Source organism: Vibrio sp. CCB-PB317, from assembly GCF_022808245.1.
Classification (GTDB): Bacteria; Pseudomonadota; Gammaproteobacteria; order Enterobacterales; family Vibrionaceae; genus Vibrio; species Vibrio diabolicus.
Window position 1 is genome coordinate 173,014 of record NZ_JALGNU010000004.1, and the last position, 44,697, is coordinate 217,710.

Sequence of the window (44,697 nt, forward strand, 5' to 3'; positions counted from 1 at the left end):
ACCCGACCAGGGTTTTTTATTTTGCCTTCAGTGCCATACTGAAGTATCGGCTTGTGATAAGTGGTGAAATAACGTTCAAGTAATAACTTGAACTATCCTCATTATTAACTTGAGAAAAATTCATAATTACAAGGTTGACATTAAATCGTATTCAATACATTCTGTAGACATATAGACGTCTAAACGTCGATTTAAGGAATTTGTTTTCGTGGCGGAGTGCCACAGGGAGAGTAAGATGGGATACACGCACGCAGGCCATATTGACGCCTTGAACCAGAATATTGCTGAGTTGTCAGACAACATCAATGTATCATTTGAGTTTTTTCCACCAAGCAGCGCGAAGATGGAAGAGACACTCTGGAATTCAGTGCACCGTCTTAAAACGCTCCAACCTAAATTTGTTTCTGTGACTTACGGCGCTAACTCTGGCGAGCGTGACAGAACGCACTCCATCATTAAAGAAATCAAAGCAACAACCGGATTGGTTGCTGCTCCTCACCTCACTTGTATTGATGCGACTCGCGAAGAGTTAATTAATATTGCCGATGATTACTGGAATAATGGTATTGAAAATATCGTTGCTCTGCGTGGTGATATTCCTCCTGGTGGCGGTGCGCCTGACATGTATGCCTCGGATCTGGTTGAGCTGCTGAAATCACGTCATGATTTTGATATCTCAGTAGCCGCATTTCCTGAGGTTCACCCTGAAGCTAAAAGTGCGCAGTCTGACTTATTGAACCTAAAACGTAAGGTTGATGCAGGCGCAAACCGTGCAATTACTCAGTTCTTTTTTGACGTCGAGTCTTACCTTCGTTTCCGCGATCGCTGTGTGGCGGCAGGAATTGATGTGGAAATTGTCCCTGGTATTTTGCCAGTGTCGAACTTTAAGCAAGCCTCTCGTTTTGCTGCGCAGAACAATGTGAAAGTACCAGGCTGGATGAGTAAACAGTTCGAAGGCTTGGATGATGATCCGGTGACTCGTCAGCTTGTGGGAGCAAGCCAAGCTATTGATATGGTGCGCGTACTTAGTCGTGAAGGCGTTAAGGATTTCCATTTCTACACCCTAAACCGTGCAGAGATGACTTACGCTTTATGTCATACGCTAGGCGTTCGTCCTCGCGCTGCAGTAGGTGCATAAATCGGGTTTCAAAAAGACAAAAGGCTTGCCAAGTGGCAAGCCTTTTTCGTTGTATCAAAGTAAAAGGAAATTAACCAATCACTTCAAGTTCTGTTAGGACTTCTTCAGCCCACGTGATCCACGTTTCACGTAACAGTAGGTTACGACGAAGCGTTAAACGCTCTAGGCGAGCTTGTTTGTCTAAAGTTGACGGCGTTGCGTAGTAAGCCGCTTCAATTTCTTTGTAGTGAGAAACCAGTTTGCGAGACTCTTCAACCAGTTCGGCGAGTTGATCACGGAAAGGTGTTGATGGTTGAACGGCACATGCCATCAATTTCGCTGAAAATTCATCACGAACAGTCGGGTGTGCAGTTGGTTGATCAAACCATTCTCCTAAAGCGCTGCGACCAGCATCTGTGATGGAGTAAACCTTACGGTCTGGTTTGCCTTCTTGAGGTTCTAATACGCAAGTAACCAGCTCTTTCTCGGCCATTTTATTGAGTTCACGGTACACTTGTTGGTGGCTTGCTTTCCAGAAGTAACCGATGCTAGCAGAGAATTCTTTAGTGATATCGTAACCGGTTGCGTCGCGAGTGCTAAGAACAGTTAAGATTACGTGTGGTAATGACATGTCTTCAATCCAAATGGTCAATAAACTTGTAAACAAGCTACTTATACTTTCAGCTGTGCTCTTTCTGGCACTTGAGTTTTTTAATGTATAAGTAGCACCAACAATGTTGGTCCTGTCACCTTAAAGCCGTTTATCACCTAGAGAGATGGGGAGTCCCATCATGGCTGGAGCAGGTATGATTGGATTTATGAGCTCTCAGCAGGCAAGTAGTATATAAATAATAAGCATGAAGTGGAATAGTAGGACAAAATTACCCTAAAAAACTAACATAATAATCAATACTGTTAACTTGTGGTTTTTTATTCTTTTTGTGTGGTAATTTTTGGGTTTTTTATAGTTTATTAAACTGCCTTTTGGTTGCGCAATTATCCAGCGCCAAAAAAAAGCTGAGCACTTGCTCAGCTTTTTTATTACAAATGAAGCGATTAGCCTGTGTTGCGCATGCCAGCTGCAATACCAGCAATTGTCACCATTAGCGCTTCTTCTAGGTTTGCAGATGCTTCTTCGGTTTGGCGTGTACGGTATAGCAACTCGGCTTGTAGCATGTTCAATGGCTCAACGTAGATGTTGCGCAAGCGAATCGATTCGAGTCCCCAAGGGTCATGCTGCATCAAGTTTTCGTTGTTCTCTACATTCAGTACTGCTTTGATATCTTCTTGAAGCTGAGCGCGAAGCTTTTCACCGAGTGGACGGAGTGATTCATCCACCAATCGCTCATCGTAATAGCGAGAAATATCGATATTACACTTCGAGTACACCATTTCTAACATGCCAAGGCGAGTCGAGAAGAACGGCCATTCACGACACATCTCTTCGAGCAGCGCTTGGTGACCTTTATCGATCGAGTATTGAATTGCTTCACCCGCACCTAACCATGCTGGAAGTACCAAACGATTTTGGCTCCACGAGAAGATCCACGGGATTGCACGTAAGCTTTCCACTCCGCCCTTCGGATTACGTTTTGCAGGACGAGAGCCAAGTGGCAACTTACCGAGCTCGAGCTCTGGTGTCGCTTGACGGAAGTAAGGCACAAAGTCAGGCTCGCCGCGAACTACGTTACGATAAGACTCGCAGCTAACTTCTGATAGCACTTCCATTAAGTCGCGCCATTCTTGTTTTGGCTCTGGCGGTGGCAATAGGTTAGCTTCTAGAATCGCGCTCGCGTAAAGGTTAAAACTGTTTACGGCGACATCTGGAAGGCCCAGTTTAAAGCGGATCATCTCGCCCTGTTCTGTTACGCGCAAACCACCTTTCAAGCTTTTTGGTGGTTGAGACAGAAGTGCTGCGTGTGCTGGCGCGCCGCCGCGGCCTACTGTACCGCCACGACCGTGGAATAGAGTCAGTTCAACACCTTCTTCTTCCGCCACTTTTACTAACGATTCCATCGCATGGTACTGAGCCCAGCCTGCAGACATGACACCCGCATCTTTCGCTGAGTCAGAGTAACCAATCATGACCATTTGGTGGTTTTGGATAAAGCCACGGTATAGGTCGATACCCATCAACTGTTTGATGACTGATTCTGCATTGTTCAAGTCGTCTAGCGTCTCGAATAATGGGCAAACATCCATACGATATGGGCAGCCAGCTTCTTGCAGAAGTAGGTGGACTGCTAACACATCCGATGCAGTGCGTGCCATAGAAATTACGTAGGCACCGAATGCTTCACGCGGTTGTGCTGCAATAATCTTACAGGTGTCCAAAACCTCTTTGACTGGTTCTGATGGTTCCCAATCACGAGGCAGAAGAGGACGCTTAGATGCGAGTTCGTTGGTTAGGAAAGCAATCTTATCTTGCTCGCTCCATTGTTCGTAATCACCAATGCCTAAGTAGCGGGTTAATTCAGACAATACGTCTGAATGACGCGTGCTCTCTTGGCGGATATCAAGGCGAACAAGATGAATACCAAATGCTTTTACGCGGCGCAATGTATCTAGTAGAGAGCCATTTGCGATCACACCCATGCCACATTCATTTAGCGACTGGTAACAGGCATACAGAGGTTCCCAAAGTTGCTCGACTTTTTGCAACGGAGCTTTAACGGCCAGTTTTTGACCATGGATCTTAGCATCGAGAATATCTTTGGTTTCGTTCAATAGTGAGCGAAGTTGTTTCAGGATTGCACGATATGGTTCGTGCTGATCTTCGCCAGCAAGTTCACGAACTTGATCGTTTGAAACCGTCATAGACAGTTCACTGATCAACTCGTTGATGTCATTGAGATAAAGATCTGCGGCTTTCCAACGAGACAGAAGCAATACTTCACGCGTCACGCTATGAGTGACGAACGGGTTACCGTCGCGGTCACCCCCCATCCAAGAAGAGAAGTGCACAGGGCGAGCATCAATTGGTAAACCTTCACCCAAGTAAGATTTCAAGCGATCGTGCATTTCACGTAAGAAGTCTGGCACTGCTTCCCACAGTGAGTTTTCTACTACGGCAAAACCCCATTTCGCTTCATCCAATGGAGTAGGGCGTTGTTGACGAATCACGTCAGAATGCCAGCTTTGTGCGATAAGTTGCTCTAAGCGACGCTCGGTTTTCTTGCGCTCTTTAGAAGAAAGATCACTCAGTTCCAACTTTGATAAGCACTCATTGATCTTGACCAATTTGTTGATCATGGTGCGACGCGTGATTTCCGTTGGGTGAGCCGTCAATACCAATTCAATATTCAGATCACGAACCGCTTGCGCAGTGTCCAGTTTGCTCACATCGTTTTGTACCAGTTTAGAAAACAGCGAGTTAATCGCGTCTGGTTCACAAATGTGCTCTTCACAATGGCGTGAAATCGTGTGGTATTGCTCAGCAATATTGGTGAGATTTAGAAATTGGTTAAACGCACGGGTAACGGGCGTTAGTTGCTCATCGGGTAGGTGTTTGATTTCTTCTATCAAGCTTTCCCTGTCTGCTTGATTACCTGCTTGAGCCGATTTGGATAATTTACGAATGGTTTCCACTTTCTCGAAGATTTCTTCGCCATGGGCATCGCGAATGGTGTTACCCAATAAGTGGCCTAACATGCGCACATTACTTTTGAGTGCGGCGTATTTCTCGTTCATTGTCGTCCTGCCTCGTAAAAAAACTACATCCATTGTCCTTGTTAAGACTCCAATCTAGCGAAAAGCACCAGTTATAGTCAAATAAAGCAGACTAAGTTTGCAATTATTCCGCTGTCTCCTGATTTAGAGCAAATTTACGGCAGCTGTAGAATAAGAAGTGAAAATTAATTACAAAATAACAAGTTAAAGAAGTGTTAAGGCTAGCGCTAAATTGTGAAGATAAAAAGATGCAGCTCAATCGAGCTGCACTGACTTTTGAGTTTATTCGTGTATTAACAGCAATACTTGACCATTGCCTTTGAAAGCACATCAATTGTGGGATCGATAAAATCAAATGAGAGAAACTCATCCGGTTGGTGCGCTTGGTCAATTGAACCGGGGCCGAGAACTAAGGTTGGACAGAGCTGTTGTAAGAAGGGCGCCTCAGTACAGTAGTTCACGGTTTCTGAACTGGTTTGGCAGATCTCTTCAACACCACCGATAAATGGGTGGTCATGTTGGCATTCGTAACCCGGAATTGGTTCATGTAAGGGAATTATCTCCAAGCGTCCAGGCCACTTTGCTTCGACTTCTTTTAATGCTCCGCGCAGCATATTTTCTAGGCCATCCAGGCTGATCCCTGGTAGTGGGCGAACATCATAGTGCAGCTCACAGCAACCACAAATACGGTTAGCGCTGTCACCACCGTGAATGTGTCCAAGGTTTAGGGTAGGGCTTGGAATGGCAAAACCCGGATGGTGGTATTCTTTCACCAATTTATCGCGCAGTTGCATCATGGCAAACATCACTTCATGCATGATCTCAATCGCGTTAACGCCTAAGGCAGGATCGGATGAATGGCCTGACTTACCCGTGACCCGAATTGCATTCGCCACATGACCTTTGTGGCCGCGAATAGGAACGAGGCTGGTAGGCTCACCAATAATGCAGTAATCCGGCTTAAAAGGGGCGTTTACGGTGAAATGTCGTGCACCCAACATTGTGGTTTCTTCGTCACAAGTGGCTAATACGTATAGCGGCTTGGTCTGCTTGCTCCAGTCGACTTTTTTGACGGCTTCGTAAATAAAGGCAAAAAAGCCTTTCATGTCTGCCGTGCCTAAACCGTAAAAGCGGTTGTCTTTTTCAGTCAGCTTATGTGGATCAAAGTTCCATCGCCCTTGATCGAATGGCACGGTATCACTGTGGCCAGCAAGTAAAAGGCCGCCTTCACCCTCTCCCATACGTGCAATCATATTGTGCTTGCCTGGCTCCACCTCGATCACTTCAACGTTGAAGCCCAGATCTTTAAACCAAGATGCGAGTTTTTCGATGACTTTTGCATTGCCCTGATCCCAGCTCGGATCCGTGGAGCTGATAGAAGAGGTGCTGATGAGTCCTTCATAGACCTCTAGAAAAGTTGGTAATTGCATGGATTCTTCAAATCTCCTGTTGACAGACAGACCACAAAAATGTAAAACACATATTAAATCATATTTAATGAATAAAAAATCAAAATAAAGCAAAAATTAAATATGAATAGTCATTTGAGCCTTTAAGTATATGGATGTCACACAATGCTAAAAACCACGATTATTGGAGCCAGCGGTTACACCGGCGCAGAGTTAGCGTTAATGGTTAATAAACACCCACAACTCACGCTATCAGGTTTATACGTTTCCGCCAACAGTGTTGATGCAGGAAAGAATATTGCGCAGCTGCACGGTAAGTTAGCAGGCATCATTGATATGCCGGTCTCGCCACTAACGGATCCACTGCAAATCGCTCAAGAATCGGATGTGGTGTTTTTAGCAACGGCTCATGAGGTGAGCCACGATCTAGCCCCAACTTTCTTGGAGGCAGGCTGTCAGGTATTCGATTTATCGGGGGCATTCCGCGTCCAAAGTGAAGGTTTTTACAACACCTTTTATGGCTTCGAGCATCAACATAATAACTGGCTAGATAAAGCTGCATACGGCTTAGCAGAGTGGAACCAGGAATCAATTAAAACTGCTCCCTTAGTTGCTGTAGCAGGTTGCTACCCGACTGCTTCGCAGTTAGCCATCAAACCTCTACTCGAAAATGCATTAGTGGATACCAATCAATGGCCTGTCATTAACGCGACCAGCGGTGTGTCCGGAGCTGGGCGTAAAGCTTCTATGGTGAACAGTTTCTGTGAAGTGAGCTTGCAACCTTATGGTGTATTTACTCATCGTCACCAACCAGAAATTGCTCAGCACTTAGGTTGCGATGTGATTTTTACTCCGCACCTAGGCAACTTTAAACGCGGCATTCTTGCCACGATCACCATGAAGCTAGCATCAGGCGTTACAGAGCAACAAGTCGCTCAAGCATTTGAACAAGCTTATCTAGGAAAGCCAGCCGTGCGTTTAAAAGGCGATGGTATTCCACGTATTCAGGATGTCGAAAATACCCCTTTCTGCGATATCGGCTGGAAGGTACAAGGCGAACATATCATTGTGATTTCAGCCATCGACAACCTACTCAAAGGTGCATCAAGTCAAGCGATGCAATGTCTCAATATTCATTACGGTTACCCAGAACTGACAGCGTTGCTGTAGTCGTTGAAAGAGGGAAATGCGATGACGCAAACCAATCAAGCTCCTTTAGTCATTAAGCTAGGTGGTGCAGCTCTATCATGCACTCAAACCTTAAGCCAACTGTTTGGTGCCATTGCGGCTTACCAAAAATCGGCACAGCGACAAATCGCCATCGTTCATGGCGGTGGCTACCTAGTTGATGAGTTGATGGCAAAGCTTCAGCTTGAAACCGTAAAGAAAAACGGTTTACGCGTAACGCCTTACGATCAAATTCCTGTGATTGCAGGCGCACTTGCAGGCACAGCGAATAAGCTACTTCAAGGCCAAGCCATCGCAGATGGACTCAATGCAGTAGGTCTTAGCCTTGCGGATGGTGGTTTGTGTCTTGTTGAAGAACTTGACCCAGAGTTGGGCGCGGTAGGTAAAGCATCACCGGGTGATTCAACGCTATTACAAGCGGTACTAAACACAGGCGCACTGCCGATCATCAGTTCAATTGGCTTAACCACAGATGGTCAGATGATGAATGTTAATGCTGACCAAGCCGCAGTCGCGGTTGCGGGCGCATTAGATGCGGAGTTGGTCCTGCTATCAGACGTGAGTGGTGTATTAGATGGAAAAGGCCATTTGATCAAAACCTTGTCAGAGCAGCAAGCTAACTCGTTGATCGATGGACATGTGATCACAGACGGCATGATCGTCAAAGTTAAAGCTGCTTTGGAGGCGGCCAATGATCTTGGGCGTCCTATCGAAGTCGCCACCTGGCGTTACCCAGAAAAATTAGTACAGCTATTCGCTGGTGAAAGTATTGGAACGCAATTTTTGCCTCAATAAGCATCAGCAAAAGAATTCAATATTAGGAAGTAGTAGTTGGCACTGACCGCCGAGCGCAGCGCCAGTTAAGTTTGGAGAAGAAAGATGAGCAAAGTGAACGTAAATAAAGTGGTAGTCGCATACTCAGGCGGTCTAGATACCTCAGTAATTATCCCGTGGCTAAAAGAGAACTACGATTGTGAAGTCGTTGCTTTCGTTGCCGATGTTGGTCAAGGCGCAGAAGAGCTAGAAGGTATTGAAGAGAAAGCAAAAGCTTCAGGTGCTTCTGAGTGTTACATCGCTGATCTGAAAGAAGAGATGGTGGCGGATTACATTTACCCAACGCTAAAAACCGGCGCGTACTACGAAGGTAAGTACCTGCTGGGTACATCAATGGCGCGTCCAATTATTGCTAAAGCACAGGTTGAAGTCGCACGTAAAGTGGGCGCGGACGCATTGTGTCACGGCTGTACAGGTAAAGGTAATGACCAAGTTCGTTTCGAAGGCGCATTCGCAGCACTAGCACCAGATCTACAAGTGATTGCCCCTTGGCGTGAATGGGACCTAGTGAGCCGTGAAGAATGTTTAGATTACCTAGCTGAGCGTAATATTCCTTGTTCAGCGTCTCTTACTAAGATCTACTCACGTGATGCAAATGCATGGCATATTTCCACTGAAGGTGGCGTCCTAGAAGATACGTGGAACGCACCAAACGAAGATTGCTGGGTATGGACTGTAGACCCAGAGCAAGCACCAAACGAAGCGGAATACGTCACGCTGAAAGTAGAAAAAGGTGAGGTGGTCGAAGTTGATGGCGAAGCGATGACACCATACAACGCGTTGGTTTATCTAAACGAAAAAGGTGCGAAGCACGGTGTTGGTCGTATCGATATCGTTGAAAACCGTCTAGTAGGAATGAAATCTCGTGGCTGCTACGAAACACCGGGAGGCACCATCATGATGGAAGCGCTGCGTGCCGTTGAACAGCTAGTGTTAGACAAATCATCATTCGAATTCCGTGAAGAGCTGGGTCTAAAAGCGTCTCACCTTGTGTACGATGGTCGTTGGTTTACGCCACTATGTAAGTCGATCCTTGCCGCTTCAGAAGAGCTAGCGCAAGACGTGAATGGCGAAGTGGTTGTTAAGCTCTACAAAGGCCAAGCCACGGTAACGCAAAAACGTTCTGACAACAGCTTGTACTCAGAAGAGTTCGCTACGTTTGGTGAAGATGAGGTTTACGACCAAAGCCATGCGGGTGGTTTCATCCGTCTTTACTCGCTATCAAGCCGTATCCGTGCGTTGAACAGCCAGAAAAAATAATCTCTCCACATCTCGGATTGAGTAAAGACCTGCTATTGGATAGCAGGTCTTTTTTGTTGGCTTACGTCTATGAGCACAAAGATACAAATATATTTCGTTTGAATATATATGTAAAAATATTGAATTTATACTTTATTTTTTGTCGAAATTGCCGTAACGTTGACCCATAAGAAAAAGTGAGCAAATGACCATCAAATTGGTTACTACTCATTCGAGAACGTTAGAGTAAGCAATAGTCATCAGGAGAAACGCAATGGCATTATGGGGCGGAAGATTTACCCAAGCGGCAGACACTAGATTTAAAGAGTTTAACGATTCGTTGCGTTTTGACTACCGATTGGCTGAGCAAGACATCGTAGGTTCAATCGCATGGTCTAAAGCTCTGCTTTCTGTAGATGTTCTATCGGCAGAAGAACAGCAAAAGCTGGAACTTGCTTTAAACGAGCTGAAGTTAGAAGTGATGGAAGACCCTCATCAAATTCTTCGCTCAGATGCAGAAGATATCCACTCGTGGGTTGAACAGCAGCTGATTAGTAAAGTGGGAGATTTAGGTAAAAAACTCCACACTGGGCGTTCTCGTAATGACCAAGTAGCGACAGACCTAAAACTTTGGTGTCGTCAGCAAGGCCAGCAACTGTTGATTGCTTTAGATCGTCTGCAATCGCAAATGGTTCATGTTGCTAAGCAGCACCAAGGCACTGTATTGCCTGGCTATACTCATCTTCAGCGTGCTCAACCTGTCACCTTTGCTCACTGGTGTTTGGCTTATGTTGAAATGTTCGAGCGTGACTACTCTCGTCTGAATGATGCCTTACAGCGCCTCGACACTTGTCCACTTGGCTCGGGTGCTTTAGCTGGCACGGCTTATCCGATTGATCGTGAACAATTAGCTCATAACCTTGGTTTCCACCGCGCTACGCGTAATTCACTCGATTCGGTTTCGGATCGTGATCATGTGATGGAACTGATGTCGGTGGCCTCGATATCTATGTTGCACCTTTCTCGTCTTGCAGAAGATATGATCTTCTACAACTCAGGGGAGTCTAACTTCATTGAGTTAGCGGATACGGTGACGTCTGGTTCGTCATTGATGCCACAGAAGAAAAACCCAGATGCACTTGAGTTGATCCGTGGTAAGACAGGGCGTGTCTATGGCGCATTATCGAGCATGATGATGACAGTGAAAGCCTTACCATTGGCGTACAACAAAGACATGCAAGAAGATAAAGAAGGGTTGTTTGATGCGTTAGACACATGGAATGATTGCATGGAAATGGCAGCGCTGTGTTTTGATGGCATTAAAGTAAATGGTGAGCGTACGCTTGAAGCTGCGAAGCAAGGGTATGCGAACGCGACTGAGTTAGCTGATTACTTAGTCGCGAAAGGCATCCCATTCCGTGAGGCGCACCATATTGTGGGCGTAGCGGTGGTAGGGGCAATTGACAAAGGCTGTGCGCTGGAAGAATTGTCTCTGCAAGAGCTAAAAGCCTTCTCTGAGGTGATTGAAGATGATGTGTATGACATTCTGACGATAGAGTCTTGTTTGGAAAAACGTTGTGCGCTGGGTGGCGTTTCGCCTCACCAAGTCGCTTATGCGGTAGAGCAAGCGGATAAATGTCTGAGCCAGCGTGACAGCTCGGCAGTGAAAGTGCGTCCTGCACGTTTGACGGACATTGAAACACTAGAGGGCATGGTGGCTTATTGGGCGAACCTCGGTGAGAATCTACCCCGCTCTCGTAATGAGCTCGTGAGAGATATTGGCTCCTTCGCGGTGGCTGAGCATCATGGTGAAGTGACAGGTTGCGCTTCTCTATATGTGTATGACTCAGGGTTGGCTGAAATACGCTCTCTTGGTATCGAAGCGGGCTGGCAAGGTCAAGGGCAGGGCAGGGCAATCGTAAATCACTTGGTTGAGAAAGCACGTCAAATGGCGATAAAGAAGGTCTTTGTCCTCACTCGAACGCCAGAGTTCTTTATGAAGCAGAGCTTCTTACCAACATCGAAGTCGCTGTTGCCAGAAAAAGTCTTGAAAGATTGCGATCAGTGTCCACGTCAGCACGCGTGTGATGAAGTGGCGCTAGAGATCAATTTAATGGAGCAAGTGATCCAAAAATCGCATGTGGCATGAGCTGAAATTTCGGAGTGATTTTATTAGCATTCAATGACATAGTTATTTTCTGATTCACTTACATCAGTATTTGCTAAAAAAATCGAAAAAATTTGGAACCTTTGAGAGGAAGCCCGGTCTATTAAAGTACCACTGCTTTTTCTTAGAAGAATCTAAGAGAGCCCCAGAACTGATATTGGTTTTGGGGCTTTTTTCTATCTGCCACTTTACTCTTTTTTATCCGTCTCTTTTCGTCCTCGCCGACGTTGCCACGGCAAGATGACAAAACGCATCCATAAGTGCAAAAACAATAAAATATTGAAAGCGAAACCAGCAAAGATCAAAGCGATCGACTCGATGCTTTGTGGATCATCTTTGAACGCAAACCACCACACAATCCAGCACAGTACCGAAAGCACCGTTAACTGATCCAAGCATCGTTGGCAACGCCCAAGCTTTTTCCAAAACCAATGTTCCTCGCAACGGCGACAAGTCATAGTGTTTTCCAAGGCATCAGTGTTGCTTCAGATTATATACCCAACACAAAGAGAGAAAGCGTTTTTTGTCGCAGCTTAGAGCGCAGGAACACAACCAAAAATGGAAAGTTAGCTTTGTAGAGCTTATGTGGCACGTGATTGATGTATGGTGCGCTGTCAGTCTTTAATAGGAAAAATAATCATGTCGACAGAATTGAAATTTGCGCTGAGTATCGCTGGTGGCTTTTTTACGATCGGTGTAGTCGCGATCATCATGGTAAGTCGTTACGCAATGATGGCAGTGTAGTACTTATGTAATCGCCTCAAAGTAGTCAACAGAAAGCCTCGTTAATCACGAGGCTTTCTGTTTTGTTTGGTATGTAAAGACTGGCTCGATTGAGCATGAAAGCGTTAGCAACCAGGCCCACAGTCAAGGCAATGTTTCACCATTTCTGGCCCTAAGTGTAGTTTTGCATTCAAATCACGTAGAGCGGTGCGGACACCCTCTTCGATCACTGGATGATAGAAGGGCATATCTAGCATCTCAGAAACCGTCATTCTATTTTGGTGTGCCCAAGCCAAAAGATGCGCGAGGTGTTCTGCGTTCGGCCCCATCATCTCTGCACCTAAAAAGCGTCCAGTACCTTGCTCGCCATAGACATGTAACATCCCTTTGTTTCGTAGCATGACACGCGAACGTCCTTGATTCTCAAACGAGACTTCACCAGTAACAAAACAACCACAGCTTCCTAAGCGAGTTTCCAGTTGTTTGAAAGTTTCGCCGACCATAGCTATTTGCGGATCGGAGAATACAGCTGAAATTGGCGAACGACGCAGACCTGCACGAATATCTGGGAAGCGACCAGCATTATCACCAGCAATGCGACCTTGATCAGCGGCTTCGTGCAGCAATGGAACTTGGTTACTTGCATCACCCGCAATAAAAATACTCTCTACGGAGGTTTGCAATGTGTAGTGATCTGCGGTTGGTACACCGCGTTCATCGAGGGCAATATTGGTGTTCTCGATCGCTAGCTTATCTACGTTAGGACGTCGTCCAGTGGCTGCTAAAACGTAATCAACAATAAAGGTTTCTAATTCACCGTCGTGGTTAATGAATTGGATTTCAACTTTGTCTGCGCCTGCTGCATTCGATGATGGTATGCGCTTCATGCTTTCTACTTTTACATCGGCATCAAGATAGAACTCTTCTTTAAAAGTTTTATCTGCGTAAGCCATCACCTCTGGATCTGTCAGTGGACCAACTTGACCACCAAGACCAAAGAGCTTCACTTTCACCCCTAGGCGGTGCAATGCTTGACCGAGTTCAAGTCCGATCACTCCGGGGCCAAATACCGCAACGGACTCAGGCAAATCATCCCAATCAAAGACATCATCATTCATTACGAGACGGTCACCCAACTCATTCCAAGCTGCTGGATAGGCAGGACGAGAGCCCGTCGCGATCACAATCCGTTTTGCGGTGACCTGAGTATGGTCATCTATGATAAGTGTATGATCATCGGCAAACTTCGCGTAACCTGACAACTTGTCTTCTGCGGGAATATCATCGACGCTTTCAAGCACAAAGCCAACAAAACGATCACGTTCGCGTTTTACACGATCCATGACTTCTTGTCCGTTAATGCGTATTTCACCTTGCGGATGGATCCCAAATCCAGGCGCTTTTTCGATTTGGTGGGCACTTTCTGCGGCCGCAATCAACAGCTTAGAGGGCATGCAACCGACGCGAGCACAGGTTGTTCCGTAAGGGCCGCCTTCAATCATTACTACGCTATTAGTATGAGCTTTTGCTGCTCGATAAGCGCCAAGACCAGCAGTACCACCACCAATAATCGCTACGTCGACATTAACTTGTTTCATCGTGAACTCTCGCTTTTTGTTTTTAAGCCAAGCTAGCTACATTGAGCTTGGAGAGTGAATTGGGTCGTTGAATCTGTATAAGGAGTCACCTTATCGGTAGACGACTACTTATCTAGACTAGTAGAAGAAGTGAGTTAGGGTTGGCCTCCGAGCCAAAGGCACCGGAGACCGAGGGTGTCGGCTATGGACAGTTTAGCCTAGATACGCTTCTAGCTCTTCGCTACCGCCGATGTGCTTGCCACCGATAAAGACTTGTGGAACAGTCGTGCGACCAGATATAGCTCGTAGACTAACTGTCGTTGCGTCTTTACCCAGAATCACTTCTTCATATTGAAGACCGTGGTCAATCAGGTTTTGTTTCGCTTTCATACAGAAAGGGCAGCCTGGTTTAGTGAACACCGTGATGGATTCTTGCGTTTTGTAGTCAGGCGCTATGTAATTCAGCATCGTATCTGCGTCTGACACCTTGAATGGGTCGCCTGGTTCGTTTGGCTCAATGAACATTTTTTCCACTACGCCATCTTTTACTAGCATGCTGTAACGCCATGAACGTTTGCCAAAGCCGATGTCGTTTTTATCCACTAACATACCCATTCCATCGGTGAATTCACCATTACCATCCGGGATGAAGGTAATGTTTTCTGCTTCTTGGTCTTGTTTCCATGCATTCATCACGAATGTATCATTGACTGAGACACAAATAATCTCATCCACTCCGTGCTCTTTAAATACAGGGAACAATTCGTTGTAACGAGGTAGATGGCTTGATGAACAGGTTGGAGTAAATGCACCCGGTAAGCTAAATACGATAACGGTCTTACCTTTAAATAGCTCATCAGTCGTTACATTCATCCAAGAGTCACCTTGACGAACTGGAAAAGTAACTTGAGGGACTTGTTGACCTTCTTTAGATACAAACATAATGATTTCCTTTAACTATTTTAAATTATGCGTATAGAGCTTAGCGTTTTTCTTTGCTCTGTTTCGTTCTGTTGAGCCCATTATTGTAAAAATCCTTTGATAGCTCTAATCGTTTGGTGTTATGGTTTTGATAGGCATTAGCTATTGTTAAAAGAAGCGAATTGTGAGTTATGAATATTCGAGATTTTGAGTACTTAGTTGCACTTGCGGAACATAAGCACTTTCGCAAAGCGGCAGAAGCATGTTTTGTTAGCCAACCAACATTGAGTGGACAAATTCGTAAGCTAGAGGATGAACTCGGTACCACGCTTTTAGAGCGAAGCAGCCGTCGCGTTTTGTTTACCGATTCAGGGTTGCAGTTGGTGGAGCAAGCTAAGCGTATCTTAAGTGAAGTGAAAACTTTTAAAGATATGGCGAGTGGTCAGAGCGGAGCAATGACTGGGCCTATGCATATCGGTTTCATCCCGACGGTAGGTCCGTATCTACTACCCAAAATTCTGCCGCAGATAAAAGAAGCATTTCCTGAACTGGAGCTGTTCCTGCACGAAGCTCAAACACATCAGTTGGTGCGTCAATTAGAAGAAGGTAAATTGGACTGCTTGGTCTTGGCTTCGGTTGATGAAACGGCACCTTTTAAAGAAATCGAAGTGTATAACGAGCCGTTAAGCGTTGCGGTGCCATGTGATCATGAGTGGGCCTCTCTCGACCATGTTGATATGTTGGAGCTGAATGGTAAAACCGTTTTAGCGCTAGGAGACGGTCACTGTTTGCGTGATCAAGCGTTAGGTTTCTGTTTTGCTGCCGGAGCGAAAGACGATGAACGCTTTAAGGCAACCAGTTTGGAGACACTGCGGAATATGGTCGCTGCTGGTGCTGGGATTACGTTATTGCCTCAGCTTTCTATCCCCAATGAGAAGCAAAAAGATGGCGTGTGCTATGTACCAGCCGTTAACCCTACGCCTTCGCGCAATATAGTCCTTGTATATCGCCCGGGCTCACCACTGCGTGCAAGGTTTGAAGCTTTGGCGGCGAAGATTAAAGAAGTATTGGCTTCTTACCCTTCATTGAACGCCGCGGCGTAAAAGCCGACATAAAAAAGGGAGAGCGAATGCTCTCCCTTTTGCTTTAGTGATTTAGAACAGCTCTTCTGCGCCAGAGCCGGAAGAATAAATACTGTCTTCCAAACGGTCTCCAGCGTATTCGGTAGGCTCAGTGCCTTTTTCAAAGTATTCGAACATCGATGTGCTGTCTACTTTGTGCGTTAGCATGCCAGTGTTGCGATCAATACGAACACGAATGATGTTATCTGGAATATTTTTACCTTGCTCAGGTGTTTCTTCTAGTGCAACGCGCATAAAGTCAATCCAAGCGGGTTCTGCGGTTTTCGCACCCGATTCAGCACCAGAAATTTGGCCTTTGCCTAGGTTGCTATTAACCGTTGTGCGACCAAGGGCGCGTGAGTGATCATCAAAACCAACCCAAGCAATGGCAACAACACCAGGACCATAGCCGTTGTACCAAGCATCTTTGGAGTCATTCGTTGTACCCGTTTTACCACCGATATCACGACGCCCCAGTTTTTGTGCACGCCAGCCAGTACCGTTCCACCCCGTACCTTCACGCCAGTTACCACCACCCCAAATGTTGCTGTACATCATCTCACGCATCAAGAATGCGTTTTGCTCAGAGATAACTTGTGGAGCATATTGAGGTTCATCATTTTCCAGTGCGTTGTCTGTTGCCAAGCCATCAATCGCGACGTCTTGTTCGCCAAACTCATCGGCATAGCGATTGTCTGGCTGAGCGCTCATTTGTGGGCAATCCTTATGACAAACGCTCTTTGGATTGGCTTTAAACAGCACTTCACCGAATGCATCTTCCACGCGTTCTACGTAGAACGGTTCGACGTAATAACCTCCGTTCGCAAATACAGAGTAGCCTTGTGCCACTTTCATTGGTGTTAAGCTACCAGCACCGAGCGCGATGGTCTCTGAACGTGGTACTTGGTTAATATCAAAACCAAAACGAGTAAGGTACTGACGAGTTTCATCAAGGCCTACTTCACGCAGCGTACGCACTGCCATCACGTTCTTTGACTGAGCTAAGCCGAGGCGAAGGCGAGTTGGACCGCCATAGGTTGGTGGTGAGTTTTTAGGTCGCCAAGCCGAACCAGAACCTGCGTCCCATTTGTTAATCGGCGCATCGTTGATCAGAGTGGCTAGGGTAAGTCCCTTGTCAATTGCGGCTGAGTAGATAAATGGTTTGATACTTGAGCCAACCTGACGCACGGACATAGTGGCACGGTTAAACTTACTATGAACAAAGTTAAAGCCACCCACTAACGACAATATCGCACCATTTTCCGGGTTCATCGCGACAAACGCGGTGTTCGCTGTTGGCACTTGGCTCAGTTTCCAGCTTTGTGTCGTGTTGTCATCTTCATTGGCTTCGCTCACTTCGCGAACCCAAACTTGTTGACCCGTCGCTAGCACATCATGCGCTGATTTTGGTGTTGAGCCTTGGCGGTTTTCGGTGATGTATTTACGTGCCCAATGCATTCCAGTCCAAGGAATGGTCTGCTCTTCATGGTTTTTAACCCAAACTTGTGCAGTCTTATCATCGACTTTTGTCACGACGGCAGGATAAAGGTCACCATAAGTTGGCTGCTTCTTAAGGTGCTTTTCTATTTGCTCGCTGTTCCAAGCGGTTTCACCTTCTTTCCAAAGCACTTTCTCCGCACCGCGGTAGCCGTGACGTTCATCGTATGACAGCAGGTTATTTACCACGGATGTATTCGCGGCATCTTGCAGTTTAGAGTCCACCGTCATGTAGATATTCAAGCCAGAGGTATAGGCTTCTTCTTCACCGTACTCTTTCACGGCCCATGCACGAGCTAGTTCCGCCACATAAGGAGCGGAAAGTTCAATTTCAGCACTGTGGTAACGCGCCACGATAGGTTCGTTGCGTGCTTCGTCATACTGTTCTTGCGTGATGTATTTTTCATCAAGCATTCGCATTAACACGACGTTACGGCGTTTTGTCGCACGCTCAAGAGAGTAAATTGGGTTCATCGTTGATGGCGCTTTTGGCATCCCTGCGAGTGTCGCAAGTTCGCTTAACGTCAATTCATCAAGGCTCTTACCAAAGTAAACTTGAGCGGCTGCACCAAAACCATATGAGCGGTAACCAAGGAAGATTTTATTGACATAAAGTTCCATGATTTCTTGCTTACTCAGAAGCTGCTCAATGTGGATAGCAATGAAAATCTCTTTAATCTTACGCATGATCTTCTTCTCATTAGATAAGAAGAAGTTACGCGCTAGCTGTTGCGTAATGGTACTTGCGCCCTGCTTAGCTGAACCTGAGATCGCAACTACAACGGCTGCACGAGTGATGCCGATAGGATCGATACCTGGGTGTTCGTAAAAACGGCTATCTTCGGTTGCGATTAGCGCATGAATTAAGTCTTGAGGAATTTCATCATAAGTAACAGGAATACGACGCTTTTCACCGAACTGTGCGATCAGCTTCCCGTCTTGACTAAACACCTGCATAGGTGTTTGTAATTCAACGTCTTTTAGAGTTGCAACATCTGGCAATTCAGGCTTCACGTACTGATAGAAGCCAAATATTGTGGTGACTCCAAGAATTATGCAAATCAATGTTAAAAATAATAAACGCTTTATGAACTTCACCGGAGAATCCCTGATTGGTTGAGGCTGTGTAACGGCAAACCCTTGTACTCTTAGGTCAAAAATTTAGCACATAGAGATATTAACTCTTATTTGGGTGCTAATAACAACCTTTGCACGAAGAAATTTCGGAGCGAGAGTAAGAGATGGATAAGCTAATCGTTACCGGCATCGATATAGGCCATAACAGCCTCAAAGCCGTAGTACTTAAACCCACAGGCAACAATTACGCTCTGTTGGGTTACAAAGAAATATTACTAAAGGAAGGTATTGTCGCTGAAAATAACACTATAAATCATCAAGAAATTGTAAAGACCCTAAAGCTGATTAAAAAAGAACTGCCTTTTGGGGCTAAAAAGGTCGCAATTTCAGTGCCTGATAATTCGGTGATCAGTAAAAAATTGCAAATAGAACAAAACCTTGAAGATAGCGAGGTTGAGTTTGCTGTGATTCAGGCATTTTCTCATCAATCGCCATTCCCTGTCGAAGAGCTGAGTTTAGACTTCGTCCGTCTTCGTGCCGAAGATGGGTTGCGTGGGACTGATAACTATCAAGTGTTTGCGACAAGAAAAGATGTGGTCGATAGTCGCGTGGATGCATTACAAAAATCCGGACTAAAACCCGTTTTAGTGGACGTGCATTCACAAAGTCTTGGTCATATCTGGAAGCTCACCGCCGATCGCTTTCCTGACAAAAATAAGTACTGCTTACTCGATATTGGCACCTCATCGAGCTCCTTTACCATGTTTACCGAACAAGGTGAGCTGTTTCATAAAGAGTTTGCTTGCGGCACACGCGGAGCAAACAGCCCTGTTCAAGATGATTTGATGTCCGATGATGCTCAGGAGAAAACAGAGCTGTTTAATCGCCAAATTGTGGAACGGGTGAAACGTCAGATGCAGCTCTACACTTCAATTAATGGCTTGCAAAATATCAAAGGTATCTGGTTATCAGGGGAAGGAGCTTCGACACCAATGCTCGCGGAAGAGTTATCTCAGCAACTGTCACTAGAGTGTGAATTGCTAAACCCGCTAGGGCTATTTGAGATGAAGGTGTCCAAACGTAAACGTCGTGCCGCGGATTGGCAGCATTTCTCTACAGCCGCAGGACTCGCGATTCGTGGCATTCATTGGCTAGGAGGTGCGCGTGCTTTATCGCATTAATTTACTTCCTTGGCGAGAGAACCAAAGAGAAGAGCACCGACGTCGTTTCATTAGCTTGGTCGCGTTAGGCATGTTGGTCGCCATTGGTATTCAATGGGGTATTGGAAAGTTTTTTGAGTACCAACAAGATCAGCAGCAGGAGCGGCTTGATTACCTTACTCACTACATTGCTGAGCTCGACCAGCGTATTGAAGCAATGAAAATCGCCGAGCAAGAGCACAGCAAAATCCTCGAACGTTTAAAAGTGGTTGAAGGGTTACAAAACGGTAGAAACAAAACGACCGAGTTTATGAACTTGATGCCAGCCGTCATTCCTGAAGGTGTATATGTCGACAAGATCAAAATGAATGATCTGGAAATTGAGATCTCAGGGATCTCTGATAGCACTCCAAAACTTGCCACGATGCTGGACAACATGGAGCGTTCGGCCAAGTTGAATGATGTAGAAATGCACTCCATCGTTCACGGAAAAGCGCGCTTTGGAAAAGAGTTCCAAACGTTCAAAGTGTCTTTCATGTTCAAAGTGCCGGAGAAGAAAGCGGAGGCCCAGCATGGTTGATTGGCAGGATCTCGAAATAGATGAAATGGCAGAGTGGCCATTGTTGCCTCAGCTTGTGGTTATCGCGCTGCTGATTTTCCTCATTCAAGGTTTTGGCTATTGGTTTTACCTTAAGCCAAAAGAAGAGCAATTGAATAACTTGGTCCAGCAGGAGCAGACGCTCAAGGTAGCACTGAAGATCAAAGCGAACAAAGTAGCTGCATTGCCTCAGCTTCAATCTCAATTGGATGAACTCACCACGCGTTACGAGTTATTGCTACAACAACTGCCCGCGCAAAAAGAGTTGGCTACGATGCTCGCTTCGGTGAATGAACTCGGTATCGACAATAAGTTGACCTTTACCCGTATCGACTGGGGTGAAAAGCAATCAGAGCATTTCCTCTATCGTCTTCCTTTAAACATTGAGTTAACGGGTGATTTTCATGACATTGGACATTTTTCTCAGGCGATAGCAACGCTACCTCGAATCATCACGTTCAAAGATGTGACTTGGCAGCGTGTCAGCCAAGAAAGTGAAACTCTGCACTTTAGGGTACGAGCCAATACCTATCAGTTTAAGCCAGAGGAGACGAACAATGACAAGTAAGCATTTGTTGTTGGTGCTGATGGGGTCTCTGCTACTTGGATGTCAGGCGAATGATGAGTCATTAACGGATTTTATTCGAGGGGTTGAGAGTCAGGCGCGTCGAGATGTCGAGAAACTTAAGCCTGCAGATAAGTATGTTGCCGTCACGTACGCACCTGAAGTACAGCGTGCGCCCTTTGAGTTACCAAAAGAAGCCACGATCGCCACTCAGCCCGTTGCAAGAAAAGATTGCTGGCAACCGCCTTCAAGAAGGCGCACTGGCAAATTAGAAAAATTCCCATTAAGCCAATTACGTTTGAAAGGAGTTATGGGCATGGGTAATACGGTTTCTGGTCTCGTTCAGGCACCCAATGGAACCGTTTATAAAGTGAAGCCGGGGCAATACCTCGGACGCAACAATGGCAAAGTGACCCACGTCAGCCATTCCTATTTGTTAATTAATGAAACATTGCCCGACGGCTTAGGGTGTTGGCAGAAGCGTAAAGTTAAGTTGGCTTTGAGATAGCCCCATTTATTTTTGATATTGAGTAATGAAAATGAGACAAGGATTAACACGTACAACAAGGATACTAACTGGGCTCTTCTCCTTATGGTTGTTTGTATTTTTAGCCCCTTTAGTGGCAGCAGAAGAAGTATCGTCTAATGCCTTAAAGAATATCGACTTTCGCACTAATAAAGATAAAGACGCCGTTATAGTCGTTGAACTGGCGTCACCTGCCGCGATTGTTGATGTCAAACGCGTACAGGAAGGGTTAAGTATCGATTTGCTTAATACTTCGGTAAAAGACGAGCAACTGTATCTCCTAGACGTAAAAGATTTCTCGACTGTGGTTGAAAGCGTAGAGGTGTTTCGCGATACCTCAACTACGCGCTTGGTTGCGCACATTAATGAAGAATATACGCATGATTACCGTTTAACAGGGCGATTCTTGGAAATCAAAGTGGCTAAGATCAAACCCAATGAGAAAGCCCCGGATAAAAGCATTCTAGAAAAAGAAGGCAAGCTCATTTCAATTAACTTCCAAGATATTCCTGTACGTAACGTGTTACAGCTGATTGCCGACTACAACCAGTTCAACTTGGTTGTTTCAGACTCCGTAGAAGGTAACCTCACACTTCGTCTTGATGGTGTTCCGTGGCAGCAAGTGCTGGATATTATTTTGCAAGTTAAGGGGTTAGATAAGCGTGTTGATGGAAATGTGATTCTGGTTGCTCCAACAGATGAGCTTGATCTGCGCGAAAAACAGCAACTCGAAAAGCAGCAGCTAGAACAAACGATGGGAGAGCTTTCGTCTGAAATCATCAAGGTAAACTTCGCCAAAGCTTCAGACATTGCAGAGATGATCAACGGAGAAGGGAACATCAGTATGTTGTCTGAGCGAGGCAGTATGACCATTGATGAGCGGACTAACTCGTTATTGATTCGTGAGCTACCTGAAAACATTGAAGTGATTCGAGAAATTATTGAATCTTTGGATATCCCGGTGAAGCAGGTTCAAATTGAAGCGCGTATTGTGACCATCAATGAAGGCAACATGGACGAGTTGGGAATTCGCTGGGGCTTTACCTCTATTAATGGCAATAACACGGTTGGTGGTTCTATCGAAAACAACCTTGCCACGATCGGTTTATATAACGGTGGTGGTGAAGGAGAAGACGGTGGTGACGGTGATGGAGTAGGTATCGATGACTTCCTAAACGTAAACTTAGCTGCAACCAGTCCAAACGCGACCAGCATTGCTTTTCAGGTTGCAAAATTAGGCTCAGACACCTTGTTAGACCTCGAGCTTTCTGCGCTGCAACAAGAGTCCAAAGCTGAGATTATCTCAAGCCCACGTTTGATCACTACCAATAAGAAGCCTGCCTATATTGAGCAGGGTACCGAGATACCTTATCTAGAGTCCTCATCAAGTGGTGCTACGACGGTAACGTTCAAAAAAGCAGTATTGAGTTTGAAGGTGACGCCACAAATTACACCGGATAACCGCCTTGTGTTGGATTTAAGCGTTACGCAAGATAGACCTGGACAAGTCGTGAAAACAGGCACTGGTGAAGCCGTTGCGATTGATACTCAGCGTATCGGGACGCAAGTGTTAGTAAATAACGGTGAAACCGTCGTTCTTGGTGGTATTTTCCAGCACAGCATTACTAACTCGGTGGACAAAGTGCCTTTGTTAGGCGATCTGCCACTATTAGGTGCGCTTTTCCGTCGAAGTTATGAAAATGTTGGCAAAAGTGAGCTGTTAATTTTCGTCACCCCTAAGGTGGTGATTCAGTAGTTCTACCTCGTGAAAAACTGATTAAATCAAAAATAAAGTTGCAATAGTGGCACCATGCTTGGATAATTTCGGGTCTTATCACGAATTATCTGTGAGGAACTGGTGCCACAAGCCTTGTAGAACAGCGATTTAGCTGTGTTTTCTTGTGGCGATCTTATTGAATCAATGTTGTAAATTACTGCTAAACATGGCTGAGAAACGTAATATTTTCCTTGTTGGCCCAATGGGCGCCGGCAAAAGTACAATTGGTAGACATCTAGCACAGCAACTGCATATGGAGTTTGTTGACTCCGATACAGTGATCGAAGAACGCACTGGTGCAGACATCTCTTGGGTTTTTGATGTAGAAGGTGAAGAAGGCTTCCGTAAGCGTGAAGAAGCGGTACTTGAAGACCTAACACAAGAGCAAGGCATCGTGCTTGCGACTGGCGGTGGCTCTGTTAAGAGCAAAGAAAACCGTAATCGTCTTTCGGCACGTGGTGTTGTTGTTTACTTAGAAACGACGATTGAAAAGCAACTTGCGCGCACAAACCGTGACAAGAAGCGTCCTCTACTTCAAACGGACAACCCTCGCGAAGTATTGGAGCAATTAGCTGAAGAACGTAATCCTCTGTATGAAGAAGTAGCGGATTACACTGTTCGCACTGACGATCAGAGTGCAAAAGTGGTAGCCAACCAGATCGTAAAAATGCTAGAAGAGAGATAAGTTTTTATCTTTTTTTTAATTGGAGCAAACCGATGGAACGGATTACGGTCAACCTAGCTGAGCGTAGCTACCCAATCTCTATTGGCGCCGGGTTATTTGAGGACCCGGCGTACCTCTCTCAAGTTCTCTCAAACAAAAATGCAAAACAAAAAGTTGTTGTGATCAGTAATGTCACAGTGGCGCCTTTGTATGCAGACAAAATTTTAAAGCAACTCGAGCAGCTCGGTTGTAGTGCATCCTTGTTAGAATTGCCTGACGGCGAACAGTACAAAAACTTGGATGTGTTTAACCAAGTGATGAACTTCCTCCTCGAGGGGAATTACGCTCGTGATGTTGTGATCATCGCGTTAGGTGGTGGTGTTATTGGCGACCTTGTGGGTTTTGCTTCTGCCTGTTACCAGCGTGGGGTCGACTTTATTCAAATACCAACCACATTGCTATCTCAAGTGGACTCTTCGGTGGGGGGAAAAACCGCGGTTAACCATCCGTTGGGTAAGAACATGATAGGTGCGTTTTACCAACCTAAAGCCGTGATCATCGATACCAACTGTTTATCGACGTTGCCTGAGCGTGAATTCGCAGCAGGTATTGCAGAAGTCATTAAGTACGGCATCATTTACGATGCAGACTTTTTTGTATGGTTGGAAGAAAACCTTGAACGCTTGTACGCGTTGGATGAAGAAGCGCTAACTTATGCCATTGCACGTTGCTGTGAAATAAAAGCGGAAGTGGTGGCTCAGGATGAGAAAGAATCGGGCATCCGCGCTCTGCTCAACTTAGGTCACACCTTTGGTCATGCGATTGAAGCTGAGCTTGGCTACGGCAATTGGCTGCATGGTGAAGCGGTTTCTGCTGGCACGGTTATGGCGGCCAAAACTTCGCATCTGCGCGGTCTTATCTCAGCAGAGCAATTTGAGCGTATTGTTGCGATTTTGCGTCGTGCCAAACTGCCTGTTCATACTCCAGAAAGTATGAGCTTCGATGACTTCCTCAAACATATGATGCGAGATAAAAAAGTCCTCTCTGGTCAATTAAGATTAGTTCTACCTACAGGCATTGGTAGTGCCGAGGTCATTGCTGATACGACACAAGACGTACTCAAACAGGCGATAGACTTCGGTCGCGATATTTAACCTTGTAATGGCGCCTTTGGGCGTCATTCTTGTAGTGTATTAAGGTTATTAGATGAGTGTTGCTCACGTTCTGGAATTAGATTCTCAAATCGAGTTGCTTGATAGGTTAGGATTGCTGACTAATTTTGGTTCCAATTTCATTGCGATTAATGGTCATGATGGTTATGGAAAATCTTGGTTAGCGCAGCGATACCTTGAAGTGGGTGCCAGTAACAAGAATCAATGTTTGTTACTTTGTCATTCTAATCAAGATGATGTGCAGCGCCGCATCCTTATTTTGAGTCAACTAGTTTCGGACGCATTGTTTAATCAGCAAGAGCCTTTACTTGATAGCCTCGAAAGACTATTGGGTGATGAGCCTTGTGATATCGCGATTGTGGTTGATGATGCGCATTTATTAAGTGAGACGCTCGTTTCTGAGCTTTGGATGCTGGTTTTAGAGGCGCATCATAAGCCGAATTGGACCATCAATGTCTTATTATTTACGCAGTCTGGGCGCTTAGAAGGATTGCTGTCACGTCTCAGTTACGGACAAGAGATAAAGCCTGTTGAGCTTGATATTGATATGTTGTCCGAAGTGGAAGCCCGTCGTTTCTTTGAATCACTTGTTGCGCGCTATGTTGATGATGAGGCGGAGAAGCGGGTTCGAGATGCATTTAAAAAAGTTGACCCAGTACCGGGTGACATCATGGCGTTAGGAGAGATGAAAGTGGAAAAAAGGATCATTATCCGCTCGATTGTCGGTTCACCGCTGAATATTGCGTTAGTGGTATTAGCATTACTGTTGCTTGCTGCTGGTGGCTATTGGTGGATGTATAATCAACCAAGCCCTGATGATAAAGCGCAGCAAATTGCTGGTAGTTTAGAGCAAACGGCTATTCCAACTTTTGAAGATTCAGGAATCAGTGCTGCGCAGTCTTCACTACAATCTGTGACTGATGACACTAGCAGTGGCCTTGATGGCTCTGGCGCGATTGATGATTCTGATTCATTACCGCCAGCAGTAACGGAAGAAGTGGCGAGCGTTGGCAGTGATGACAATCAACAGAGAGTGGTGATTGAGTCGAATGTGGTCGATGCATTGCTTGAAGGTAAAGCTGATTCAGCAGACACAAAAGCGATTGATGATGTCATAGGCGTTGAGAAGCAAGACGCCACTGATGAAACCAGCTCACCCCTAATAAAAGTCGTAAAACCAAATCAAGGTATGACGCAAACTTCTGCTCGGTCAGGAGAAGACGGTGCGAAGCAGCCTGTGGTTAAGTTTTCATTTGCTCGCGAAGAATTAAAAGCACTATCACCAAGAGCCTATACACTGCAGCTTGCTGCTATGACGTCAATGGAGGATGTACAAGCCTTCCTCGATGAGCATCGGCTGAATAATCAAGTACGAATTTATCCTACCGTTCGCAATGACACCGAGTGGTATATCATCACATACCAAGACTATCCGACAATTCAAATGGCTCGCGATGCCGTTGCAAGCTTGCCTGATTCGGTTAAGTCGGTGAGTCCTTGGGCAAAATCACTCCGTCAGGTTCATCGCGAAATTGATCGCGTGAAATAAACCTGAGCTTCGCTGAAAAATATGTTACATTCCGCAGCCTTAATTTTTGGTCGATAGATAGAGCAGTAGATGAAAAAGCAACGAGCCTTTCTTAAATGGGCAGGAGGAAAATACGGACTGGTTGAAGACATCCAACGTCATTTACCACCGGCTCGAAAGCTAGTTGAACCTTTTGTTGGTGCGGGCTCAGTGTTTCTGAATACCGACTATGACCATTACCTACTGGCAGATATCAATCCAGATTTGATCAATCTGTACAACCTACTAAAAGAGCGCCCGGAAGAGTACATCTCTGAAGCGAAGCGTTGGTTTGTTGCCGAGAATAACCGTAAAGAAGCCTACTTACACATTCGCGCTGAGTTTAATAAAACCGATGACGTGATGTACCGCTCTTTAGCGTTTTTGTACATGAACCGCTTTGGTTTTAATGGTTTATGCCGTTACAACAAAAAAGGCGGTTTTAACGTTCCGTTCGGTTCATATAAAAAGCCTTACTTCCCAGAGGCGGAATTGGAGTTTTTTGCCGAAAAAGCCAAGAAAGCCACGTTCGTTTGTGAAGGTTATCCAGAAACTTTTCGTCGAGCACGTAAGGGGAGTGTGGTGTATTGCGATCCTCCTTATGCACCGCTTTCAAACACGGCAAATTTCACCTCATACGCAGGTAATGGTTTCACGTTGGATGATCAGGCTGCATTAGCCGACATTGCTGAAAGAACGGCGACTGAGCGTGGTATTCCGGTTCTGATTTCTAACCACGACACTACGCTGACGCGTCGGTTGTATCACGGTGCGGATCTCAATGTAGTAAAAGTAAAGCGCACCATTAGCCGCAATGGCAGTGGTCGTAATAAAGTCGATGAGCTGCTTGCGCTTTTTCATGCCCCTGAGATGGATCAACCAAGCTCTTAGTTCTCACACTATTAAATCTAAATAGTGGATCTCCCCACTGGCTTCGGTAGAATTGCGCGCAGATTGTTTGCTCATTACTACTGAGGTCAGGTATGAAAGATTTTCTTATTGCTCCATCCATTTTATCGGCAGATTTTGCTCGTCTCGGTGAAGATGTCGAGAAAGTACTCGCAGCGGGTGCGGATGTGGTGCATTTCGACGTTATGGATAACCACTATGTACCAAACCTGACTTTTGGTGCACCTGTATGTAAAGCACTACGCGATTACGGCATCACAGCGCCAATCGATGTTCACCTAATGGTGAAACCGGTTGACCGCATTATTCCTGATTTCGCAAAAGCGGGTGCGTCGATGATTACATTCCATGTGGAAGCTTCTGATCATGTGGACCGTACACTGCAGTTAATTAAAGAGCACGGCTGTCAGGCTGGTGTGGTACTAAACCCAGCAACGCCACTTGCGAGCCTTGAGTTCATCATGGACAAAGTCGACATGATTCTACTGATGTCGGTTAACCCTGGCTTTGGTGGTCAATCATTCATTCCTCACACGCTAGATAAACTGCGTGCAGTTCGTAAGATGATCGATGAATCTGGTCGCGATATCCGTTTAGAAATTGATGGTGGTGTGAAGGTTGACAACATTCGTGAAATCGCAGAAGCGGGCGCAGACATGTTTGTTGCAGGCTCGGCAATTTTCGGTCAGCCAGATTACAAACAAGTGATCGACCAAATGCGCACGGAGCTGGCTGAAGTAAAATAAGCCCCGATATACGCGCGATAATGCCCTGATTTTAAAGGCTGTCACTTTATTGGTAGCCTTTGTTATTTCTAACGTTGGATGAAATAAAATATCCCCTGCGTTGAGCAAATAATCACTTGCCTATTTTGCGCCCTTTCTGTACTATTCGTGCTCCTTAAACTCAGTCAATTATCTTTAGTTCCTTGCTTCCTCTGGACGACTGAGCCATTTGTGGAAGCTGAATAATCCGTAAGGAGCAACCAATGCGTCATTACGAAATCGTATTCATGGTGCACCCAGATCAAAGCGAGCAAGTTGCTGGCATGATCGAGCGTTACACTGGTTCAATCACTGAAGCTGGCGGTAAAATCCACCGTCTAGAAGACTGGGGCCGTCGTCAACTGGCTTACCCAATCAACAAGCTTCACAAAGCTCACTACGTTCTTATGAACGTTGAAGCTGACCAAGCTGTAATTGATGAGCTAGAAACTGCTTTCCGTTTCAACGATGCAGTTCTACGTAACATGATCATGCGTACTAAAGCAGCGATCACTGAGCAATCAATCATGCTTAAGCAAAAAGAAGAGCGTGCTCCACGTCGTGAAGAGCGTTCTGAAGCTAAGCCTGAAGCTAAGTCAGAAGCTGCTGAGTAAGTTTTCTTATGGCCAATCGAATGGAGCTGAGCGGCACCATTGCCAAACCGCCCATTCGTAGTAAAAGCCCTGGTGGCATTGAACACTGTCGGTTTTGGCTGGAGCATCGCTCTACTATTATCGAAGCTGACTTACCTCGACAAGTTTATTGTCGTATGCCGGTAGTCGTCAGCGGGCTTGGGTCACAAGCACTAACTCAGAATTTAGTTCAAGGCAGTAACATTAAGGTAAGTGGTTTTGTCACTTATCAAACCGGCCGAAATGGCGTGGGAAAATTAGTGTTACACGCCGACAACATTACTCAAATTTAAGATCAGGAGATAGCCCATGGCTCGTTTCTTCCGTCGTCGTAAATTCTGCCGTTTCACTGCAGAAGGCGTACAAGAGATTGATTACAAAGACGTAGCAACTCTTAAAAACTACATCACTGAAGCTGGTAAAATCGTACCTAGCCGTATCACTGGTACAAGCGCTAAGTACCAGCGTCAACTAGCACGTGCTATCAAGCGTTCACGCTACCTAGCTCTACTACCGTACACTGACAAGCATCAGTAATCGGTTCATTTTATTAAGAAAGAGGATTAAGCAATGCAAGTTATTCTACTTGATAAAATTGGTAACCTAGGTGGTCTTGGCGATACTGCAAACGTTAAATCTGGCTACGCTCGTAACTTCCTTATCCCACAAGGTAAAGCAGTTATGGCAACTAAAGCTAACGTTGAAATGTTTGAAGCTCGTCGTGCTGAACTAGAAGCTAAAGTTGCTGAGCAACTAGCTGCTGCAGAAGCTCGCGCAGAGAAAGTTAACGCTCTAGAAGCTGTAGTTATCGCTTCTAAAGCTGGTGACGAAGGCAAACTATTCGGTTCTATCGGTACTCGTGACATCGCTGACGCTATCACAGCTGCAGGCGTTGAAGTTGCTAAGAGCGAAGTTCGCCTTCCTGAAGGTGCTCTACGTACAACTGGTGAGTTCGAGATCAGCGTTCAACTTCACTCTGAAGTTTTCGCAACTGTGAACCTACAAGTTGTTGCTGCTGAGTAATTCAGTATCAAGACGAAATACTAAAAAGCACCTCTTCGGAGGTGCTTTTTTTATTTCTAAAACTGGGAGAAAAAACGGGTTAAAAAGCGAAGAGTAAATTAACGGAAAATACGCTATCCGCTTTGCTTAAGCCTTCAGGCACTTTATCGTGATACTGACGAGAGTGTGCCAGTTTCAGTGCAATATCTTCAGTAATATCATTGGTCACGCTGAGTTCACTATCGGCCCGAGTGTTACTTTTACCTGTTACCAACGTAATATCAGCCGCGAAACTCAAATTATCTAGTGCGTGCCAAGTCGTATTGATATTCCCTCGAAAAATGCCTTCTCGAACGATATCGGGAAAGACAATGTCGTCATCATCTATCTCATCTAAATTTGGTTCTTGATAACGAAAACCAGGACCGACTTCTACCTCTAAAATGAAGTTTTCAGTGTAGGAAAACTGGTAACCCAAACCACCTGATAAGGTGTAGTCTTTAAAATAGGCACTGTAACGAGAATCCACCCCTTTAAAGCTGCCATACAAATACGTTTTAGGACCTAACTTGTAGTCACTCTGTAGGGCGTAGGTGGATGAGCGTTTGTCTTCTTCACCGTCTTTGTACAAGTTGTAGTACTTCCATTCACCATTAGAACGGTGTCGACCTGACGTATATTCAGCACTCAAACGAGCATTCAGGGAACGAGAGTCCGTGTTACCTGTGTGAGCTTGATAGCCGAACTCCACCTCGGTTTTTAATGGGTCGGGCACATCAATATTTTGCTCTGGCTGTACTGATTCGTCAGCATACGATGCACTAGCGCATAGTAGGCTAAAGCTAAGTAACCAGTATCGGGACACATCAACCTCGAACGTAATTAAAAAGGAGGGGCATGATACTGATACAGATATTTTGTTGGGTCAATGGTAGGTTAATTTTTATTAGAGCTGGGCGGAAGAACCAGGCTATTACTTGTGCGGTTCGCATATTGATTTCTTAACAAGTAATTGTCGCTTCGGGGAAGCATCTCAGTTAGGTTAAGGTTATAATCGTGGGTCAATAGTAGTTATCGAGCAAAGTCATGGCGGAAAACAGAAATCGCAAACCTTCAGACAGTCAGGTCGACGCAATCAAAGTGCCACCTCACTCACTAGAAGCCGAGCAATCAGTAATTGGTGGTCTTTTACTGGACAATGAACGTTGGGACACCGTTGCCGAACGTGTTGTAAGCAGTGATTTCTATAGTCGTCCGCATCGCCTAATTTTTGAAGGTGTAAAAACCATTCTTGAAGCGGGCAAGCCTCTCGATCTTATTACTTTATCGGAATACTTGGAGCGTCACGAGCAATTAGAAGATGTGGGCGGTTTTGCTTACCTTGCAGATTTGGCGAAAAACACGCCAAGTGCCGCTAACATTAATGCGTACGCTGATATTGTTGCCGAGCGTGCGATCGTCCGTGGTTTGATCGGTGTCGCGAATGAGATTGCGGATGCGGGTTACGATCCTCAAGGTCGAAGTTCGGAAGATCTGATTGATATGGCGGAGAGTAAAGTTTTCGCCATCGCTGAGTCACGAACCAGTGAAAACGAAGGGCCACAAAATGTCGATAACATCCTCGAAAAGACGTTAGAACGTATCGAGTTGTTATATAAAACGCCGCAAGATGGTGTAACGGGTGTCGACACAGGTTTCACTGACCTCAATAAGAAAACCGCAGGTTTGCAAGGTTCTGATTTGGTGATTGTCGCGGCGCGTCCATCGATGGGTAAAACGACCTTTGCGATGAACTTGTGTGAAAATGCGGCCATGCAACAAGAGAAACCTGTGCTTATTTTCTCGCTAGAGATGCCAGCCGAGCAGTTGATGATGCGTATGTTGGCCTCTTTGTCTCGCGTTGACCAAACCAAGATCCGTACGGGTCAGTTGGATGACGAAGACTGGGCGCGTATTTCTTCTACTATGGGTATCTTGATGCAGAAGAAAAACATGTACATTGATGACAGCTCCGGTCTAACTCCGACCGAAGTGCGTTCACGCGCTCGCCGTATCGCACGTGAACATGGCGGTCTGTCGATGATCATGGTCGACTACCTTCAGCTTATGCGCGTGCCTGCACTCTCTGATAACCGTACGCTGGAAATTGCGGAGATATCGCGCTCTCTGAAAGCGCTGGCAAAAGAGCTGAATGTGCCCGTCGTGGCGCTGTCTCAGCTTAACCGTTCCCTAGAGCAACGTTCAGATAAACGTCCAGTAAACTCGGACTTGCGTGAGTCGGGCTCTATCGAGCAGGATGCCGACTTGATCATGTTCATCTACCGTGACGAGGTGTATCACCCAGATAGCCCATACAAAGGTACGGCAGAAATCATCATTGGTAAGCAACGTAACGGCCCTATCGGCTCTGTGCGTCTCACCTTCCAAGGTCAACACTCGCGCTTTGACAACTACGCGGGTCCTGCATTCGATATTGATGATGAGTAACCCCATGAGCTATATGAAAGCGGCCAAGGCGTGCATTGATTTGTCTGCGTTGCAGCACAACTTACAGCGCGTGAAAGCGCAAGCGCCCCAAAGTAAAGTGATGGCTGTAGTGAAGGCCAATGGCTATGGTCACGGATTACGTCACGTTGCAAAACATGCCAACTATGCGGATGCCTTTGGCGTAGCTCGCATTGAAGAAGCGTTGCAACTGCGCGCTTGTGGCGTGGTAAAGCCAATTCTATTGCTAGAAGGTTTTTACTCCCCAGGTGACTTACCTGTTCTTGTGACGAACAACATCCAAACGGTGGTTCATTGTGAAGAGCAGCTTATCGCCTTGGAGCAAGCCGACCTTGAAACTCCGGTTGTCGTGTGGCTCAAGATTGATAGTGGGATGCACCGTCTTGGCGTTCGCCCTGAACAATATGATGAGTTTGTCACGCGGTTGAAAGAGTGTCCAAATGTAGCCAAGCCGTTACGTTACATGAGTCACTTTGGATGTGCAGATGAGCTGGATAGCCATATCACTCCCCAACAGATTGAGCTGTTTAAGTCGTTGACCTCTGGTTGTCAGGGGGAGCGTTCACTTGCGGCATCTGCGGGGTTGTTGGCATGGCCTCAAAGCCATTTGGATTGGGTTCGTCCGGGCATCATCATGTATGGTGTATCGCCATTTGATGACAAGACCGCACAAGATCTGGGGTATCAACCCGTGATGACACTTAAATCCCATCTTATTGCGGTACGTGAAGTTAAGAAGGGCGAAAGTGTTGGCTACGGCGGTATGTGGACCAGTAAGCGAGATACAAAAGTCGGTGTCATCGCTGTAGGGTATGGCGACGGTTACCCAAGAAGTGCCCCGAATGGCACTCCGGTTTGGGTAAATGGTCGTAAAGTACCTATCGCAGGTCGAGTTTCCATGGATATGCTGACGGTCGATTTGGGACCAGATGCAACGGATAAAGTCAGCGACGAAGCGATTCTTTGGGGGAAAGAGCTCCCAGTAGAAGAAGTGGCGGGTCACATTGGTACGATTGCGTATGAACTCGTGACTAAGCTAACGCCTCGCGTCGAGATGGAATACTCAAAATAAACAGAGAAAGGCTAACCTAAGGTTAGCCTTTGTTTTATCTACTCACCGTTAATCGTAGCAATAACGCGGCGGCCGCCGCCAAAGTCTCGGTGCTCACCCAAGTAAATGCCCTGCCATGTTCCTAAAACTAATCGACCATTTTGGATTGGTATCGTCACACTACTGCCAAGCAGGGATGCTTTAATGTGTGCTGGCATGTCGTCATCCCCCTCATAGGTGTGCTGATAATAAGGAGCACGCTCTGGTACAAACTTGTTGAAATGCGCTTCCATGTCCATACGCACGGTTGGATCAGCATTCTCATTTAAGGTCAAACTGGCGGAGGTATGCTGAATAAATAGGTGTAATAAACCTACTGAAAGTTCGTTTATTTGTGGTAATTGTTGTTCAATTTCATCAGTTATTAGGTGAAAACCGCGGCTTCTCGCTTTTAATTGCAGTGTTTTTTGTGCCCACATACGTGTTCCTTTGGAAATTTATAAATTGGCGTCTATCCTATTCCAATTAGAGCCTGTCATTAGTAAGTGATATGATTCTTGTCATCGTAAATGAATTGTTCATTTTCAGGGCAGGGAACGTGACCTAACTCAATGTGAGTGTAAATACTCTCAGTCATAATTGGCACCTGAAAAAAAATTACAAAGACTTGTTTTGTGGCAATTCGCCCAAACATCTAATTAATATTCTATTTGCTAAATCGGGGATTCCACAGTTTTCGCTAGACTGTAAGGAATGGAACCTACTGTAACATCGGGATAAAGACCATGTTGAAAAATATCAATCCAACGCAAACACAAGCTTGGAAAGCGCTAACTGCGCATTTCGAATCTGCACAAGATATGGATCTTAAAGAGTTATTTGCTCAAGACGCAGCGCGTTTCGACAAATACTCTGCACGTTTCGGCTCAGACATCCTAGTCGATTACTCAAAGAACCTCATCAATGAGGAAACTCTGAAGCACCTGTTCGCTCTTGCGAACGAGACTGAGCTGAAATCTGCAATTGAAGCGATGTTCAGTGGCGAAGCGATCAACCAAACAGAAGGTCGCGCTGTTCTTCACACTGCACTACGTAACCGCGCGAATACACCAGTAATGGTAGACGGCGAAGACGTAATGCCAGCAGTGAACGCGGTTCTAGAAAAAATGAAATCATTCACTGAACGCGTTATCGGCGGTGAGTGGAAAGGTTACACAGGTAAAGCAATTACAGATATCGTGAACATCGGTATCGGTGGTTCTGACCTTGGCCCTTACATGGTGACGGAAGCTCTAGCACCGTACAAAAATCATCTAAACCTTCACTTCGTATCTAACGTTGATGGTACTCACATTGTTGAAACGTTGAAGAAAGTTAACCCAGAAACGACGTTATTCTTGATCGCGTCTAAGACGTTCACAACGCAAGAAACCATGACTAACGCGCACACAGCACGTGATTGGTTCCTAGAGTCAGCTGGCGATCAAGCGCACGTGGCTAAGCACTTTGCTGCGCTTTCAACGAACGCGACAGCCGTGTCTGAATTCGGTATCGATACCGCGAACATGTTCGAATTCTGGGACTGGGTTGGTGGCCGTTACTCACTATGGTCTGCAATCGGTTTATCAATCGCATTAGCGGTAGGTTACGACAACTTCGTTGAGCTGCTTGAAGGTGCTCACGAGATGGACAAGCACTTCGTATCAACAGACCTAGAAAGCAACATCCCTGTGATCCTTGCGCTTATCGGTATTTGGTACAACAACTTCCACGGTGCGGAATCAGAAGCTATCTTACCTTACGATCAGTACATGCACCGTTTCGCGGCGTACTTCCAACAAGGTAACATGGAATCAAACGGTAAATACGTTGACCGTGAAGGCAATGCTGTGACTTACCAAACGGGCCCTATTATTTGGGGTGAACCAGGTACCAACGGTCAGCACGCGTTCTACCAACTGATTCACCAAGGCACTAAGCTGATCCCATGTGACTTCATTGCACCTGCAATCAGCCACAACCCAGCTAGCGATCATCACCAAAAACTGATGTCCAACTTCTTTGCGCAAACTGAAGCACTAGCGTTTGGTAAGAGTGAAGAAACGGTGAAAGAAGAGTTGGTGAAAGCAGGTAAGAACGCTGAAGAAGTGGCAGCGATCGCGCCATTCAAAGTGTTTGAAGGTAACCGTCCAACAAACTCTATCCTAGTGAAGCAAATCACGCCTCGTACGCTGGGTAACTTGATCGCAATGTACGAACACAAAATTTTCGTACAAGGTGTTATCTGGAATATCTTCAGCTTTGACCAATGGGGCGTGGAGCTAGGTAAACAACTGGCTAACCAAATCCTACCTGAGCTTGCAGACGAGTCTCAAATCAACTCGCATGACAGCTCAACAAATGGTCTAATCAACGCATTTAAAGCGTTCAAAGCTTAATGTTTGGTTTGAATAGATAAAGAAAAGGTCAGCAAGTGCTGACCTTTTTTATTGCCTGAGGCAGAAACAAAATAGGTTGGCCAGTGCCAACCTATTTTTTCTCTTTTATTCGAAGCAGATTTCGATAAAGGCATTTCCCCACTGGGAAGAGAAAGGCATGATGATGATTGAGCCCTCACATTTGTGGCGAATGGTATGGCCTCGGCCAGAAACCACTACCGGTGTTGCCATATCAAAATCAAAACCACTTTCCGCCAGAATGCGTTTCGCACCACCAGTAACCATGTTGGTGATCTCACCCACCATATCGGTGACCTCTTCATTGAGTCCATTTGGACGCTCACCAAGCATGTTCTGCATGATTTCTAGAGCTAGCGCTTCATCAAAGGTAATCGACATTGAACCACGAGTTTGTGGACCTACCATGCCAATCAGACCAGAAACGTCACCTCGTGCGATCTCATCTTTTTTGATTCGCGGTTTTTGTGGCTTCAGCTCAAGAGAAGCCATGGTTTTTAGCACGTTCATTAAAGAAGCTAAAAACGGGTTTACAAATTCAGCGCGCATAACGTTCTTCTATACTTTTTCTTTCGTCTCGGAGGAACAGGCCTGGCATTCACCATGAGTTTCAATAACTTGGTTGGTCAGTTTGAATCCATGCTTCTCGGCGTTTTCGGCTAACAAGGATATCAGCGTCTCATCTTCGAGTTCAACGACATCACCACATTTATCGCAAATTAGTAATTGGAAAAAGTGCTGCTGAGTATTGAAAGAACAACAAGTAATAAAGCTATTTGTCGATTCCACTCGGTGGATGAAGCCTTGCTCTAGGAGAAAATCTAATGCTCGATAAACAGTGGGAGGCTTAGCCTGAGGCTCACTCTCTTTTAGTTGCTCCAATAGCTCATACGCACTTGAGGCGCGGCGATTAGAACAAATGAGTTCAAATACGCGTCGGCGTTGCGGAGTCAATCGTACTCCACGCTCTGCGCAGATACTTTCAATTTGTTCAATGATTGTTGGGTTCAAACCTTTCACCATAACTATCGGACGTGCTCTATGATAAATCATTTCTATACGAAGTTCGTTTAGAAATGCTTCATTTTACCCACTATCAGAACGAAAATCATGAATTAAAGCAAGTCGGTGGTGGTGTGAAGTCGGAATAGTCATCACAGAATGAATCAACGAGTGACGAATTCGTATTACTGCTGCATATTCCTAAGCATTTGGCTAGCCAGCCAACCAAATCATTCTCGCTGAAACTAGCACCTAGAGGTGCTTGGGTATACAATACCCGACTTATTTTTTGAGCGTACTGCTGCGCTCGACCTTGGCAACATAAAAACGGGTGTTTATATCATGACTCATTCTTGCAGGCTCTCCGTAGCACCAATGCTCGACTGGACCGATCGTCATTGTCGCTACTTCCATCGCTTAATGACCAAAGAAACCCTGCTGTACACTGAAATGGTGACGACAGGTGCGATCATTCATGGAAAAGGAGATTTCCTGGCTTACAACGAAGAAGAGCATCCGTTGGCCCTTCAGTTGGGTGGTTCAAACCCAGAAGACTTGGCAAAGTGTGCCAAACTGGCTCAAGAGCGTGGCTACGATGAGGTTAACCTCAATGTGGGTTGCCCGTCTGACCGTGTACAAAACGGTCGCTTTGGTGCTTGCCTAATGGCGGAACCACAGTTGGTTTCGGATTGTGTCGCTGCAATGAAGGACGTGGTTGATATTCCTGTGACAGTCAAGACTCGTATTGGTATTGATGATCATGATTCTTACGAGTTCCTAACGGATTTTGTTTCTATTGTCTCAGAAAAGGGGGGCTGTGAGCAGTTCACTATCCACGCGCGTAAAGCTTGGTTAAGTGGTCTTAGTCCGAAAGAAAACCGTGAGATCCCACCATTGGATTACCCACGAGCTTACCAATTGAAGCAAGATTTTTCTCACTTAGCCATTGCTATTAACGGTGGTGTAAAGTCACTAGAAGAAGCCAAAGAACATCTTCAGCATCTTGATGGTGTGATGATTGGTCGTGAGGCTTACCAAAGCCCATATCTACTGGCATCGGTAGATCAAGAGTTATTTGGCTCTGATGCTCCAGTGAAGAAACGCAGCGAAATTGTTGAAGAAATGTACCCATACATTGAAGCGCAATTAGCGAAAGGTGCGTACCTTGGTCATATTACCCGTCATATGTTAGGTTTGTTCCAAAGCATGCCAGGTGCTCGTCAATGGCGTCGTCATATCAGTGAAAATGCGCACAAGCCGGGTTCTGGTTTAGAAGTGCTGCAAGACGCGTTAGCGAAGATTCCAAAAGAATTGAATGTGTAAAATTCACCAGTGGTTGGCTAAAATTACCAACTAAAGAACAAGTAAGCCAGAGTGCAGAAATGCCTCTGGCTTTATTTTTGAATAAAAATCATTGTGTTATCGTCATCTTGGTAAGTTGGTATGGAAACTGCTCTGTTTATTAAAAACAAATGGAGAAGTGATTATGTTGGAGCTAATCTTTATTTTAGTCTTTGCGGCGACCCTATTGGTTACCGGTATCACAATGATGACCGTATTCGCAGCAACCGGTATCGCGTTAGTTGTGATGTTTTTACTGGGAATGGTCGGAGCGGTACTCAAACTATTGCCATGGTTAATCGTGATTGCATTGGGTGTTTGGTTCTTCAAGAATTACGTTGCCCAGCCCCGCTATAAATAACGAGTGACATGATTTAGTTGATAGAGAGACGTGAGAGTATGGTATATTTCCTCTCACGTCTTCAACGTGAACATCAGCTATCTCGGAGTACACACTACATGACAAATAAAGCGACCATCGCTTTAACAGCATTATCGTTGGCAGTATCTTTTCCTGTTTTTGCAGAATATTCTGTATCGACGAAAGTCGGCGCAGAGATCTGGGCTGCTGACACTAAAGTAAATGAAGTAAGACGAGATAGCAGCACAACAGGCGCATTTTACGCGGCGATTGAGCATGATGTGAAATACGTTCCTAATGCGCGTTTTCGTTACTCGAGCATTGATGCTGATTATATGGGGTTCGATAAGCTCGATTTCACCATTTACTACCAAGTTCTGGAGCATGATTTATTGCATTTTGATGCGGGTGTTACATTCAGTAATTTAAGTGACACTAAATACATTGATGCAGGCTCAAACAAGCGTATAGAAGAGATAGAAGAGTTTGATGAGCTGATTTGGGCTTGGTACGGTTACGCAGAGATTCAAGTTCCGGACACAAATTTTGATGTGATTGGTGAGATAAACTTTGGTGACAACAAAGGTATCAAAAGCACTGATTTCATGGCCGGTGTTCAATACCATGTACCGCTCGAAAAAGCTCAACTGGCTTTTCGTGGTGGTTACCGCGTGATTGATTTGGAGTCCGAGAAATTCATGTCGGATCTAGGGAAAGAGTTTATTTTTGCTAACGGCTTTTTTGTGAGTGCAGAATACGCATTCTAAATGCAGCCAGATTAGATACTCGATTTTTTAAAACGTCGCTTTATAAGCGGCGTTTTTTTATATCACTTCATTATATCCAATCGAATTTTCTGCCTATTTTGCTGACTTAGACCATGCTTACCTAGGAGCAATGTGAAAGTTAAAGCAGGGATAGCGATGACAATAAACGAACTAAGACATCTATTCCGTGAAAACCAGCTTGTCGAAGCGATTATTGAACCTGCAATCCAAGAGGGTGGTTGGGTTGTGGAGTTCAGACATGCGCGCGGTGGTTTTGTTTTTCTGACGGACAGTCATGGTGAAGAATGTCTTTATGAAGATTTGGATGCAGCGTCAAAATCGGCAATGGCAGTAGGCTTTCAACAAGTCCGCATTGAAGATCGATGAGCAAAAAGTAAGCCGTTCTTACTTCCAAAAAGTTATAAAACATTCACTTCTATTCTTTCTTGTTATTAAGGAGAGTGGGTACTCTATCGTCACGCAATGAATAGGGATGTCGTGATAATGTCTTTTCAAAAGAATGAGTATTCTCACAAGAATGTGTCTGAAGATAATAATGGGCAAGGAGGAAATCCTCCAATCGCAAGCCCTCTGAATGACCAACAAATTAGCTCACTCCAACAAACTGTCTCTGAGTTGTCTTCACAGCAACTTGCTTGGGTCAGTGGGTATTTTTGGGGATTAGCTCAAAATCAACCAAATACAGCGGTAACGCCAATTGCACAAGCGACGGCAGCCGTATCAGCGAAGCCTGCAGGTAAGTTGAGTATTATTTTTGCTTCCCAAACTGGCAACGCTAAAGGCGTTGCTGAAGCTCTAGAACAGGAAGCAAAAGCAGAAGGAATTGCTGTCGAACTTTTTGATGCAAGTGATTACAAAGGTAAAAACTTAGCCAAAGAAACACATGTCATTATTGTGGCATCGACGAACGGCGAAGGCGAAGCACCAGATAACGCTATAGAGCTACACGAGTTTTTGCAATCTAAGAAAGCTCCTAAGCTGTCAAACCTTCAATATGGCGTTATTGCTCTGGGTGACTCGAGCTACGAATTCTTCTGCCAAACCGGTAAAGACTTCGACGCTTACCTATCAAAGTTAGGCGCGACCCCATTTATCGATCGTCTTGATTGCGATGTGGATTATGAAGCACCAGCAGCTGAATGGCGTAAGAATGCGTTAGGTAAGGTAAAAGATACGCTTTCTTCTGGCACTGAAGCGGATGTGGTTCAACTTCCTGTGGGTCAGGCGGCGACTGCGCACTCTCCTTACAATAAACAAAACCCATACACAGCGACGTTACTGACCAGTCAAAAAATCACGGGTCGTGATTCTGGAAAGGATGTTCGTCATATAGAAATTGACTTGGAAGGTTCGGGGTTAACGTATCAGCCTGGTGATGCGCTAGGTGTGTGGTTTGAAAATAGTTCAGAACTTGCTAATGCCATTCTTGGTAAGGTCGGTTTGTCTGGGGTTGAAACCGTTGATGTTGATGGCGAAAGCTTGTCAATCCATAGTGCTCTCGTGAGTAAATATGAAATCACAACATCTAACCCACAGCTCATTACAAAGTTTGCCGAGTTATCCGGTAGCAAGAAGCTACAAAAGCTGGTTGACGATAAAGATAAACTTCGCGAGTACTCTGCAAGTACTCAAATTGTTGATGTATTGGCAGAGAAGAAAACCAAGTTAACCGCAGATGAGTTGATTAGTTTGCTTCGTCGTCTTACTCCTCGCCTTTACTCTATTGCATCAAGCCAAGAAGAGGTCGATGAAGAAGTACACCTAACGGTTGCTTTGGTTGAGTACGAACAAAACGACGAAAAACGATATGGTGGTGCGTCTAGCTTCTTAGCACAGCGTCTCGAAGAGGGAGATGAAGTTAAGGTATTTGTTGAGCATAACAACAACTTCAAACTGCCGGAAGATGATAGCACCCCAATTATCATGGTGGGTCCGGGCACTGGGATCGCACCGTTCCGTAGCTTTATTCAGGAACGTGAAAACCGTGATGCTGAAGGCAAAAACTGGTTGTTCTTTGGTGATCGCACGTTCACTCAAGACTTCTTGTACCAAGTGGAATGGCAAAAGTACCTCAAGTCAGGAGTACTAAGCCGATTGGATGTTGCTTTTAGTCGTGACCAAGTAGAAAAAGTTTACGTACAACATCGCATCTTAGAAAACGCAGCTCAAGTGTGGCAGTGGATCCAAGAAGGCGCTTATATCTATGTCTGCGGTGATGCCACTCGTATGGCAAAAGATGTGCACGACGCACTGGTTATCGTTGCTGAACAAGAAGGCAAGATGCCGCGTGACGATGCAGAACAATTTATTAATGACCTACGTAAAGCGAAACGTTATCAGAGGGATGTGTACTAATGACTTTTTCTACTGAAAATAACAAGCAGATTGTATTAGGCGAAGAGCTAGGGCCGCTATCTGATAACGAGCGCCTGAAGCGAGAAAGCAACCTATTACGTGGCACCATTGAGCAAGATTTACAGGACCGTATTACTGGTGGCTTTACTGCCGACAACTTCCAGTTAATTCGTTTCCACGGAATGTATCAACAAGACGATCGTGATATCCGTAATGAACGCACAAAGCAAAAACTGGAACCATTACATAATGTGATGCTTCGTGCTCGTATGCCTGGAGGCATCATCACGCCAACGCAATGGTTAGCGATCGACAAGTTCGCAACGGAGCACTCTTTATATGGAAGTATTCGTCTGACGACTCGCCAAACGTTCCAGTTTCATGGGGTATTGAAACCGAATATTAAGTTGATGCATCAAACGCTCAACAGTATTGGCATTGATTCGATTGCAACCGCGGGTGATGTAAACCGAAACGTGTTGTGTACCACTAACCCGGTTGAATCAGAACTTCATCAAGAAGCTTATGAATGGGCGAAGAAGATCAGTGAACACCTGCTTCCAAAAACACGTGCTTACGCTGAGATTTGGCTAGACGGTGAGAAAGTAGAAAGCACTGAAGAAGATGAACCTATTCTGGGTAAAAACTATTTACCGCGTAAGTTCAAAACGACGGTGGTGATCCCACCGCAAAATGACGTAGACGTGCATGCCAATGATCTTAACTTCGTAGCAATTGCGGATAACGGCAAGTTGGTTGGTTTTAACGTCCTAGTTGGCGGCGGTCTAGCGATGACACATGGTGATACGTCAACTTATCCGCGCCGCGCTGACGACTTAGGTTTCATCCCATTAGAGAAAACGCTTGATGTTGCAGCGGCGGTGGTTACCACTCAGCGTGATTGGGGTAATCGCTCAAACCGTAAGAATGCCAAAACCAAATACACACTTGACCGTGTAGGTACTGATGTCTTTAAAGCCGAAGTCGAAAAGCGAGCAGGCATTCAGTTTGAAGCAAGCCGCCCGTACGAGTTTACTGAGCGTGGTGACCGTATTGGTTGGGTAGAAGGAATTGATGGTAAACATCACTTAGCACTTTTCATCGAAAATGGTCGTCTGCTGGACTTCCCAGGTAAACCGCTTAAAACGGGTGTTGCTGAAATTGCCAAAATCCATAAAGGCGATTTCCGTATGACTGCCAACCAGAACTTAATTGTTGCGGGGGTACCTAAAAGCGAAAAAGCGAAGATCGAAAAGATCGCTCGTGAACATGGCTTGATGGATGACAATATCAGTGAGCAGCGCAAAAACTCAATGGCGTGTGTTGCTTTTCCAACGTGTCCGCTAGCGATGGCAGAAGCTGAACGTTTCCTTCCTCAGTTTGTTACTGATGTGGAGGGGATTCTGGAGAAGCACAACCTACCAGAAAATGACAACATCATTTTGCGTGTAACTGGGTGTCCAAATGGTTGTGGTCGCGCAATGTTGGCTGAAATTGGTCTAGTTGGCAAAGCGCCGGGTCGTTACAACTTGCACCTAGGTGGTAACCGTGCCGGTACTCGAGTACCAAAAATGTATAAAGAGAACATCACGGATAAGCAAATCTTAGAAGAGATTGATCTGCTGGTGGGTCGATGGTCGAAAGAGCGTGAAGAAGGCGAAGCCTTTGGCGATTTCACTATTCGTGCTGGCATTATCCAAGAAGTGCTCGTATCAAAGAGGGACTTTCATGCTTGATTCTGTAGCATCCAAGCTGGAGCTCACAGAGTTACTGACATTAACAAAGACGGAGCAAATCCTCCGTCTTGCTCAAATTAATGTCGAACTCGAAAAGCTTTCAGCACAAGAGAGAGTAGCGTGGGCTTTAGATAATCTAGAAGGCGAGTTCGCGGTTTCTTCTAGTTTTGGTATTCAAGCCGCGGTTATGCTTCATTTAGTTACTCAAGTCAAAGCGGATATCCCCGTCATTCTAACCGATACAGGATACCTGTTTGCTGAAACCTATCAATTCATTGATGAGTTGACAGATGCTCTCAACCTAAACTTAAAAGTTTATCGAGCGAAAGAAAGTGCGAATTGGCAAGAGGCTCGATATGGAAAGTTATGGGATCAGGGTGTAGAGGGAATTGAAAAATACAACAAGCTCAATAAAGTGGAGCCAATGCGTCGAGCGCTAAAAGAGCTTAATGTTGGAACGTGGTTCTCTGGACTACGTCGAGAGCAAAGTAAATCACGAGCAGGTTTACCGATACTATCAATTCAGAACGGTGTGTTTAAGTTTTTGCCTGTAATTGACTGGACTAATAAAGACGTTCATTACTACTTAGAACAACACGGCCTTAAATACCACCCATTGTGGGATGAAGGTTACCTTTCAGTTGGTGATACTCATACCACTCGTAAATGGGAGCCGGGAATGTCAGAGGAAGAAACTCGATTCTTTGGCTTAAAGCGAGAATGTGGCCTACACGAAGATGATGGCTCTGAACAAGATGGGTCTGGCATATAGCCATAATGCTCTTTAAATAGAGTTTAGGTTAAGTTTAATAAAGATAGCTGCAATAAAGCAGCTTTCTTTATTTATGATACTTGAAAAACATGTCTCAAAGAACAACTCTGTGGATAAGTTGTGTGAGAGTTTGGGGTAAAGTTGAATAAATGAAGCTTTGATCGAAAACTCATCGTTTAACCATTATTTTTGCAATTTTTGAAAAATAACACTTGCCAATGTGAGCGCGATCTTTATAATGCCTCCTCGTCGACAGGGCAAGGGCTCACAAGGGTTTAAGCGAGGTTGATAAGGCTGAAAAGAAAAACGAAATAATTTGAAGAAAGTGTTTGACACAATAAATTATCTCGCTAGAATGGCCGCCTCTTCCGAAGTGATGTCAATCACAAAGAAGAGTTGCTCTTTAACAATATAAACCTATCAATCTGTGTGGGCACTCGTTGATGATAATCCAA

The 44,697-nt window shown here is 45.3% G+C and carries 41 protein-coding genes; 30 read left to right on the forward strand and 11 right to left on the reverse strand.

Features of this window, described 5'->3' with window-relative positions:
- Positions 1–235: 235 nt before the first annotated feature.
- The gene (gene metF / locus MTR11_RS23060; RefSeq protein ID WP_046874624.1) at positions 236–1,138 is read left to right on the forward strand and encodes a methylenetetrahydrofolate reductase; all 903 of its coding nucleotides are present in this window, start codon (positions 236–238) and stop codon (positions 1,136–1,138) included.
- A gap of 70 nt (positions 1,139–1,208) precedes the next feature.
- Here the strand turns inward: metF and MTR11_RS23065 are convergent, their stop codons facing one another.
- The 3 genes from MTR11_RS23065 to argE form a co-directional block, all read right to left on the reverse strand.
- Positions 1,209–1,748 carry a PadR family transcriptional regulator gene (locus MTR11_RS23065; RefSeq protein WP_005395734.1) on the reverse strand — a complete coding sequence of 180 codons (540 nt, stop codon included), beginning with the start codon at positions 1,746–1,748 and terminating at the stop codon, positions 1,209–1,211.
- 425 nt (positions 1,749–2,173) lie between these two features.
- On the reverse strand, positions 2,174–4,807 hold the full coding sequence (gene ppc / locus MTR11_RS23070) for a phosphoenolpyruvate carboxylase (protein WP_074191330.1): 2,634 nt from the start codon (positions 4,805–4,807) through the stop codon (positions 2,174–2,176).
- A gap of 272 nt (positions 4,808–5,079) precedes the next feature.
- Positions 5,080–6,216, reverse strand: coding sequence for an acetylornithine deacetylase (gene argE / locus MTR11_RS23075; protein WP_114324094.1), 1,137 nt, complete (start codon positions 6,214–6,216; stop codon positions 5,080–5,082).
- Between the two features lie 144 nt (positions 6,217–6,360).
- On the opposite strand from argE, the gene argC reads away from it, so the two are divergent.
- From argC to argH, 4 genes are all read left to right on the forward strand, one after another.
- Entirely contained in the window at positions 6,361–7,365 is a 1,005-nt protein-coding gene (argC, locus tag MTR11_RS23080; protein WP_006742772.1) for an N-acetyl-gamma-glutamyl-phosphate reductase, read from the forward strand.
- A gap of 21 nt (positions 7,366–7,386) precedes the next feature.
- Positions 7,387–8,178 carry an acetylglutamate kinase gene (gene argB / locus MTR11_RS23085; protein ID WP_065645890.1) on the forward strand — a complete coding sequence of 264 codons (792 nt, stop codon included), beginning with the start codon at positions 7,387–7,389 and terminating at the stop codon, positions 8,176–8,178.
- 84 nt (positions 8,179–8,262) lie between these two features.
- Positions 8,263–9,477, forward strand: coding sequence for an argininosuccinate synthase (locus MTR11_RS23090; protein ID WP_065645889.1), 1,215 nt, complete (start codon positions 8,263–8,265; stop codon positions 9,475–9,477).
- Positions 9,478–9,730: 253 nt separating this feature from the next.
- Entirely contained in the window at positions 9,731–11,605 is a 1,875-nt protein-coding gene (gene argH / locus MTR11_RS23095; RefSeq protein ID WP_243328459.1) for an argininosuccinate lyase, read from the forward strand.
- A gap of 206 nt (positions 11,606–11,811) precedes the next feature.
- Here the strand turns inward: argH and MTR11_RS23100 are convergent, their stop codons facing one another.
- The 3 genes from MTR11_RS23100 to MTR11_RS23110 all read right to left on the reverse strand — a co-directional run bounded on the left by MTR11_RS23100 (position 11,812) and on the right by MTR11_RS23110 (position 14,865).
- The gene (locus tag MTR11_RS23100) at positions 11,812–12,081 is read right to left on the reverse strand and encodes a DUF3624 domain-containing protein (protein ID WP_012841349.1); all 270 of its coding nucleotides are present in this window, start codon (positions 12,079–12,081) and stop codon (positions 11,812–11,814) included.
- A 390-nt stretch (positions 12,082–12,471) separates the two neighbouring features.
- Entirely contained in the window at positions 12,472–13,944 is a 1,473-nt protein-coding gene (locus tag MTR11_RS23105; protein ID WP_243328460.1) for a dihydrolipoyl dehydrogenase, read from the reverse strand.
- Between the two features lie 192 nt (positions 13,945–14,136).
- Entirely contained in the window at positions 14,137–14,865 is a 729-nt protein-coding gene (locus MTR11_RS23110; RefSeq protein WP_005395721.1) for a redoxin family protein, read from the reverse strand.
- A gap of 170 nt (positions 14,866–15,035) precedes the next feature.
- On the opposite strand from MTR11_RS23110, the gene oxyR reads away from it, so the two are divergent.
- Entirely contained in the window at positions 15,036–15,947 is a 912-nt protein-coding gene (gene oxyR, locus MTR11_RS23115; RefSeq protein ID WP_005395720.1) for a DNA-binding transcriptional regulator OxyR, read from the forward strand.
- A 51-nt stretch (positions 15,948–15,998) separates the two neighbouring features.
- Here oxyR and MTR11_RS23120 read toward each other — a convergent pair whose 3' ends face one another.
- A complete protein-coding gene (locus tag MTR11_RS23120; RefSeq protein WP_161444903.1) occupies positions 15,999–18,560 on the reverse strand; it encodes a penicillin-binding protein 1A in 2,562 nt (853 codons plus the stop codon).
- A gap of 143 nt (positions 18,561–18,703) precedes the next feature.
- Between MTR11_RS23120 and pilM the strand changes: the two genes are divergently transcribed.
- The 14 genes from pilM to rplI all read left to right on the forward strand — a co-directional run bounded on the left by pilM (position 18,704) and on the right by rplI (position 29,896).
- Positions 18,704–19,720, forward strand: a complete 1,017-nt coding sequence (pilM, locus tag MTR11_RS23125; protein WP_243328461.1) for a type IV pilus biogenesis protein PilM — start codon at positions 18,704–18,706, stop codon at positions 19,718–19,720.
- On the forward strand, positions 19,704–20,279 hold the full coding sequence (locus MTR11_RS23130; RefSeq protein WP_005395717.1) for a PilN domain-containing protein: 576 nt from the start codon (positions 19,704–19,706) through the stop codon (positions 20,277–20,279). Before pilM ends, MTR11_RS23130 begins: the two co-directional genes overlap by 17 nt.
- Positions 20,272–20,865, forward strand: coding sequence for a type 4a pilus biogenesis protein PilO (locus MTR11_RS23135; RefSeq protein WP_012841351.1), 594 nt, complete (start codon positions 20,272–20,274; stop codon positions 20,863–20,865). The genes MTR11_RS23130 and MTR11_RS23135 overlap by 8 nt, the downstream gene beginning before the upstream one ends.
- Entirely contained in the window at positions 20,855–21,370 is a 516-nt protein-coding gene (locus tag MTR11_RS23140; protein ID WP_005395715.1) for a pilus assembly protein PilP, read from the forward strand. Before MTR11_RS23135 ends, MTR11_RS23140 begins: the two co-directional genes overlap by 11 nt.
- Before the next feature lie 31 nt (positions 21,371–21,401).
- A complete protein-coding gene (locus MTR11_RS23145) occupies positions 21,402–23,144 on the forward strand; it encodes a type IV pilus secretin PilQ (RefSeq protein ID WP_243328462.1) in 1,743 nt (580 codons plus the stop codon).
- A 187-nt stretch (positions 23,145–23,331) separates the two neighbouring features.
- Positions 23,332–23,850, forward strand: a complete 519-nt coding sequence (gene aroK, locus MTR11_RS23150; protein ID WP_005381319.1) for a shikimate kinase AroK — start codon at positions 23,332–23,334, stop codon at positions 23,848–23,850.
- A 32-nt stretch (positions 23,851–23,882) separates the two neighbouring features.
- Positions 23,883–24,983: a 3-dehydroquinate synthase gene (gene aroB / locus MTR11_RS23155; RefSeq protein ID WP_046874636.1), complete on the forward strand. Its 1,101-nt coding sequence runs from the start codon at positions 23,883–23,885 to the stop codon at positions 24,981–24,983.
- A 52-nt stretch (positions 24,984–25,035) separates the two neighbouring features.
- Complete coding sequence (locus MTR11_RS23160) at positions 25,036–26,550, forward strand: SPOR domain-containing protein (protein WP_243328463.1); 1,515 nt, start codon at positions 25,036–25,038, stop codon at positions 26,548–26,550.
- 69 nt (positions 26,551–26,619) lie between these two features.
- A complete protein-coding gene (locus tag MTR11_RS23165; protein ID WP_005395710.1) occupies positions 26,620–27,459 on the forward strand; it encodes a Dam family site-specific DNA-(adenine-N6)-methyltransferase in 840 nt (279 codons plus the stop codon).
- 92 nt (positions 27,460–27,551) lie between these two features.
- Entirely contained in the window at positions 27,552–28,223 is a 672-nt protein-coding gene (gene rpe / locus MTR11_RS23170) for a ribulose-phosphate 3-epimerase (RefSeq protein ID WP_005395709.1), read from the forward strand.
- 242 nt (positions 28,224–28,465) lie between these two features.
- Positions 28,466–28,855 carry a 30S ribosomal protein S6 gene (gene rpsF, locus MTR11_RS23175; protein WP_005381299.1) on the forward strand — a complete coding sequence of 130 codons (390 nt, stop codon included), beginning with the start codon at positions 28,466–28,468 and terminating at the stop codon, positions 28,853–28,855.
- Between the two features lie 8 nt (positions 28,856–28,863).
- Positions 28,864–29,166: a primosomal replication protein N gene (gene priB, locus MTR11_RS23180; RefSeq protein WP_005381298.1), complete on the forward strand. Its 303-nt coding sequence runs from the start codon at positions 28,864–28,866 to the stop codon at positions 29,164–29,166.
- Positions 29,167–29,182: 16 nt separating this feature from the next.
- Entirely contained in the window at positions 29,183–29,410 is a 228-nt protein-coding gene (rpsR, locus tag MTR11_RS23185) for a 30S ribosomal protein S18 (RefSeq protein WP_000090472.1), read from the forward strand.
- 33 nt (positions 29,411–29,443) lie between these two features.
- Complete coding sequence (gene rplI / locus MTR11_RS23190) at positions 29,444–29,896, forward strand: 50S ribosomal protein L9 (RefSeq protein WP_005381278.1); 453 nt, start codon at positions 29,444–29,446, stop codon at positions 29,894–29,896.
- Positions 29,897–29,975: 79 nt separating this feature from the next.
- On the opposite strand, the gene MTR11_RS23195 is transcribed toward rplI, so the two are convergent.
- Complete coding sequence (locus MTR11_RS23195) at positions 29,976–30,740, reverse strand: DUF481 domain-containing protein (RefSeq protein WP_006743223.1); 765 nt, start codon at positions 30,738–30,740, stop codon at positions 29,976–29,978.
- 221 nt (positions 30,741–30,961) lie between these two features.
- On the opposite strand from MTR11_RS23195, the gene MTR11_RS23200 reads away from it, so the two are divergent.
- The gene (locus tag MTR11_RS23200) at positions 30,962–32,362 is read left to right on the forward strand and encodes a replicative DNA helicase (protein WP_005395704.1); all 1,401 of its coding nucleotides are present in this window, start codon (positions 30,962–30,964) and stop codon (positions 32,360–32,362) included.
- A gap of 13 nt (positions 32,363–32,375) precedes the next feature.
- Positions 32,376–33,452 (forward strand): alanine racemase, encoded by a 1,077-nt coding sequence (alr, locus tag MTR11_RS23205; protein WP_243328471.1) that lies wholly within the window; start codon positions 32,376–32,378, stop codon positions 33,450–33,452.
- 38 nt (positions 33,453–33,490) lie between these two features.
- On the opposite strand, the gene MTR11_RS23210 is transcribed toward alr, so the two are convergent.
- On the reverse strand, positions 33,491–33,910 hold the full coding sequence (locus MTR11_RS23210; RefSeq protein WP_243328464.1) for a secondary thiamine-phosphate synthase enzyme YjbQ: 420 nt from the start codon (positions 33,908–33,910) through the stop codon (positions 33,491–33,493).
- 306 nt (positions 33,911–34,216) lie between these two features.
- Between MTR11_RS23210 and pgi the strand changes: the two genes are divergently transcribed.
- A complete protein-coding gene (gene pgi / locus MTR11_RS23215; RefSeq protein WP_243328465.1) occupies positions 34,217–35,869 on the forward strand; it encodes a glucose-6-phosphate isomerase in 1,653 nt (550 codons plus the stop codon).
- Between the two features lie 105 nt (positions 35,870–35,974).
- On the opposite strand, the gene MTR11_RS23220 is transcribed toward pgi, so the two are convergent.
- Together MTR11_RS23220 and zur are read right to left on the reverse strand one after the other, a co-directional pair.
- Positions 35,975–36,436: a chemotaxis protein CheX gene (locus MTR11_RS23220; RefSeq protein WP_005381269.1), complete on the reverse strand. Its 462-nt coding sequence runs from the start codon at positions 36,434–36,436 to the stop codon at positions 35,975–35,977.
- A gap of 9 nt (positions 36,437–36,445) precedes the next feature.
- Positions 36,446–36,910, reverse strand: coding sequence for a zinc uptake transcriptional repressor Zur (zur, locus tag MTR11_RS23225; RefSeq protein ID WP_005381268.1), 465 nt, complete (start codon positions 36,908–36,910; stop codon positions 36,446–36,448).
- Between the two features lie 321 nt (positions 36,911–37,231).
- Between zur and dusA the strand changes: the two genes are divergently transcribed.
- From dusA to MTR11_RS23260, 7 genes are all read left to right on the forward strand, one after another.
- A complete protein-coding gene (dusA, locus tag MTR11_RS23230; protein WP_243328466.1) occupies positions 37,232–38,212 on the forward strand; it encodes a tRNA dihydrouridine(20/20a) synthase DusA in 981 nt (326 codons plus the stop codon).
- Positions 38,213–38,375: 163 nt separating this feature from the next.
- Positions 38,376–38,591 (forward strand): envelope stress response protein PspG, encoded by a 216-nt coding sequence (pspG, locus tag MTR11_RS23235; protein WP_005398086.1) that lies wholly within the window; start codon positions 38,376–38,378, stop codon positions 38,589–38,591.
- Between the two features lie 98 nt (positions 38,592–38,689).
- Positions 38,690–39,358, forward strand: a complete 669-nt coding sequence (locus MTR11_RS23240; RefSeq protein WP_243328467.1) for a TIGR04219 family outer membrane beta-barrel protein — start codon at positions 38,690–38,692, stop codon at positions 39,356–39,358.
- A 156-nt stretch (positions 39,359–39,514) separates the two neighbouring features.
- A complete protein-coding gene (locus tag MTR11_RS23245; RefSeq protein ID WP_005455817.1) occupies positions 39,515–39,745 on the forward strand; it encodes a hypothetical protein in 231 nt (76 codons plus the stop codon).
- Between the two features lie 117 nt (positions 39,746–39,862).
- A complete protein-coding gene (locus tag MTR11_RS23250) occupies positions 39,863–41,734 on the forward strand; it encodes an assimilatory sulfite reductase (NADPH) flavoprotein subunit (protein WP_243328468.1) in 1,872 nt (623 codons plus the stop codon).
- Positions 41,734–43,470 (forward strand): assimilatory sulfite reductase (NADPH) hemoprotein subunit, encoded by a 1,737-nt coding sequence (gene cysI / locus MTR11_RS23255; protein WP_243328469.1) that lies wholly within the window; start codon positions 41,734–41,736, stop codon positions 43,468–43,470. Before MTR11_RS23250 ends, cysI begins: the two co-directional genes overlap by 1 nt.
- Positions 43,463–44,242 (forward strand): phosphoadenylyl-sulfate reductase, encoded by a 780-nt coding sequence (locus MTR11_RS23260; RefSeq protein WP_237309937.1) that lies wholly within the window; start codon positions 43,463–43,465, stop codon positions 44,240–44,242. The genes cysI and MTR11_RS23260 overlap by 8 nt, the downstream gene beginning before the upstream one ends.
- The last annotated feature ends 455 nt before the right edge of the window (positions 44,243–44,697 follow it).

Bases quoted from the DNA above. Each gene is read 5' to 3' on its own strand.
- metF (WP_046874624.1), top strand. From the start codon at position 236: ATGGGATACACGCACGCAGGCCATATTGACGCCTTGAACCAGAATATT.
- MTR11_RS23065 (WP_005395734.1), bottom strand. From the start codon at position 1,748: ATGTCATTACCACACGTAATCTTAACTGTTCTTAGCACTCGCGACGCA.
- ppc (WP_074191330.1), bottom strand. From the start codon at position 4,807: ATGAACGAGAAATACGCCGCACTCAAAAGTAATGTGCGCATGTTAGGC.
- argE (WP_114324094.1), bottom strand. From the start codon at position 6,216: ATGCAATTACCAACTTTTCTAGAGGTCTATGAAGGACTCATCAGCACC.
- argC (WP_006742772.1), top strand. From the start codon at position 6,361: ATGCTAAAAACCACGATTATTGGAGCCAGCGGTTACACCGGCGCAGAG.
- argB (WP_065645890.1), top strand. From the start codon at position 7,387: ATGACGCAAACCAATCAAGCTCCTTTAGTCATTAAGCTAGGTGGTGCA.
- MTR11_RS23090 (WP_065645889.1), top strand. From the start codon at position 8,263: ATGAGCAAAGTGAACGTAAATAAAGTGGTAGTCGCATACTCAGGCGGT.
- argH (WP_243328459.1), top strand. From the start codon at position 9,731: ATGGCATTATGGGGCGGAAGATTTACCCAAGCGGCAGACACTAGATTT.
- MTR11_RS23100 (WP_012841349.1), bottom strand. From the start codon at position 12,081: ATGACTTGTCGCCGTTGCGAGGAACATTGGTTTTGGAAAAAGCTTGGG.
- MTR11_RS23105 (WP_243328460.1), bottom strand. From the start codon at position 13,944: ATGAAACAAGTTAATGTCGACGTAGCGATTATTGGTGGTGGTACTGCT.
- MTR11_RS23110 (WP_005395721.1), bottom strand. From the start codon at position 14,865: ATGTTTGTATCTAAAGAAGGTCAACAAGTCCCTCAAGTTACTTTTCCA.
- oxyR (WP_005395720.1), top strand. From the start codon at position 15,036: ATGAATATTCGAGATTTTGAGTACTTAGTTGCACTTGCGGAACATAAG.
- pilM (WP_243328461.1), top strand. From the start codon at position 18,704: ATGGATAAGCTAATCGTTACCGGCATCGATATAGGCCATAACAGCCTC.
- MTR11_RS23135 (WP_012841351.1), top strand. From the start codon at position 20,272: ATGGTTGATTGGCAGGATCTCGAAATAGATGAAATGGCAGAGTGGCCA.
- MTR11_RS23140 (WP_005395715.1), top strand. From the start codon at position 20,855: ATGACAAGTAAGCATTTGTTGTTGGTGCTGATGGGGTCTCTGCTACTT.
- MTR11_RS23145 (WP_243328462.1), top strand. From the start codon at position 21,402: ATGAGACAAGGATTAACACGTACAACAAGGATACTAACTGGGCTCTTC.
- aroK (WP_005381319.1), top strand. From the start codon at position 23,332: ATGGCTGAGAAACGTAATATTTTCCTTGTTGGCCCAATGGGCGCCGGC.
- aroB (WP_046874636.1), top strand. From the start codon at position 23,883: ATGGAACGGATTACGGTCAACCTAGCTGAGCGTAGCTACCCAATCTCT.
- MTR11_RS23160 (WP_243328463.1), top strand. From the start codon at position 25,036: ATGAGTGTTGCTCACGTTCTGGAATTAGATTCTCAAATCGAGTTGCTT.
- MTR11_RS23165 (WP_005395710.1), top strand. From the start codon at position 26,620: ATGAAAAAGCAACGAGCCTTTCTTAAATGGGCAGGAGGAAAATACGGA.
- rpe (WP_005395709.1), top strand. From the start codon at position 27,552: ATGAAAGATTTTCTTATTGCTCCATCCATTTTATCGGCAGATTTTGCT.
- rpsF (WP_005381299.1), top strand. From the start codon at position 28,466: ATGCGTCATTACGAAATCGTATTCATGGTGCACCCAGATCAAAGCGAG.
- priB (WP_005381298.1), top strand. From the start codon at position 28,864: ATGGCCAATCGAATGGAGCTGAGCGGCACCATTGCCAAACCGCCCATT.
- rpsR (WP_000090472.1), top strand. From the start codon at position 29,183: ATGGCTCGTTTCTTCCGTCGTCGTAAATTCTGCCGTTTCACTGCAGAA.
- rplI (WP_005381278.1), top strand. From the start codon at position 29,444: ATGCAAGTTATTCTACTTGATAAAATTGGTAACCTAGGTGGTCTTGGC.
- MTR11_RS23200 (WP_005395704.1), top strand. From the start codon at position 30,962: ATGGCGGAAAACAGAAATCGCAAACCTTCAGACAGTCAGGTCGACGCA.
- alr (WP_243328471.1), top strand. From the start codon at position 32,376: ATGAAAGCGGCCAAGGCGTGCATTGATTTGTCTGCGTTGCAGCACAAC.
- MTR11_RS23210 (WP_243328464.1), bottom strand. From the start codon at position 33,910: ATGTGGGCACAAAAAACACTGCAATTAAAAGCGAGAAGCCGCGGTTTT.
- pgi (WP_243328465.1), top strand. From the start codon at position 34,217: ATGTTGAAAAATATCAATCCAACGCAAACACAAGCTTGGAAAGCGCTA.
- MTR11_RS23220 (WP_005381269.1), bottom strand. From the start codon at position 36,436: ATGCGCGCTGAATTTGTAAACCCGTTTTTAGCTTCTTTAATGAACGTG.
- zur (WP_005381268.1), bottom strand. From the start codon at position 36,910: ATGGTGAAAGGTTTGAACCCAACAATCATTGAACAAATTGAAAGTATC.
- dusA (WP_243328466.1), top strand. From the start codon at position 37,232: ATGACTCATTCTTGCAGGCTCTCCGTAGCACCAATGCTCGACTGGACC.
- pspG (WP_005398086.1), top strand. From the start codon at position 38,376: ATGTTGGAGCTAATCTTTATTTTAGTCTTTGCGGCGACCCTATTGGTT.
- MTR11_RS23240 (WP_243328467.1), top strand. From the start codon at position 38,690: ATGACAAATAAAGCGACCATCGCTTTAACAGCATTATCGTTGGCAGTA.
- MTR11_RS23245 (WP_005455817.1), top strand. From the start codon at position 39,515: ATGACAATAAACGAACTAAGACATCTATTCCGTGAAAACCAGCTTGTC.
- MTR11_RS23250 (WP_243328468.1), top strand. From the start codon at position 39,863: ATGTCTTTTCAAAAGAATGAGTATTCTCACAAGAATGTGTCTGAAGAT.
- cysI (WP_243328469.1), top strand. From the start codon at position 41,734: ATGACTTTTTCTACTGAAAATAACAAGCAGATTGTATTAGGCGAAGAG.
- MTR11_RS23260 (WP_237309937.1), top strand. From the start codon at position 43,463: ATGCTTGATTCTGTAGCATCCAAGCTGGAGCTCACAGAGTTACTGACA.